General features: G+C 43.7%; 52 protein-coding genes and 1 tRNA gene (1 of these 53 running past the window's edge). 25 read left to right on the top strand and 28 right to left on the bottom strand.

Going from position 1 to position 57,671, the window contains the following annotated elements; all coding sequences use genetic code 11:
• The 4 genes from secD to HWQ41_RS10035 form a co-directional block, all read left to right on the top strand.
• Positions 1–355, top strand: partial view of a protein translocase subunit SecD gene (gene secD, locus HWQ41_RS10050; RefSeq protein WP_292762078.1) — the end only. The gene continues 1,064 nt to the left of window position 1, outside the view; only the last 355 of its 1,419 coding nucleotides appear in the window; its start codon lies off the left edge, out of view; the stop codon is at positions 353–355.
• Positions 352–1,329, top strand: a complete 978-nt coding sequence (gene secF, locus HWQ41_RS10045) for a protein translocase subunit SecF (protein WP_292762057.1) — start codon at positions 352–354, stop codon at positions 1,327–1,329. The genes secD and secF overlap by 4 nt, the downstream gene beginning before the upstream one ends.
• Before the next feature lie 242 nt (positions 1,330–1,571).
• Entirely contained in the window at positions 1,572–1,985 is a 414-nt protein-coding gene (locus HWQ41_RS10040) for a hypothetical protein (RefSeq protein WP_292762055.1), read from the top strand.
• Between the two features lie 221 nt (positions 1,986–2,206).
• Positions 2,207–2,677, top strand: a complete 471-nt coding sequence (locus tag HWQ41_RS10035) for a GNAT family N-acetyltransferase (RefSeq protein WP_292762054.1) — start codon at positions 2,207–2,209, stop codon at positions 2,675–2,677.
• Here HWQ41_RS10035 and HWQ41_RS10030 read toward each other — a convergent pair.
• The 12 genes from HWQ41_RS10030 to HWQ41_RS09975 form a co-directional block, all read right to left on the bottom strand.
• Positions 2,640–3,581 carry a HAMP domain-containing sensor histidine kinase gene (locus HWQ41_RS10030; RefSeq protein ID WP_292762052.1) on the bottom strand — a complete coding sequence of 314 codons (942 nt, stop codon included), beginning with the start codon at positions 3,579–3,581 and terminating at the stop codon, positions 2,640–2,642. The two genes, HWQ41_RS10035 and HWQ41_RS10030, sit on opposite strands and share 38 nt — an antisense overlap.
• Before the next feature lie 96 nt (positions 3,582–3,677).
• Complete coding sequence (locus HWQ41_RS10025; protein WP_292762051.1) at positions 3,678–4,286, bottom strand: L-threonylcarbamoyladenylate synthase; 609 nt, start codon at positions 4,284–4,286, stop codon at positions 3,678–3,680.
• A gap of 324 nt (positions 4,287–4,610) precedes the next feature.
• Positions 4,611–5,846, bottom strand: coding sequence for an acyl-CoA dehydrogenase family protein (locus HWQ41_RS10020; protein ID WP_292762050.1), 1,236 nt, complete (start codon positions 5,844–5,846; stop codon positions 4,611–4,613).
• A gap of 42 nt (positions 5,847–5,888) precedes the next feature.
• The gene (locus HWQ41_RS10015; protein ID WP_292762049.1) at positions 5,889–6,149 is read right to left on the bottom strand and encodes an acyl carrier protein; all 261 of its coding nucleotides are present in this window, start codon (positions 6,147–6,149) and stop codon (positions 5,889–5,891) included.
• A 26-nt stretch (positions 6,150–6,175) separates the two neighbouring features.
• Positions 6,176–7,135, bottom strand: coding sequence for an acyl-CoA desaturase (locus HWQ41_RS10010; protein WP_292762046.1), 960 nt, complete (start codon positions 7,133–7,135; stop codon positions 6,176–6,178).
• 32 nt (positions 7,136–7,167) lie between these two features.
• Complete coding sequence (locus HWQ41_RS10005; RefSeq protein ID WP_292762044.1) at positions 7,168–8,775, bottom strand: acyl-CoA dehydrogenase family protein; 1,608 nt, start codon at positions 8,773–8,775, stop codon at positions 7,168–7,170.
• Positions 8,762–10,705 (bottom strand): fatty acyl-AMP ligase, encoded by a 1,944-nt coding sequence (locus HWQ41_RS10000; RefSeq protein WP_292762042.1) that lies wholly within the window; start codon positions 10,703–10,705, stop codon positions 8,762–8,764. Before HWQ41_RS10000 ends, HWQ41_RS10005 begins: the two co-directional genes overlap by 14 nt.
• A gap of 132 nt (positions 10,706–10,837) precedes the next feature.
• Positions 10,838–12,202: a pyridoxal phosphate-dependent aminotransferase family protein gene (locus HWQ41_RS09995; RefSeq protein WP_292762039.1), complete on the bottom strand. Its 1,365-nt coding sequence runs from the start codon at positions 12,200–12,202 to the stop codon at positions 10,838–10,840.
• Between the two features lie 1,073 nt (positions 12,203–13,275).
• Positions 13,276–14,166: a peptide chain release factor N(5)-glutamine methyltransferase gene (gene prmC / locus HWQ41_RS09990; protein WP_292762036.1), complete on the bottom strand. Its 891-nt coding sequence runs from the start codon at positions 14,164–14,166 to the stop codon at positions 13,276–13,278.
• A 25-nt stretch (positions 14,167–14,191) separates the two neighbouring features.
• On the bottom strand, positions 14,192–14,998 hold the full coding sequence (locus tag HWQ41_RS09985) for a Tic22 family protein (protein WP_292762034.1): 807 nt from the start codon (positions 14,996–14,998) through the stop codon (positions 14,192–14,194).
• Positions 14,999–15,606: 608 nt separating this feature from the next.
• Positions 15,607–15,680 (bottom strand) — tRNA-Pro (locus HWQ41_RS09980).
• Positions 15,681–15,982: 302 nt separating this feature from the next.
• On the bottom strand, positions 15,983–16,534 hold the full coding sequence (locus tag HWQ41_RS09975; RefSeq protein ID WP_292762033.1) for a GNAT family N-acetyltransferase: 552 nt from the start codon (positions 16,532–16,534) through the stop codon (positions 15,983–15,985).
• A 528-nt stretch (positions 16,535–17,062) separates the two neighbouring features.
• Here HWQ41_RS09975 and HWQ41_RS09970 point away from each other — a divergent pair.
• Positions 17,063–17,782, top strand: a complete 720-nt coding sequence (locus HWQ41_RS09970; protein ID WP_012410214.1) for a hypothetical protein — start codon at positions 17,063–17,065, stop codon at positions 17,780–17,782.
• A 177-nt stretch (positions 17,783–17,959) separates the two neighbouring features.
• Positions 17,960–18,871, top strand: a complete 912-nt coding sequence (locus HWQ41_RS09965) for an alpha/beta hydrolase (RefSeq protein ID WP_292762032.1) — start codon at positions 17,960–17,962, stop codon at positions 18,869–18,871.
• 223 nt (positions 18,872–19,094) lie between these two features.
• Here HWQ41_RS09965 and tsaD read toward each other — a convergent pair whose 3' ends face one another.
• Complete coding sequence (gene tsaD, locus HWQ41_RS09960) at positions 19,095–20,144, bottom strand: tRNA (adenosine(37)-N6)-threonylcarbamoyltransferase complex transferase subunit TsaD (RefSeq protein ID WP_292762031.1); 1,050 nt, start codon at positions 20,142–20,144, stop codon at positions 19,095–19,097.
• Positions 20,145–20,405: 261 nt separating this feature from the next.
• On the opposite strand from tsaD, the gene HWQ41_RS09955 reads away from it, so the two are divergent.
• The 3 genes from HWQ41_RS09955 (at position 20,406) to HWQ41_RS09945 (ending at position 21,995) form a co-directional block, all read left to right on the top strand.
• Positions 20,406–20,900: a Photosystem I reaction center subunit III gene (locus HWQ41_RS09955; RefSeq protein WP_292762029.1), complete on the top strand. Its 495-nt coding sequence runs from the start codon at positions 20,406–20,408 to the stop codon at positions 20,898–20,900.
• A 39-nt stretch (positions 20,901–20,939) separates the two neighbouring features.
• Entirely contained in the window at positions 20,940–21,089 is a 150-nt protein-coding gene (psaJ, locus tag HWQ41_RS09950; protein ID WP_094339707.1) for a photosystem I reaction center subunit IX, read from the top strand.
• Positions 21,090–21,473: 384 nt separating this feature from the next.
• Positions 21,474–21,995, top strand: a complete 522-nt coding sequence (locus tag HWQ41_RS09945; protein WP_292762027.1) for a photosystem I reaction center protein subunit XI — start codon at positions 21,474–21,476, stop codon at positions 21,993–21,995.
• A 374-nt stretch (positions 21,996–22,369) separates the two neighbouring features.
• Here the strand turns inward: HWQ41_RS09945 and gmk are convergent, their stop codons facing one another.
• The 6 genes from gmk to tyrS all read right to left on the bottom strand — a co-directional run bounded on the left by gmk (position 22,370) and on the right by tyrS (position 26,946).
• Positions 22,370–22,969, bottom strand: coding sequence for a guanylate kinase (gene gmk, locus HWQ41_RS09940; RefSeq protein ID WP_292762076.1), 600 nt, complete (start codon positions 22,967–22,969; stop codon positions 22,370–22,372).
• 173 nt (positions 22,970–23,142) lie between these two features.
• Complete coding sequence (gene remA / locus HWQ41_RS09935) at positions 23,143–23,409, bottom strand: extracellular matrix/biofilm regulator RemA (protein WP_073639751.1); 267 nt, start codon at positions 23,407–23,409, stop codon at positions 23,143–23,145.
• A 430-nt stretch (positions 23,410–23,839) separates the two neighbouring features.
• Positions 23,840–24,289 carry a DUF29 domain-containing protein gene (locus HWQ41_RS09930; RefSeq protein ID WP_292762025.1) on the bottom strand — a complete coding sequence of 150 codons (450 nt, stop codon included), beginning with the start codon at positions 24,287–24,289 and terminating at the stop codon, positions 23,840–23,842.
• A gap of 42 nt (positions 24,290–24,331) precedes the next feature.
• Entirely contained in the window at positions 24,332–24,982 is a 651-nt protein-coding gene (locus HWQ41_RS09925) for a hypothetical protein (RefSeq protein ID WP_292762074.1), read from the bottom strand.
• A 32-nt stretch (positions 24,983–25,014) separates the two neighbouring features.
• Complete coding sequence (gene pyrF / locus HWQ41_RS09920; protein WP_292762023.1) at positions 25,015–25,734, bottom strand: orotidine-5'-phosphate decarboxylase; 720 nt, start codon at positions 25,732–25,734, stop codon at positions 25,015–25,017.
• Positions 25,735–25,755: 21 nt separating this feature from the next.
• Positions 25,756–26,946, bottom strand: coding sequence for a tyrosine--tRNA ligase (gene tyrS / locus HWQ41_RS09915; RefSeq protein WP_292762071.1), 1,191 nt, complete (start codon positions 26,944–26,946; stop codon positions 25,756–25,758).
• Positions 26,947–27,119: 173 nt separating this feature from the next.
• Between tyrS and HWQ41_RS09910 the strand changes: the two genes are divergently transcribed.
• Positions 27,120–29,045 (top strand): transglycosylase domain-containing protein, encoded by a 1,926-nt coding sequence (locus tag HWQ41_RS09910; protein ID WP_292762022.1) that lies wholly within the window; start codon positions 27,120–27,122, stop codon positions 29,043–29,045.
• Positions 29,046–29,109: 64 nt separating this feature from the next.
• On the opposite strand, the gene HWQ41_RS09905 is transcribed toward HWQ41_RS09910, so the two are convergent.
• Both HWQ41_RS09905 and HWQ41_RS09900 read right to left on the bottom strand, forming a co-directional pair.
• The gene (locus HWQ41_RS09905; RefSeq protein ID WP_292762021.1) at positions 29,110–29,433 is read right to left on the bottom strand and encodes a DUF1825 family protein; all 324 of its coding nucleotides are present in this window, start codon (positions 29,431–29,433) and stop codon (positions 29,110–29,112) included.
• A gap of 137 nt (positions 29,434–29,570) precedes the next feature.
• Positions 29,571–30,491 carry a DnaJ domain-containing protein gene (locus HWQ41_RS09900; RefSeq protein WP_292762019.1) on the bottom strand — a complete coding sequence of 307 codons (921 nt, stop codon included), beginning with the start codon at positions 30,489–30,491 and terminating at the stop codon, positions 29,571–29,573.
• 342 nt (positions 30,492–30,833) lie between these two features.
• On the opposite strand from HWQ41_RS09900, the gene HWQ41_RS09895 reads away from it, so the two are divergent.
• Together HWQ41_RS09895 and HWQ41_RS09890 are read left to right on the top strand one after the other, a co-directional pair.
• Positions 30,834–31,208 carry an NINE protein gene (locus HWQ41_RS09895; protein WP_292762017.1) on the top strand — a complete coding sequence of 125 codons (375 nt, stop codon included), beginning with the start codon at positions 30,834–30,836 and terminating at the stop codon, positions 31,206–31,208.
• A gap of 14 nt (positions 31,209–31,222) precedes the next feature.
• The gene (locus tag HWQ41_RS09890) at positions 31,223–31,756 is read left to right on the top strand and encodes a ComEA family DNA-binding protein (protein ID WP_292762015.1); all 534 of its coding nucleotides are present in this window, start codon (positions 31,223–31,225) and stop codon (positions 31,754–31,756) included.
• A gap of 176 nt (positions 31,757–31,932) precedes the next feature.
• Here HWQ41_RS09890 and lepB read toward each other — a convergent pair whose 3' ends face one another.
• Positions 31,933–32,505, bottom strand: coding sequence for a signal peptidase I (gene lepB, locus HWQ41_RS09885; RefSeq protein ID WP_292762013.1), 573 nt, complete (start codon positions 32,503–32,505; stop codon positions 31,933–31,935).
• A 1,598-nt stretch (positions 32,506–34,103) separates the two neighbouring features.
• On the opposite strand from lepB, the gene HWQ41_RS09880 reads away from it, so the two are divergent.
• Both HWQ41_RS09880 and HWQ41_RS09875 read left to right on the top strand, forming a co-directional pair.
• Positions 34,104–35,015: a polysaccharide deacetylase family protein gene (locus HWQ41_RS09880; RefSeq protein ID WP_292762011.1), complete on the top strand. Its 912-nt coding sequence runs from the start codon at positions 34,104–34,106 to the stop codon at positions 35,013–35,015.
• Between the two features lie 9 nt (positions 35,016–35,024).
• Positions 35,025–35,465 (top strand): hypothetical protein, encoded by a 441-nt coding sequence (locus HWQ41_RS09875; RefSeq protein ID WP_292762009.1) that lies wholly within the window; start codon positions 35,025–35,027, stop codon positions 35,463–35,465.
• Between the two features lie 139 nt (positions 35,466–35,604).
• Here the strand turns inward: HWQ41_RS09875 and HWQ41_RS09870 are convergent, their stop codons facing one another.
• The gene (locus HWQ41_RS09870) at positions 35,605–40,317 is read right to left on the bottom strand and encodes a glutamate synthase-related protein (protein ID WP_292762007.1); all 4,713 of its coding nucleotides are present in this window, start codon (positions 40,315–40,317) and stop codon (positions 35,605–35,607) included.
• Between the two features lie 743 nt (positions 40,318–41,060).
• Here HWQ41_RS09870 and HWQ41_RS09865 point away from each other — a divergent pair.
• Both HWQ41_RS09865 and HWQ41_RS09860 read left to right on the top strand, forming a co-directional pair.
• Positions 41,061–41,321: a hypothetical protein gene (locus tag HWQ41_RS09865; protein ID WP_292762006.1), complete on the top strand. Its 261-nt coding sequence runs from the start codon at positions 41,061–41,063 to the stop codon at positions 41,319–41,321.
• On the top strand, positions 41,305–43,161 hold the full coding sequence (locus tag HWQ41_RS09860; RefSeq protein ID WP_292762004.1) for a phosphodiester glycosidase family protein: 1,857 nt from the start codon (positions 41,305–41,307) through the stop codon (positions 43,159–43,161). The genes HWQ41_RS09865 and HWQ41_RS09860 overlap by 17 nt, the downstream gene beginning before the upstream one ends.
• Positions 43,162–43,231: 70 nt before the next feature.
• On the opposite strand, the gene HWQ41_RS09855 is transcribed toward HWQ41_RS09860, so the two are convergent.
• Complete coding sequence (locus HWQ41_RS09855) at positions 43,232–43,438, bottom strand: hypothetical protein (RefSeq protein ID WP_292762002.1); 207 nt, start codon at positions 43,436–43,438, stop codon at positions 43,232–43,234.
• 157 nt (positions 43,439–43,595) lie between these two features.
• Here HWQ41_RS09855 and HWQ41_RS09850 point away from each other — a divergent pair, with 157 nt between their 5' ends.
• The 8 genes from HWQ41_RS09850 (at position 43,596) to HWQ41_RS09815 (ending at position 50,981) form a co-directional block, all read left to right on the top strand.
• Positions 43,596–44,015, top strand: coding sequence for a cupin domain-containing protein (locus HWQ41_RS09850; protein WP_292762000.1), 420 nt, complete (start codon positions 43,596–43,598; stop codon positions 44,013–44,015).
• Positions 44,016–44,274: 259 nt separating this feature from the next.
• Positions 44,275–44,601 (top strand): iron-sulfur cluster assembly accessory protein, encoded by a 327-nt coding sequence (locus tag HWQ41_RS09845; protein WP_292761998.1) that lies wholly within the window; start codon positions 44,275–44,277, stop codon positions 44,599–44,601.
• A gap of 108 nt (positions 44,602–44,709) precedes the next feature.
• Positions 44,710–45,093, top strand: a complete 384-nt coding sequence (gene rpsL / locus HWQ41_RS09840) for a 30S ribosomal protein S12 (protein ID WP_012410236.1) — start codon at positions 44,710–44,712, stop codon at positions 45,091–45,093.
• Between the two features lie 604 nt (positions 45,094–45,697).
• On the top strand, positions 45,698–46,168 hold the full coding sequence (gene rpsG / locus HWQ41_RS09835; protein WP_229465239.1) for a 30S ribosomal protein S7: 471 nt from the start codon (positions 45,698–45,700) through the stop codon (positions 46,166–46,168).
• 137 nt (positions 46,169–46,305) lie between these two features.
• A complete protein-coding gene (fusA, locus tag HWQ41_RS09830; protein ID WP_292761996.1) occupies positions 46,306–48,384 on the top strand; it encodes an elongation factor G in 2,079 nt (692 codons plus the stop codon).
• Positions 48,385–48,407: 23 nt separating this feature from the next.
• Positions 48,408–49,637 carry an elongation factor Tu gene (gene tuf, locus HWQ41_RS09825; RefSeq protein ID WP_292761993.1) on the top strand — a complete coding sequence of 410 codons (1,230 nt, stop codon included), beginning with the start codon at positions 48,408–48,410 and terminating at the stop codon, positions 49,635–49,637.
• A 183-nt stretch (positions 49,638–49,820) separates the two neighbouring features.
• Positions 49,821–50,138, top strand: coding sequence for a 30S ribosomal protein S10 (gene rpsJ, locus HWQ41_RS09820; protein ID WP_008232935.1), 318 nt, complete (start codon positions 49,821–49,823; stop codon positions 50,136–50,138).
• A 195-nt stretch (positions 50,139–50,333) separates the two neighbouring features.
• Positions 50,334–50,981: an LON peptidase substrate-binding domain-containing protein gene (locus HWQ41_RS09815; protein ID WP_292761991.1), complete on the top strand. Its 648-nt coding sequence runs from the start codon at positions 50,334–50,336 to the stop codon at positions 50,979–50,981.
• Positions 50,982–51,108: 127 nt separating this feature from the next.
• Here HWQ41_RS09815 and pheA read toward each other — a convergent pair whose 3' ends face one another.
• On the bottom strand, positions 51,109–51,984 hold the full coding sequence (pheA, locus tag HWQ41_RS09810; protein WP_292761989.1) for a prephenate dehydratase: 876 nt from the start codon (positions 51,982–51,984) through the stop codon (positions 51,109–51,111).
• Positions 51,985–52,451: 467 nt separating this feature from the next.
• Between pheA and HWQ41_RS09805 the strand changes: the two genes are divergently transcribed.
• Positions 52,452–53,039: a DUF1997 domain-containing protein gene (locus HWQ41_RS09805; RefSeq protein ID WP_292761987.1), complete on the top strand. Its 588-nt coding sequence runs from the start codon at positions 52,452–52,454 to the stop codon at positions 53,037–53,039.
• Positions 53,040–53,047: 8 nt separating this feature from the next.
• On the opposite strand, the gene HWQ41_RS09800 is transcribed toward HWQ41_RS09805, so the two are convergent.
• The 3 genes from HWQ41_RS09800 to HWQ41_RS09790 all read right to left on the bottom strand — a co-directional run.
• A complete protein-coding gene (locus HWQ41_RS09800) occupies positions 53,048–53,749 on the bottom strand; it encodes a ribonuclease HII (RefSeq protein ID WP_292761985.1) in 702 nt (233 codons plus the stop codon).
• Between the two features lie 8 nt (positions 53,750–53,757).
• Positions 53,758–55,911 (bottom strand): Rne/Rng family ribonuclease, encoded by a 2,154-nt coding sequence (locus HWQ41_RS09795; protein ID WP_292761983.1) that lies wholly within the window; start codon positions 55,909–55,911, stop codon positions 53,758–53,760.
• Between the two features lie 826 nt (positions 55,912–56,737).
• Positions 56,738–57,671, bottom strand: a 934-nt coding sequence (locus HWQ41_RS09790) for a TIGR03936 family radical SAM-associated protein (protein WP_292761980.1), incomplete at its 5' end; no start/stop codon positions are given.

Raw genomic sequence — 57,671 nt, 5'->3', positions numbered from 1 at the left:
CATGGCAGTTGATGCTAACGTATTGATTTTTGAGCGCACCCGTGAAGAACTACGCGCTGGTAAAACTTTATATCGTTCTGTAGAGGCAGGATTCTACCGAGCTTGGTCTAGCATTTTAGATAGTCATGTCACATCATTAATTTCTTGTGCAGCACTGTTTTTCTTAGGAGCAGGTTTAGTTAAAGGCTTTGCTTTGACATTGGCGCTAGGCTTGGGGGTAAATTTGTTTACTGCCATTACTTGTAGTCGCACATTGCTGTTCCTATCATTGCAATTTCCCAACTTGCGTAAGCCAGAGTTGTTTTGTCCTAATCTCTCAACGTCAATTAAGTCTGGTGCGGAGGTGCAGTCATGAAATTTAGTGTCATCAAACAGCGAGGATTATGGTGGGCAATTTCTGCCACCCTAATGATTATTAGCATCGTGGGGATGGTGATTTCTTGGCAACAACTAGGCGCACCACTACGTCCCAGCTTAGATTTTGTTGGTGGTACGCGACTACAATTTGAACGCGATTGTACACAACCAAACAACTGCACTCAACCGATTGAAATCTCTAACGTCAGGGAAGTAGTTGATGCTCAGAAGCTAAATAATAGTAGCATCCAAGTCGTTGGTCAAAAGCAACAGGGAATATCCATTCGCACAAAGACATTAGATGTCGAGCAACGCACCCAGTTGCAAACAGCTTTGACTGAAAAAATTGGAGCCTTTGACCCGAAAGCCACCCAAATTGACACCGTTGGCCCGACACTTGGCCGTCAATTATTTTCCCAAGGGTTATTAGCCCTGGTTGTCTCCTTCGCGGCGATCGTTGTTTATTTGAGTGTGCGGTTCCAGGTGGACTATGCCGTAATCGCAATTATTGCCTTGTTCCATGATGTTTTGATTACGCTGGGTGTTTTCTCAATCTTGGGATTAGTCGCAGGTATTGAAGTTGATAGCCTTTTCGTCGTTGCTATTTTGACTATTACCGGTTTCTCGGTGACAGATACCGTGGTCATCTACGATCGCATTCGGGAAATACTGCATCTACATCCTAACGATCCCATTGATAAAGTTGTTGATGATGCAATCAATCAAACTTTAACGCGATCAATTAATACCACCTTTACCGTTTTACTAACATTATTTTCTCTATTCCTATTTGGCGGCGAAACCCTGAGAAACTTTTCTCTAGCTTTGATTATTGGCTTCACGATGGGCGCTTATTCAAGTATTTTCATTGCCGGTTCTCTTTTAGCTTGGTGGCGAGAGCGCAGGGGTCAAACAAGCGTGGTAAACAGCGCTGAACCGATTGATACATCTGCTAGTTCCCAGGATAGTTAAACTTGTGTGTATTTCACAATTGGGTTAAAGCATTTTAAAAATTCATAATTCATAATTGATGATTCATAATTATGTTATACAAAGGGATTTAAGCCGTTCGACTGAGCGCTCACGCCGAAGCCCCAACTAAAACACGACTGCTTATAGAAGCACCGTACAAACCCTTTTTAATTATGAATTATGAATTGATAATTATGAATTAGGTTGAATTCCTCATCTATGCTTTGCAATTTTATTCCCCTATGGATCAACCGGAAGAATCATTAACTAATGTCCCAGATTTTGAGAAATCTGACCCATCGTTTACTCAACAAGTACAAAGGCTACATGATCTGACAGTATATGGCAGATGGCTGTTTGTTGGCTGTTTATGGCTCACCATTGCGCCTCTTAGCTTGTGGGGTCTACGTGCAGAAATTTCTTTGTGGCAACAATATTTTACCTGGGTAGCAGTGAGATTTGGACTCTTCTACCATCCACTGTCTACCTTCGGTTTAGCCTTTTGTATTGGGATGACCGCTGCTGTTTTAGTTTGGCAAAGTCGGAATATTCTACTCGGACTACCACAGCAGGAAAAACAACGTTTAGAAAAACAAGTTTATCGGATACGTCAACAGGGGCCGACTCATCCTCTGTGGAAGTGGGTTTGTCATTAATTTTTCTTTCTCGTTGCATATATAGCAGGGAATAGGGAATAGGGAACAGGGAACAGGGAACAGGGAACTCTTAACAGGCTTGAAAGTCTCTTGGTGTCAGTGTTTTATGATTAGCTTATGTCCTAAGCTACCTGGCAACTGCTATACATATACACGTACAGCAATTTCTAGCAAAATAGGACTTAAGCATACAAAGATACTGCCAAAAGTGGATGCCATAAATGAACGAGTCTCAGATTCAATTTAATGAACGCAAGTCTGAAATTGACCTTTACCAACTCCAAGAACTGTTAAACGTTTCAGCTTTCTGGGCAAAAGGCCGCAGTATTGAAGATTTAGGTATAGCCATTGCCAATAGTGAGCCAGTAATTTCCGTCTACGATCGCGATCGACTCATTGGCTTTGCTAGGGCAACATCTGATGGCATATATCGCGCCACGATTTGGGATGTTGTGATTCATCCAGAGTATCAAAGTAGTGGGCTGGGAAGCAATTTAGTGGAAACCGTTTTGAGTCATCCTCGCATGAGGTGGGTTGAGCGTGTTTACCTGATGACTACTCACCATCAGGGTTTCTACGAAAAGATTGGTTTCCAGGCCAACACTACCACTACGATGGTGCTATATAACCAAGCTAACCTTGCTTTGGTTCCTGCTACAGAAGATCAGCTTCAGGAATCACTAGGGGGATAGAAATTTGTAGTCTGGTAAACTGCTGAAGCGGTTCTTTTACAATGGTCGAGGGCAGAATTTCTAACTTTCCTCCCATAACTTCCACCAAAGTCTGATTGATTAATAGCCTCATTCCTGGGGAAAGGGCAGCGTTCTTTTGGTCAATTTGGGTCGGCTGATCTTCAGATTTGATCAAATCAATCGGTTCGCTCCAGACAATAGCATCACTTGGTACATCCAGCCAAATGTTGACAAAATTATTTGTAGGGACAGTGCTGGTAGAAATACAGATGCTGCCTTCCTCCATTTGAGTAATGGCAGTGTCTATTAAACTTATCAATATTTGGCGGAGCCAGAGGTAATCTGCCAAAACATAAATTTCTGGGTCGGTGGGTAACAATTGCAAGGGAAAATTGCGATTTGCCGCCAGCATATAAGTTGAGTTATGAACCTCCTCCAAAATTTGGGCTAACGGTCTGGGCTGAATATCTAATTTATTGGTACCATGTTCAGTTCTAGCAACGCTGAGAATTTCATCCATCAGCTTGAGCAGTTTCAGCGTTCGCTCGTGAGCTTGGGCAATAAATTCTCGCTCTTCAGCTGGATCTTCACACAAATCCGACAAAATTAACTGATGCAAGCCAATCAGACCATTAAGGGGCGATCGCAATTCATGGGTAGTCCGCGCCAAAAAACCAGCTTTAAACTGGCTCATTTCCCTTGCCATTTGGTATGCCAGCTGCATTTGTTGTAGCTGTTGCAATATTGGTGGCATATCCTCTTGATCTAATAGCGCTACTGGGGATGAGCTAGATGAAATATTTGGCGATGCCTGCTTTGGGCGTAGCCATCGCCCAAATAACCGACGGAAAACCATACCTATTACTATTCCTGCTCCTAGATATATCCAGTTGCTCCAATTCATAATCTAGCAATTATTAACTTGTTAATTGACACAACAGCGCAAACTAAAGTTGCGGATTTCTCTGTTGTCAAATCAGGAAAACAATATTATAGCTACCTATATCTGGTTATTACTCGAAATATCTAACTTGATCGCACCTGTCCGCAAAATTTGCCAATTTATCCCTGTCCATTTAGCAACGGTGGAAGGTACACCCATCCCCGGCATTTCACCCTGGTATTCTGTCGTTGCTAGAGTCAGAACCTTGGGAAACTGAGTCTCAATTTCTGCCATCGTTTGCAAAGGCGGTTGACCAGAAAAATTGGCGCTAGTAGTAGCAAGAGGGCCTGTTTGCGCCAAAATAGTTTGAGCGATCGCACTGTTTGGTACTCGGATACCAATTGTCGTCGGATCGATGGGGTTCATAACTTTTGGCAGGCGTTCACTCGCTGGCAAAACTAACGTCAGCCCTCCTGGCCAATATTTATCTGCTAGTTCTTGCCAAACTTTATACTCGTTCTCACTACCTTTGACATACAGCCACAAATCTTCAGCAGTAGCCGCCATCAAAATCAAAGGTTTATCCTGACTGCGTTGCTTCGCCGCAAAAATTAATGCTGCTTTTTCTGGTAGGGCTGCAAGTGCAGGAACAGTATCGGTGGGAAAGCTCACCAACAGCCCAGCGCGTGCGCCAACTATTAGGTTTGCGAGGGAAACTTGCGTCATCTTACTAAGTAAGTCGGCGAGAACAATTCAATATATATAAAGAAATATAACTTTTAAGTAGGGTGTAATGGCACTTACAGGACTTTAGTAAGTAATCATTTTGGATTATTATCTTTGTTGTTTTAGTTCAAGTCACCAAATCATGACTTTGATTGTCTAACTGCATTAGCTTCTACATCCTCCTTCAATCTTGTCTTCACTAAGCTGAAAAACATCTAATTTGCATAACCGAATTAAACATAACTCTTGTGGGGTGGGCCGGAAAGCCCGCCCTAATTATGCAAGTTAAATGTGGAACAGCTTATTAACTTCGTACCATTCGGCTTAGGTGTAAATGGTGAAGGGTGGGATTTGTTCGTTGAGTACCCAGTCACCAACTTCATGGACTTTGTAGGCAACTGGATCATGCAGAGTATGAGTACGGACGTTGCGCCAGAAGCGATCAAAGCGATATTTTGTCGCAGCAGCACGAGTTCCCATCACTTCAAAAATCTTGCTTGTCACATCTAATGCCACTCGTGTAGTCAAGACTTTGGCAGTGCTAATAGTAACAGCAGTTTCACCGCGTTCGGTGGCTGTCAGGTGTTCTCCCTTTTCCCAGGCAGATTGGAAGACCGAGTTGACATAATCAACATGGCTGATGGTCGAAATCAAACTCACCCAGAGATTACCGTATTGCTCAATAATATAAGGATCTTTAGCTGCCGTGTGGGCAGGTGAAAAAATCCAGGGACGGGTTCCAGAGAGTGTATATTGCTTGCCTTCCTCAAAGGCGCCCAGTGCAATTCCCAGATAGAAATTGACAAAGACGCACTGGAAAGCAGGGGTCACCAATGAGGCAAAGGAGGTAGGTGCATCCTTAGAGTTAGGATTGCCCAGAATCTCATCTCGGTGAATCAAGACATTATTAAAATTGACGCTACCGCTATCGGTTTGTCGCTGTCCAATGTAATCCCAATCGTCATTGAGAACCACTCCTTCCCGATGGGTGGGAACAATGGCAACGGGAAGATTCTCCACCCCTTCCCGATGCTTGGGAACAATGGCAACGGGAAGATTCTCCATATATCCTCGCGCTGCTGTCACTACAATGATGTCGGAGCCAGTACTGCCTGTGGCAAAGTTTTTAGTACCATTGAGCCGGAAATTTTTTCCATCTGGTGTTAGCACCAATTTAGGATCTCGCGGATTAACAGCATCACCCCAAAACCAGTTGTTGCGAGTAGTTTCGCTGTAGAACCGGGCTTTTTGTTCGGGAGTACCATTTAGTTCAGGAAGGACAGAATTGACATAGTGATACCCCAAAAGTTGACCAAGGGAGCCATCCGCTTTGGCAATTTCTCGTACAACTTTGAGGGCTGTAATCCAAGTTTGACCAAATCCACCATATTCTTCTGGGATGAGGAGTTTAAGCAGACCACTTTCCCGCAGACGATTTAGTTCGGCGGTGGGACTACCACCTTTGGCATCCCGTTCGACTGCTGTTTTAGAAAACTCCTTTCCTAATGAGGCAGCTAGAGCAATGTAGTCTTTTGTTTCTTGTAAGGTAGATAAAACCATTTCCAGCATCTCCATAAAATCCGTACTAAAACTATTCGCTAACTATTTGCTTAAATGTTGTGCAAGGTCTGCGATCGTCGGATAATCCCAAACTAGCCTTAGCTCTAGCTCTTTTCCTAACCAATCTGCTAAATCTCCGGTTAAAACCACCGCTACCGATGAATCTAAACCATAACGTGCAAAAGTGGTTTCTACATCTACTTGTTCGGGTTCGATATCTAGCAAATTTGCTAGATAAGAAATCAACCATTCTTTGATTTCTGTAGTAGAGACTTTCAAAGATTCAGTTTGTTGAGAAAGCATAGATCCTCCAAAAGTTAGACTAAAAATTAGTTAGCAGTTTTTTTCGCTTCAATCATTCCTAGCGTGGGAACTTTAATATCCCAAGCTAAACCTAATACTTCAAGAGTGCGGATTAACCAGTACCCGAAATCAACTTGCCACCATTGCAACCCAAACTTTGCCGAGTTAGGAAAAGCATGATGATTGTTATGCCATGCTTCTCCTCCTGTAGGAATCGCTAACCAAAGATTATTAGTACTCTTTTCACTAGTATTGAAAGAGCGATTACCATACAGATGAACAATGGAGTTAAGACTCCAAGTTAAATGATGCACTACAAAAATTCTCACCAGTCCGCCCCACAAAAATCCTTGCCCTACACCTATCCAAGTACCTGACAATATTCCTCCAAGAGTAGCTGGAATCAAAAGACCCAAAAAAACGAAAGCTAGGTATTGTTGGTTGACTTTTTTCATCACAGGGTCTTGCAACAAATCCTTCGCAAAGACTGTAGAATTTGTGAGTTCACCACTAAGCATCCAGCCAATATGGCTATGCCACATTCCCTTTAACTTTCCCCAAGATTCTCCTTGGTAAAGGTTGGGTGAATGAGTATCTCCTATCTGGTCACTGTATTGATGATGCCGTCTATGATTGCTAACCCAATTAATAACAGGGCCTTGAGCCGCCATAGAACCCAAGATAGCCAAAGCAACTCGCACAGATTGGTGGGTTTTAAAAGAACAGTGAGATAAAAGCCGATGATTACCGACAGTAACCCCTCCAACCATAGTTAGAAACCAAAAGACCAAAAGCAATTCTAATTCCATGAGACTAATTCCAAAATCCCAAGCGAATTTGAGCGCTATCAGTGTACCGATCAAAGGAATGATGATCGTGGCTGCGGCAAACCGCTTTTGGATTGTTTGTAAGTAATCATTTTTGATTGTAATTTTTGCTTCTTTTGTTGAAGTAAACAAAGAAGGACTTTGATTATTTAACTGCATTAGCTTTTACATCCTCATTCAATTGTTCAAAATTAGGCTTTTTTACAGAGATATTCATCCAGTTCATCTTTTTCTCCAGCTAAATTTTGCTCGACATCACCAATTTTTTCTGCATACTGATTAATCAGATTTTCCACCTGATTAGTATTTAGTAAAGTCTGCTCATAGAGATTTTCGGCAAGAGCATGAGCTATCTTTGCCTGAAAATATTGTTGACCCCACTTTTCGACACGTTTTAATTCATCTGTCGGCTCACTTTGATATGAATTTTGTATGCAAGCAAGCACAAATGCCCATACAGCTACATCACCCAATTTTTGGGATAATATTTTACTGAATTTCTTATTACTGCTCCGAGATAGGTTTTTATTTTTGAGGTAAGAAGCACAATATTCAGCCGTGTGTTGTAGTTGTTCACTGATTTTTGTCGCTCCCAAAAACTGATTAAGAGATGAACAGAGTTGAGGTGTTTGGTATAAAGCTAATAAACCCAAGTGCATCTGTAAAGTTTCAGTCGGCCCCTCAAAAATCCGAAACAAACGAGCATCGCGTAAGATTTGGGGCGCAATATTAGATTCGATATAACCCCGTCCACCTAGCAGTTGAACAAGATTATCTGCTGCTTGCCACATTAATTCGGGTGCGATAATTTTAGCGACAAGATAAGCTTCTGGAGGTACAGGTTTTCCTTGATCTAAGGATGTAGCAATGTTTTTCACCAAGCACTCAACTGCGCTAATTGCTGCTGTTAAATCACTCAGACGTTGTAAAGTAATTTGTTGATTTATTAGCCGTTCTATACCAATTGAGCGACGGGTTGCATAACGAAGCATGAGTTGGGCACAACGTTTCATTCCTCCAATACACGTTGCAGAAATTCCCAATCGCGCCAGTTGCATTGCGTCCTGAGCTACTTCAAAACCCGAACCAATTTCGCCTAAAACATTTTCATGATTAACTTTTACCTGCTCAAGGTAAATAGTATTCTGAACCATACCTCGCATTCCCATAGTCAGAGCTTCAGTACCTTGCCTCAATCCTTGAGCATTTTCTGGGATGGTAAATGCTGTGATTCCCAAAGATTCGCCTTGTTCATCTACAACATGAGCAAAAGTATTGATCGCGCTTGACCAAGATGCAGAACCGCTCCAAATTTTAGTGCCGCTAAGTAACCAGCCACCACTTTCATCTGTATGAGCTTCAGCTTTGATTCCTCTAGGATTAGATCCCGCAGATGGTTCGGTAATGGCAAAGGCTGCTAAATCTCTTCCTTCGGCTAAATTTTGGAGATAAGTTTCTTTGATCTGAGGTGTACCATACTTCAGAATTGGATAGATTCCGAGAAAGTTGTTTACACCAACAAATGAAGCTAAGTTGAGATCAATAGCTGCAAGTTGTTCCATAACTTGCAACGTATCACTATAACTTAAGCCCAGACCCCCAGATGATTGAGGCACAATCATTCCCAACAAGCCTTTTTTGCCAAAGTCTAGAACGACATGGGGAGTTATACACCGTCGCTCGTCCATAAGTCTAGAATTGATTCGTCTTTGGGCATAATCACGTAACCAATGGATGACTTGCTCTGCACGTTGACGACTTGAACTCTCTAAGGACTGACTTTGACTATTGAACTGCATCAGCTTTTGCGCCCTCCTGAATATTTACTCTATGAGAATCAGGATTAGCTTGCTGGACTTTTACTAAGAGTGAGTTGACATCAACTTCCAACTTTTGCAACTGGGCTTGATGCTGAAGATTTCCGCTACAGTGCGCTACCACATTCAAACTGCCATCTAGAAACCCACGCCGACACGCATGACGCTGAATCTTCCCGCTAGATGTCTTGGGAATACTCCCAGGTTTAATCAAAACTGTGGCATACACTTGTAAACCGTGATTATCTACAACTACTTCAGTGATATTGCCGACGACTTCTTGAATATCCAACCGCCTCAAATAGGTTCGTTCTACCTCTTGAATAACGACTAATCGCTGTTGTCCCTTCTGCTCTACAGTGAAAGCTGCTCCACAATGCGATCGCAGTGCTGGATGACTTTTTTGAACTGTTAGCTCAATATCCTGGGGATAATGATTTTGTCCTCGGATGATAATCACATCCTTTAGTCTGCCGGTGACAAACAGTTCGCCATCTTGCAAAAATCCCAAGTCCCCCGTGCAAAGAAACGGGCCTGACGCTCCTAACGTCGCTAACGCTGACGATCGAGGACTCGCTAACGCTTCGCTATCGCTAACTCCTGTATCTCTCAGATAACCTTGAAAAGTTTCCTCAGTTTGCTCTGGTCGATTCCAATAGCCACCAGCCACAGAAGAACCTGACACCCAAATCTCTCCCACCTTGCCAGGGGGACACTGAGTTAAAGATTCGCGATCGACAATGGCGATTTTCTCATCTAACCAAGTGCGACCACAGCCCACAATTGTTTTAGTCCCTTCCCCAGATTCAGCAGCCACCACCCGATTTTCCTCAAGGGCTGCTCCTTCAACTTGATAGAGAACGGGGGAAGCTGTTTTCAAACCTCCAGAAACAAATAAAGTCGCTTCAGCCATCCCGTAGCAGGGGTAAAACGCTTCCCGACGGAAACCACAAGGCGCGAAATAGCTAGCAAATAGCTCTAGTGTTTCGGCACGAACTGGTTCGGCTCCATTGAAAGCCACTTCCCAACTACTTAAGTCAAGACTAGAAAGCTGTTCGGGAGTAATCTTCCGAACGCACAGATCATAAGCAAAATCTGGCCCGCCGCTAGTCGTGGCTTTGTAACGAGAAATAGCTTGCAACCAGGAAAAAGGCTTCTGGAGGAAAGCTACTGGTGACATCAAAATAGACGGTATACCCAAATATAGAGGCTGCAACACATTCCCAATCAGTCCCATATCGTGGAATAAAGGCAACCAACCGGCAAAAATTGTTTTCTCTGTATGTCCGAAACCCATCTTGATGGATCTCTGGTTGCACAGCAAATTTCCGTGAGTGATCATCACCCCCTTCGGTGTTCCGGTAGAGCCGGAAGTGTATTGAAGAAAAGCCAGGGTGTCGCTCTCTAGTCTTGGTTTTTGCCAATCTGAACTGAGATTGCTGTCAATGTAATCAGTGTTTAACCAGTGCATAGTTGCCAACTCTGGATTTTCGACTAACTGACTTCCCAGGTTGGTTAATAAGGATTTTGTGGTCAAGACTACCTTTGCTTGGGCATCTTTAACGATCGCCTGCAACCTGAGCAAGTTCATATTGGCTCGCGGTGGATAAGCGGGAACTGCTATAACACCTGCATATAAACAACCAAAGAAGGCGCTAATGAACTCTAGACCCGGTGGATACAACAGCAAAGCCCGTTCGCCGGGAGATACTAGAGACTGAAGATGAGATGCGAGCGATCGCGCTTGCAGGTCTAATTCTCCATAAGTCAGTCTATTTTCTTCAGTTTCTCCATCTCGGAGAAATATATAAGCTGTTTTCTCAGGCTGATTTTTAGCTCTGTAGCTCAGTAATTCTATTAAAGTTGAAAATTTGTCAAGAGGGTTTTGGAGATCAGCCAAACAAATAGTCATAAGCCAATTTCACGGTTTACACAGTAAAGTCATGCAAATTTACGGGTTTGTCAGCTACGAGTCTGTCAATAAATAATTGATGGATACCCTGTAGAGACGGCGATTTATCGCGTCTCTCTAACCGTCAACGATTTATCGGACGATGCCTAATTCCCGATCCAACTTTTGGAAAATGTGAATAAATGTATCTAAATCTTCATGTGTATGGGTTGCCATGACACTGATTCGGAGTCTTTGGGCATTGAGGGGAACAGCAGGGTACTCGACCGAATTCACAAAGATGCCTTCTTGGTGAAATCTCCAGGCAAGAGTGCGAATTTCGACTTCCGCCGGGATTCTCACTGGTATGATCGCAGAATCGCTGCTGGCTTGGAATCCTGCCTCTTGGAGTTGCTGCAACAAGTAAGCACTATTGGCTCGAAGCTGACTGATACGTTCTGGCTCCCGCTCGATAATATCCAAACCTGCCAAGACAGCTGCAACAACAGGAGCAGGCAAAGATGCTGAAAACATATAAGACCGAGCGAAAAAGCGCAGATACTCGATTACATCACGACTAGCAGCGATAAAGCCGCCTGTGACACCCAATGCCTTACTGAAAGTCCCCATCGTTACATCAATTCGACCTTTCAGACCAAAGTGTTCATCAGTACCGCCGCCCTTTTTACCCATGACACCAGTGCCATGTGCATCATCCACGACCAGAATAGCCCCGTAATGGTCACAAAGTTCACGAATTGCTACGAGTGGAGCTAAATCGCCATCCATCGAATATACGCCTTCGACAGCCACATAGATTAATCGATTTGATGCTCCTCCAACTTGCTTGCATTTGATCAGACGCTGTTCGAGGTCGTCACAATCGTTGTGCTTGAAGGTAAAAGCGCGAACCCTGGAACCCATAGACACAAGCTTAATGGCATCATACAGACTGGCATGGCCAAACTCGTCGCAGATTAAAACATCATCATCGCGTAACAGACCATTCACCCACCCTAACTGTGCCTGAAATCCACTAGCAAAAAGGAGAGCGTCTTCAGCGCCTTTGAACTGGGCAATACGGGCTTCAAGTTGGCGATGGAGGCTGCTCATCCCATTGAGTAGAGGTGGCCCACCCATACCAACACCAAATTCTTCAATAGCTCGCTTTGCTGCTTCTCGAACATAGGGATGGGTGGTCAATCCCAGGTAATTATTTGATCCGAACATCAGCATTGACCTGATCTCACCAGTGAGCGGATCTTTGATCAGAGTTCGATTTTCAATTGGCCCAACGACCTCACGAGGGAAATAGGTCAGCATACAGGCATTGGGGCCGATGGAGGGATTTGGTGTATGCAGCCAATTAGAGCAAGGTTTCACACGCTCCGCTAAAGATGAACCAATCGTTGGGAAAAAATCTTTGAAGGAAAAATTCTCGGCATGGCTGCTGGTATCCGGTGCAGCCCATATATTCTTAACATCTTCTGGAAATTTATTAGTCTGTTTACTTAACATTGTGAACTCTAACCTACATTTATTTCTCTGTTTTTAGCAAAGCAAATTAACCGCTTAAGTCTTTTAAGCAATAGATTTATGGCGTGAATCAGATATGAACTGCTCAACAGATAAGTTTCTCGCTACTTTCTGATTAGGCGTTTTGTCTAATAGTCAATCACGCAGTTTCATTGCGTTATTTTCACAAAGGCTATATCTACCTTCTTGGTGAAGGTATTGAGAATAGCAAGCAATTTTGATTGCTGCAAAAGCTATCTTGCTAGCACTTTTTATTATTTTTTATAGCGGTTCTCGAATGGATGGAATACACTTTGACCTCTCTCCAAACCTCTCTCCTAAAAGGAGAGAGGCTTTGAATCTTGCTCCCCAACGCTAGTAGGGAAGGGGCTGTTCTTGTTAGGTCTGTATTGCACTCAACAGAGAAGCGCTATATATGCAGTCGTTTACAAGGTACTCGCACACCAAGAAAACTGCTAAAACTAATTTCACTAAAGACTGAAGATTAGCAAACAAACATCGTCAATTACTTTCTATATAGAGCAATCTTATTTGAAGTTTGAGCATCATAAAACCAGAGAAACTCAACCTCTTCTCGGTTTTTATAAAGCATTTAAGATTGCTGTGTAATATTAATTTACCGAGGACTGCCAGTTGGCCAATATTGTACCCAATTTTCAACTTTAAACATTATTCTAACTGGAAGATAGGGCATATAAATATAAATGCCCTTCTCTAATGAAAGATTAACCACAAAAAGTGCTTCCTCTGCTCTAAACGTACCAATATCTAAATCTTTTTAGATGTGTTGGAAATTTGGATTAGGGTGAATTTTTAATCCGAGATTCAAGCTACCATTATTTAGCTTTTGTTGTCAATCAATAAAAGCTAAATAAAATCAGTTAAACAAAACGTTTAGATAAAAATATATAGGGAGATATAGATGCAGAATCTCGCTAGATATATATCACAAGCACATAATTGGTTGCGACGAATTGCCGATGCAATTGATGATATTCCAGTAATATTGGAATGACTCAAACAGATGGAGATAGCCAAATGGAGTAAAAAAAACCCTAACTTCTATAAGCAAGGGCAAAGCGGTCAATTCCAGCTAAATCAGCGTGAATTTGAATATTGGAATAATTACCTTGATTTTGCAGAAGTTCTCGCACTTCATCGGCCTGTCCAGCCATCATCTCAATTAGCCACACGCCACCCGATCGCAAATAACGAGGGGAGATTTCTATCAAATGGCGAATGCAATCTAAGCCATCAGCGCCACCATCCAAAGCTAGATGCGGTTCATGGTTAACTACTTCTGGTTGCAAAGTAGGTAAGGTGCTGGTGGGGATGTAAGGAGGGTTAGACACCATACCACTGAACTGACCTTTTAACAATGCCAGTGGCTCCCACCAGGAACCTTGATAAAATTTAATCCGGTCAGCAAAACCCAAATTCTCGGCGTTGGCTTGGGCGATCGCCAGTGCTGCTAAACTGTAATCAACTGCATGAATTGTTGCTTTTGGCAAGACATCTGCTAGTCCCAAAGCGATCGCTCCACTCCCAGTGCCCAAATCCGCCCAGTGTCCTGAAGTCTTGCTAGCAGATGCTTCAGCTAAATCAATTAAGCTCTCTGTCTCCGGTCTGGGAATCAAAACCGCATTCGACACCGCGATTTTAAACTGACGCCAAGGTGTAACTCCCGCAATGTACTGCACTGGTAAGCGGTCATTTAATCGCCTCTGCCACAGTTGATCTAACTCTTGTAGCGGCAATTGTAGCTGAATTTGCGGCCAGTTTTTGAAAGACTCCAAACGTAGTGCCAAGCGGTCTAACCCAGCTACCTCTAGAAGCAGCCAATCTACCTCCCTTGGTGGGACATCAGTGGCGATCGCTGCTTTAATAGCTGCATTCCGCCACTGCCAAAGTTGTAAACCAGAAACTATCAGATGTTTCTCCCCCATGCCTCAACCTTGGAGTGCATATCCGTTATTTTTTCGGAGCGGGCGCAGCAGCTGGTGATTGATTCGGGGCAAGCGAACGAATAAAATTGATGGACTCCCGCGATGGATACAGAACAATTTTATTTATACCAGGATCGTTGCTGCTATTGAGAGCCTCCATAACACCGTACAAATCCACCACCTGAATCTCAGTGTTGTCTGCTTCCTTGGGCACGGCTTTTTTGAATTCGTCTAATAGAGCCACTGCTTGCTCTTTCTCAAAAAAGAAAGGGATGTACCGCTCCTTGCCTTTGGGGACGGGAATGGTCAAATAGCTATTATCTTTCTTAAATTTGGGTACAAATAAGGGAATACCATTGAATTGCTGTCCTTTTTGACCATTCTGATTCAGCATACTAGTTGCCGATGCTACCTGTTCTTGCGTCGGCACTAAAGTATAAATTACAGAGTCTGATTTCTTTTTGCTTTCTTGGACTATTTTATAGTAGTCTGCCAAGGACAAAGGTCTTACCTGTAGCGTGCTTGCCAACTGGGGGTTTTCTTTTTTGAGCCGATTGTCAAGGAATTTTTGAGCATCTTGCTTGCTAATAAAAAATCCTACTTGCGAGATCGGCTTGGATGCGTTGTTCCTGGAAAGAACTACGAATTCGCCTTTAGGATTGGTGAGTGTGAATACAGGTACTTCTTGGAGTTTTTTCACTACCTGATCTTGTGGCAACGCGATCGCCTCTAGATTGCCCATTCCTGGTAGATTGCCTATTCCTGAAAGTCCCGCTAAAAATACACTGCCAGCTATACCTAATGTTGCGCCTAAGCGAATAAATGATTTCATGACTGCTCCTCGCATCAATAATCCAATTAAATTAAACAAATGGTTGGATTTGCACAGCACCAACTAGCTTTAGTTATATAGCAATCTATTTCAGTTGTGAAAAATTCATTGTGCGCGTTGAGGTTGAGTGTTAAGCGTCAACGGCCAAAATCTAATATTCCCCAACTATTTAGGGTTGCTATAGTATCGTTTTCACAAATTGACTGTGCTAACGTTGTGTTTTTCTCGGTTTCGCTTCGCTATTCACCGCGAAATGCCGTAGATGCCTATTATATGTCTTCTTAAGCAGTGAAAAGTCTCTCCATCTCTGAGACTTGGAGATGATAAATGCCATTTTATCGGCTTTTTCTAATATCGGGTGACGCTATTACTTAATCAATCGTTCCATCTGCGATTGGTTTAATTTCTTCTCAAATCTATACAAAGCTCAGTGTCAGCAATATCTTACTGCTTAAGGACGAAATTTGCCTGTTAGGCTTCAACAGTCAACCCAACATGATAACAGGCTAATTCATTTTCTGCATAAAAATGTACATTACAATTTAATTGCACATTTTAGCAAAAAAACTCTAGTCAATCCGCTCTAACTGTTAACTATATTAATTAAATCGGGATGACAGGATTTGAACCTGCGGCATCCTGCTCCCAAAGCAGGCGCGCTACCAAGCTGCGCTACATCCCGGTTAGACTTATCTACTTTTTGCGGTTTGGTTTTAACTTCCCATCAAAGCGATCGCGCTTTACCAAAAGTATTAATGCCATCATATCATATTACACGGCTTATGCCTAATCTTTTTCATCTTTTGCAAAGACAAGATAATAGATTACATTGTTACACTTATCAAGGTTTTTTGCCGACTTAGTTTTACAAGATATATACTTGTGCCTTCGTCGGCTAAACCTTGCCAAACCAAATCAAAATAATAGATTTATACTACTATACCTGATTTTATTGTGCGAATCGGGTTTTATTTGGACTGAGCGCTAGTGAGGATACCAGAACATGCCTTTGATGCCTTCCGGATCAGCCATAAACCCCATAGTTCGGTAGAAATCTACAACATGGGGGTCGGCGAAGAGAGTGACATTACTAATTTCTTCACTCCTAAGTTTTTTGAGAACGTATTTCATCAGAGCCTTGCCCAGTCCTTGACTTTGAAAGTCTGGGTGAACCACCACATCCCAAATAGTGGCATTAAACGCGTGATCTGAGGTAGCGCGGGCAAAACCAATGAGCCGCTTTTGGTTTCCTCTCACCTGCCACATTGAGGCGACAAGAAAACTATGCTCAATAGCTTTTTTCACTTTTCTTAGAGGACGACGCGACCAACCAACTGCATCACAGAGTTCTTCTAGCTCATACAGGTCAATGTCTCGCTCCGTGCTGAAGACGATGCGAGCCTCCTTTGAAGAAGCTTCGCTAATGCTGCTGGGGTTGGAGTTGCCCGCAGTTTGCGCTGTATGCTCTTCAAAGGGGTTTGTCCTAGTTGTCGCTACAGATTCAGGAGTACTAAACCAAGTTTTCCAAAAACCCATGCCAACGTGGTTCGGGTAGTATAACTGAATTGGTTTCCACTCTCAGGAGTGTTGATTCACGTTTAATATAGCTATCCCCATTTACTACCCCTTACACTCAAATTTTTTCGGTTGCTTTCGGGATTTGCAATGGCAACAGCCAGTTAGAGCGTGTTTCACACCAATCATTTTCAACTTTAGCATTTTGTTGTAAAGGCTAGGAGAAATTCACCAAAAGGGTAAGGATATAAACAATTCAAAATTCAAAATCACAGAAGTTCAGAGACGTTCGCGGACTCGCTACCGCTCCGACTTCTCTCAAAATTCAAAATTCAAAATGGAAAAACCTAATCCTGGCAATTGCTCGTATAGAGCTTAAATGCACGTTAGCTTAGGAGTGAATTGTATACAAGGGATTGGGCATGGTGTATTTATTGGGTATTGAAAATACTCTTCTCTAGTCCCCAGTCCCCAGTCCTCAGTCCCCAACACCCAGTCCCCAACACTCAGCCCCCAGGTGACGAAAGCAAGCGAGTCTTACCCTTAACAATGGCTTCTGGTTTAAAATCTTCAACACTGGAACTTTTAAAGCGCTTTAACCGAGCGTTTCCCCAGTTTTATGAGCAATTCGTCAGCAGTGAGATTCAACTGCAAAATTTACGGCTAGCCTACCGTCTTTATAAAACTAGACGCGCTGTTATTGAGCTAAAACCGGAAGGTAGTAAAAGTGCCTTGCATTTTGCTTACCGCAACCAGTCTTTTCTCCTCAGCGATATTTTTGGTGTACTAGCAGCTTATGGGTTGACTATCCACGGTCTGAGTCTATACGGTCAGATCCGTCCACCGATGTTAGTTTTTATCAAACTGTTGGTGTCTCGTGGTAGTAAAGCCTTGACCGAGAAAACCGCAGAAAATGTCTGTCGCGCCATTCGCGAGGCTTTAGGAGGTCGGTTTGAGGTAGAAGAGATGCTGGCAGTAGAATTCAATCTTGACACTGGCTTAGAGCAGGTACAAACTGAGTTCTATGTCGATCCGGTCTTTCATCTCCCTGCACTAGTGATTGAAGCCGATAATCAACCAGGATTATTCTACAAAGTGATGTACGCCATCTGGCAGGAAGACCTTCTGGTAGTCAATGCCAATTTACTAGTTTGGCGCGGACGTACACGGCTAATTCTCTACTTGTTGGGGCCGAATGAAAGCCTCATTCCTGAATATCTGGGTCACAAAATTGCTGAAGGAGTGCGACAGAGGTTGCTGGGTAAATGATAAAAGTGAGGAGTTATCAGTTATGAGTTATGAGTTATGAGTTAAAAATTAACAATTCCTCACTCCTAACTTCTAACTCCTAACTTCTAACTCCTAACTTCTAACTTCTAACTCCTAACTTCTAACTCTTCGCACTCCGTATTTAGTCGCACCCGCCCTTAGGGGTACGATATAAATATGGCAACTATCGAAATCTTGGGCGTTCCACACGCGTACGAGCTAACGGCTCCCACTTCCTGCCCCCATGCTTTAGTATTTATCCACGGTTGGCTCAATAGCCGTGGATATTGGCAACCTGTGATTTCCCGCCTATCAGATGATTTGCAGTGCCTTTCCTATGATTTGCGGGGTTTTGGTGAATCCCAGTCCCAGGTAAAAACCGATTTTAGTCGGGCACAAACGTCTCTGAGTCTTACGCCCATCTCCAGTAGTGCGGTTGGCTCACCTTTCGATTCTCTTTATACTCCTGCTGCCTATGCTCAGGATTTAGCAATTCTCCTGAAACAGCTAAATATTACCAGTGCTTGGCTAATTGGTCACTCCTTGGGAGGCACGATCGCTCTTTGGGGAGCAGATCAAATACCTGAATGTGTTAAGGGAGTTATTTGTATCAACGCTGGTGGTGGTATTTACCTCAAAGAAGCCTTTGAGCAGTTTCGCTCGGCGGGTCAGAAATTTTTGCAAGTCCGCCCGCGCTGGCTGTCCCAAGTGCCTTTGATTGATTTGCTGTTTACTAGAGCCAGTGTGGCACATCCTTTGGAGCGCTATTGGGCACGTCAGCGGCTGATTGATTTCGTCGTGGCTGACCCGGAGGCGGCTCTGGGAACTCTGTTAGACTCCACAACTGAGGAAGAAATCAATCGTTTACCTGAGCTAGTATCCCAATTGAAGCAGCCAGTTTATTTTTTGGCTGGTGCTGAAGATAAGGTTATGGAACCCAAGTATGTGCGCCATTTAGCTAGCTTTCACAGACTGTTCCAATATTGTGGTGACAATGTTTTAGAAATTCCTGATTGCGGACACCTGGCGATGTTGGAACAGCCGGATGCAGTGGCTGATCACATCCGGTCGATAGTCAAAAGTCTATAGTTATTGGGCATTGGGCATTGGGCATTGGGCATTGGGCATTGGTGCTTACAACTCAATACAGTTCAGTTAAGCATTTTTTCCTTCTCTTCCTTTGCGTCCTTTGCGTCCTTCTCCCAAGGGGAGACGCTAACGCGAACGCGGTTCGTTAAAAAAAATTGACTTTCACAAAGAGTTAAGCCCAAGCGTATTGGGTTACAAATGACAAATGACAAAGAACAAATGACTACTCAACAGGGTGATACAACTTCATCACCTGGGTAAGCGCTAACCTAGACTCAACGCCCAGTGTGATGGGGGATGTATGACCACAGGATAGATGGTCAGATGCGGCACAGCCGATCATGGCGGCGTTATCAGTACAGAATTTCAGAGGGGGGAATAGGACGCGTAGGTTATGTTCAACGGCGGCGACTTGGAGGTTTTTCCTCAACCCGCTATTAGCTGCTACACCGCCACCAACAGCAATTGTGTCTAAACCATAGTCTAGGGCACAGGCGATCGCTCTTTTAGTTAGCGATCGCGCTACGGTTTCCTGAAAGCTAGCTGCTACATCTGCCACTGGCACTTGTCCACCATCTTTCTCTAACTGCTGTACTAAACGTAATACAGCTGTTTTTAACCCGCTAAAACTCGTATCATAACGATGAAACCCCCCACCAGGTAAAGAAACTTTTCCTTCTGGTAGGGCAAAGGCTTGGGGATTGCCCTCTTGTGCCAACTTGTCAATCATTGGCCCACCCGGATAACCCAGCTTTAACAATCGCGCCACCTTATCAAAAGCTTCACCCGCAGCATCATCACGGGTTTGTCCCAGTGTTTCGTAATTACCACAATCTTTGACATAAATCAAGCTTGTATGTCCGCCAGAAACTAATAAACTCAAGAAAGGGGGATTTAAAGTTGATTCGCTCAAGTAAGTGGCGTAAATGTGACCTTCGAGGTGATGAACTCCCAAAAATGGCTTGTTGTGTACCATCGCCAGAGTTTTGGCAGCAGTTAAACCCACCAACAGCGCTCCTACGAGTCCAGGGGCACAAGTGGCGGCAATTGCGTCAATTTTTCCCCAGTCTAGTTGGGCTTGCTCTAGGGCTTGAGCGATCGCTTCATTGATTGTTTCCAAGTGCTGGCGAGACGCTACTTCTGGCACTACCCCGCCATACTGCTGATGGACTGGAATTTGTGAGGCTACGATACTGCTGTAAACTTTACGATTCTTAACAATTGCGACGGCAGTTTCATCACAGCTTGTTTCTATTGCTAAAACGGTTGCCATTTCTTGAGTGCTGAGTCCTGAATCCTGAACAGTAGAGAGAAAATCTTGCTTCTTTACTACCCTACAACAACAATTCTTATACTCAGCACTCGTTACTCAGCACTAATTTTGGTTGAGAAGCTTTAACTTTTATTTACTTAAACTTTACTCGGTTCCCACCCAAGAGTATGATGACTTCCTAGTTATGCAAATAAACAACTGTACAAGCCGCTTCGTTTTGTACAAAGAACTTTTTGTTTTGTAATAAAAGGAAACAACTCTATGCGACGATTGTTTGCTTTGATGTTAGCGATTTGTCTTTGGTTCAATTTTGCCCCCCCAGCACAAGCTTTAGGGGCTAATTTGACACCGTGCAAGGACAATCCCGCTTTCCAAGAGCTAGCAGCTAATGCCCGTAATACCACTGCTGACCCCGAATCAGGGAAAAAGCGGTTTGAGCGTTATTCTCAGGCGCTGTGCGGCCCTGAGGGATACCCTCACTTGATTGTTGATAGTCGTCTAGATCATGCTGGTGACTTCCTGATCCCTAGCATTCTGTTTTTATATATTGCTGGTTGGATTGGTTGGGTAGGTCGTACCTATCTGCAAGCGATCAAAAAGGAATCTGACACTGAACTAAAAGAAGTCCAAATCGATCTTGGTTTGGCACTACCCATCATCGCCACAGGCTTTGCTTGGCCAGCAGCAGCAGTCCAAGAACTTCTCTCTGGCAAATTAGCAGCCAAGGATTCAGAAATCCCCATTTCCCCACGCTAAATCAGCTTAACTAATTCATTTGTTTTGGAGGCTAAATTCATGGCAGACAAAGGCGATCAATCAGCTTATTTGATTAAATTCATTTCCACAGCACCCGTGGCAGCTACCATCTGGCTGACCATCACAGCAGGTATCTTGATTGAATTCAACCGCTTTTTCCCCGACCTGCTTTTCCACCCACTGCCATAAGTGTCAAACGATTTTGGATTTTAAATTTGAGATTTTAGATTGGTTCCGCCCACAAGGGACGGGGTATGAACCAAAAAATTCTTTTAATCCAAAATCCAAAATCTAAAATTGCTGGTCAAATGGGATTTAGGACAGTTGAATGTCTTGCTTTTTGCCTAATATTGTGTAGTTGATGTATTGAGCTTAGTTAGGCAGAATTATCACTAAAATAGGCAGCAAAAATAGTTTTTTGAAACTCGTGATTCTGTTTACAGATCGCGAGTTTCACAGTTTTAAAACTAGCTAAATTAATTTTTCTAAACTTCCTAGCCAAAAGACATCTTTAGCTACAATTATTATTAATATAAAAATGCCACCATTTTAATTTAGAGGCGAACATAAAATATGGCACAAGCAGTAGATGCATCAAAGAATCTTCCCAGCGATCCCAGAAATCGGGAAGTTGTTTTTCCCGCATTCGGCGATCCGCAGATTGGCAACCTAGAAACCCCGGTTAATGCTTCTCCCTTGAGCAAGTGGTTCATTAATAACTTACCTGCCTATCGTCCAGGTCTTAGCGCTGGTAGACGTGCGGTAGAAGTGGGAGCAGCTCATGGTTACTGGCTATTTGGCCCCTTTGCCAAATTGGGGCCACTGCGGGACACAGCTAGCGCTAACTTAGCTGGGTTACTGGGAGCCATTGGCTTGGTTGTTGTTCTTACCGGCGCCCTATCGCTGTATGCCAATAGCAATCCGCCCAAAGCACTTCCTAGTGTTACCGTACCCAGACCTCCGGCAGATGCTTTTAACTCTAAAGAAAGCTGGAACGACTTCGCCCTTTATTTCTTGATTGGTGGTATTGGTGGTGCAGTAGTTGCTTACTTTTTGACTAGTAATCTGGCACTAATTCAAGGTCTATTTGGTTAATTACTAGGAGTTAGGAGTTAGGAGTTTAAATTCATAACTTCTAACTCTTAACCGGAGGCGGAGCTTTCCTTGCTCCGCTCCTAACTTATTTAAACAGAATTCAGGAGTCAGGGATCAGAATTCAGCATGAATTCTGTACGACTCGCTCTAAGCGAAGGCGAGTGCATCTCTAAGAGTTGCTATGCCTTTATACGTTGCCTCAAGGGACGCGAGTGCGTCTCCCCTTCTCACATTGGGAGAGGCTAGCGCCAAGGGAGAAGAGAAGGCTTTAGGCTACGTTATCAGTGGTGGATCTGAATCCTTCACTAATTGATTATGACCGGAGGCGGAGTTTTCCTTGCTCCGCTCTTGAATTCTGATTTCTGAATACTTCTTCAATTAAACAAAACCGCTTCAATATCATTTAAAGCAGTTTCAAAATCGTCATTAACGATTTGAACATCAAATTCATCTGCGGCTTGAATTTCTTCTTGGGCGCGGAGTAGACGACGGGCGATCGCTTCTTCAGAGTCTTGGGCGCGATCGCGTATCCGTTTCTCCAATTCATCAAAAGAAGGCGGTAAAATAAAAATGCTGAGGGCACTGGGGAAGGAAGCACGAATTTGTCTTGCCCCTTCTAGTTCAATTTCCAGCACTACCAACTTACCGAAATTAATTTGGTTAAGCACAGCTTCACGGGGCGTGCCGTAATAATTACCAGCAAATTCTGCCCATTCCAAAAATTCACCTTCGGCAACTAATTGTTCAAACTTATTACGGCTGATAAAGTAATAATTTTTACCATCGATTTCCCCTGGACGGGGAGAACGAGTCGTCACGGATACGGAATAATATAGTTCCAGATGACGTTGTAGGAGCGATCGCATTAAAGTGCCTTTACCGACCCCACTGGGGCCAGTTAAAACAATTAATCTGCCTAAATGTAAGCATTCTTCGGTAGTAGCACTACTCTGGATGGGTAAAACTGGCATCATCCCTTCAATTTGTGAATCAATCAATAGATATTATTCATTAGTCTTGTGTTCCTGGCCTAGTCCACTAGTGACTAAAGAATTTATTTGTAGCAAGGGTGACAGAAAACTTGTCTAGTTCATATAGTACTGCCGATAGGGTGCAAATAGAAGTGGGATTGTTAATCCACTGCTAGTCAATTATCTACAGTTTGATGATCGCGGGAAATCACAAAGCGATTCGCTACTGTTTCTGGCTGAATTGCTGACAGAATTACGTGGCTGGAATCGGTGATAATTACAGCCCTAGTCCGACGACCGTAAGTTGCATCAATCAGTTGACCTCTGTCCCGTGCATCGGTAATAATCCGCTTAATCGGGGCAGACTCTGGACTGACAATGGCAACTACTCGGTTGGCAGACACGATGTTACCAAAGCCGATGTTGATTAACTGAATGTCCATAAAAAAACTGACGCTAAACGCGGTTTGAGAAGCTTAAAATAAACTTATTCCCATGTTATCGCCAAAAAACGGCAGTTACAACGCTTAAATTCAAGCCAGGATTCGTTTTTAAATAATGTCTGCTTTTTTTAGCTGTTTATCAGCTATATTTCCTGAAAATATTCCCAAAGACATACGCCAAATCATACTGATACAGCAATACGCTTGGGTTAAGAAAAATAGTAGGTTGGGTTGAGCAATAGCGAAACCCAGCAAATGGTTGATAATGTTGGGTTTCGTTTCTCAACCCAACCTACACCTACACCAGTTTTTGTTTTTAGCCTTAACCCAAGCGTATTGACTGATACAGGCTTGTTGGGTGATGTATCTTTATAAAAGGCACTAGTACCGCGAGACGAAATTCACAATTTAAAATGAATACTCTACCTGATCAATAAGTAAATGGTGGTAAATAATCCACATCTAAAATTTGCTCAATGCTATAAGGAGAAGTTTGCAGAAAACAATTCAATCCACTTTTCTTTTTTGCTTGTCGTAGCGCATCAATGTAGACTTCTTCAAGCACTGTGAGCAGATAGTTGTAGAGGTTTTTAGATTTGGCTAATTTCCTGAGTTCCACCCGAAAATGATCAATTTCCACTTCCCAATGATTTTTACGTTCAGGAAGACTCCAATGTTGATACAGAAGCAGATGTTTGAGAAGTTGCAGTAGATAACTTTCGAGGTTGTGTTTCTGTTCATTACCCAATCTTTCAATCTCCTCAATCAAATAATCCCAATCAAGATGCTCTAAATCTCGTTCTTGCAATTGTTTCAACGTAGTTTCTAACCACAAGTGATAATCCTGTTCATAGAGAATTTGAGTGAGTATTTTAGACATTATTTAATATTCTCCTAATTTATGAAGATTTGGAATTAGGTTTTATTGACGCACACTTCCCGCTTGACAATCGCGTAACCAAGCTTTAACTCCTTGGGCAATGGTACCGTTACTACTATCGCGTGGTGGGGATAGTGGCTGCGGTGCGGAATGGGAACCCGTTTGAGAAAACATCATCACTAGTCGCCAACCACTTTTAGTTTTAGTCAACAACAGCCAGTGGAATTCCTGCAATTCTACCGCTTTCTTTCCTATGTACTGCCGATCCAAGGTAGTAAAGAAAACTTGCTCAACTCCTGATGCAGCACTTTTAGGCGCATCGGCACTATATTCTTCAAGGTTAAGGGGCAGAGGAGTAAACTCAGGTCTTCCTGCCACTAGCATATAACTGTAAACATCACTGCTTCTACTGAGGCGGCGGGCGCGTTGACTAGCACGATTGGTATAACTAGGTAAATCTTGCAGTAGTTGTGTAGTTAATGTTTCTAAATTTTGCTCAGAACACAAAGACCTCACCTCACCGTTGATATTTTCCCTTTCTGCGATCGCAGAGGGTTTAGGGGTGAGCTTTGTCGAGAACGCTGGGTAAACAAAGCTATTTGATCCTAAAACCCAGAAGCCACAAGCTAAAAGCCAACTATAATTTTTTTTTCTGAGCAAAGAGACAGGATTGCTCTCGCCTACACCCTGCATCCTGCTCTCCTGCTTATCGCTGACTTTTGCGTTCATGCGATCGCAGTTAACTCCTCAGAAATCCGCTTCCAGGCTAACTCCGGCTCAGTAGCAGTAGTGATCGGACGCCCAATCACTAGATAATCTGCACCGGCTTTAATGGCTTGTGCTGGGGTCAGCGATCGCTTTTGATCACCTTTATCTGCCCAAGTTGGTCTAACTCCCGGACAAACAAGCAAAAAGTCATCTCCACAAGTTTGCCGTAGTTGTGCCACTTCTTGGGGCGAACAAACTGCCCCATCTAATCCCGCCTCTTGAGCCAGCAATGCCATTTCTACGGCGTATTCTGGTAATTCTAGGGGAATCTTTAAATCAAACGCCAACTGTCTAGTAGAAATGCTCGTTAACAAAGTAATAGCAATTAATTTAGGCGGTTTTACCCCCGCTTGGGTAGCCCCTTCTTGCGCCGCTTCTGTTGCAGCTTTGAGAGCGTCATTACCAGATGCAGCATGAATTGTCAACAAATCCACCCCGTATTTAGCTGCACTACGACAAGCACCAGCGACTGTGTTAGGGATATCGTGAAACTTTAAATCTAGGAAAATGCGCTTTTGCCGGGACTTTAACACTTCCAGAATTTTCGGGCCGGTGCTGGTAAACAACTCTAAGCCTACTTTCCACCAAACCACTTGCGGAAGTTGCTCTACAAGAGCGATCGCACTTTGCTCATCCGACACATCCAAAGGCACTATAATTCGTTGTTCTGCGTTCATTTGCAGTTCCCCATTCCCCATTTAAGGCACTAAACGCACAAACTTATTTTTCCCAACTTGTAAAACCTTACCTTGTAACTCACAGAGATCAGTAAAAGTCGTATCAACATCAGTAATGCGATCGCCATCTAAGCGCACTCCACCCTCTTGAATTTTCCGCTTTCCTTCCCCCGTACTTTTGCACAAGCCAGTGGCATTGAGAATATAGGCTAACTTAGTCGGAAACTGCTGCACACCAGCTAGAGAAAATTCTGGAACAGCCCCCTCCTTGCCGCCGCTTTGCGCTGCTTCTTTGGCCTCTTGGGCTGCGGTTTCGCCGTCGTACTGTTTGACAACTTCCGATGCTAGAAGTGTTTGGCGATCGCGGGGATTTTCTGGCAGTTTATCCAAAGGTAAATCCGTCAACAGTTCAAAATACTGTGACAGCAGATGATCGGGAACTCCTTGTAACTTTTGGTACTTTTGTCCTGGGTGTTCCGACAACCCAATATAATTATCTAAAGACTTGGACATTTTTTGCACCCCATCCGTGCCAATCAAAATCGGCAGCAGCATCCCAAACTGTGGCTCTTGACCAAAATGGCGCTGCAAATCTCTGCCCACAGCAATGTTAAATTTCTGATCAGTCCCTCCCAATTCCACATCTGCCTCAACGGCAACCGAATCAAAACCTTGCATTAACGGGTAGAGGAACTCATGGATAAAAATCGGATTCTCTTTTCTATAGCGATCGGCAAATCCTTCCTTCGCCAACATCTGCCCCACCGTCATCGTCGAGAGTAACTCCAAAATTTTCTCTAAGTTTAGCCCAGAGAGCCATTCGGAGTTATAGCGCACCTCTAACCTTCCTGGTGTGTCAAAATCCAAGATAGGACGTACTTGGTCAAGATAAGTCTGAGCATTTTGAGCTACATCTGCTTCTGTAAGCTGACGACGCACCTCAGATTTACCAGTTGGATCGCCAATGCGTGCGGTAAAATCGCCAATAATTAGAACTGCTATATGACCTGCATCTTGAAACGCTCGCAGTTTCCGTACTGGTATGCTATGACCGAGATGAATATCAGTACCCGTCGGGTCAATCCCCAATTTGATCCTCAAAGGTTGGTTTGTAGTTACCAAGCGCTTTTCTAGACTTTCACTGTTAACATCAACTGGTTGTGGGAAAACTTCTACTACACCACGACGCAGCCAAGCAAAATCTGGCGTCATACTAGAAAATCCACTGTTAGCTATGTTTTGCACACTAGAAGTTAAGTTGGTTATAAACACTTGCAATTTATCCACTTTCTCATCTGCCAAACTACTATAATTGCAAAAAACTAACCGCCTTGCTTCACCCAATCAATTACAGTTAAATTTACAAGTGAGGAAGTGTAATAGCCGTGTCGTCGTCTAGGACTTTTGAAGATAAGCAGCCACAACGTCGGGCTTCATCAGGTTTTGAGTTTATGAAAGGAGTCGGTCAGGTAACTGGCGGTACTCTGCTTTCAATCACCATGCTGGCAAGTTCCATTGTAGCCGGAGGACTGGTTGGTTTAGCTATCAGCTTCCGTAATTTGCCAGATGTGAGACAGCTACGTAACTTCTTTCCCTCAGAAACGACTTACATTTATGACGTTAAGGGTAAACTTTTAACGAGTATTCACGGGGAAGCCAACCGGGAAGTTGTACCCCTAGATAGAATTTCGCCGAATCTGAAACGGGCGGTATTGGCAAGTGAAGATAGCCACTTCTACGATCACCACGGTATTAACCCCGTCGGCGTTGGGCGGGCTATAGTAGTTAACGCGGCAGCAGGTGGAGTCAAAGAGGGTGGCTCTACTGTCACCATGCAATTGGTAAAAAACCTGTTTTTATCTCACAAGCGTGCCTTTACCCGCAAGTTAGCAGAGGCGGTGCTGGCAATCCGGTTAGAGCAAATTCTCAATAAAGACCAAATTTTTGAAATGTACCTCAATCAAGTTTATTGGGGTCATAACAATTATGGTGTACAAACGGCGGCACGCAGTTACTTTAATAAGTCAGCAGAATATTTAACCTTGGGTGAGTCAGCAATGATGGCGGGTTTGATCCAAGCACCAGAGGAATTCAGCCCGTTTGTGAGCATGAAGCTGGCAAAACAGAAAGAAAAAGAAGTGCTAGGACGGATGCTGGAATTGAATTGGATCAGCCAGTCAGAGTACGACGATGCCCTCAAGCAAGAAATCAAACTTGGTAGAATCAAATCCTTCCAAGGTAGTGCCCTACCCTATGTAACCAATACTGTGGCGCAGGAGTTAGCTAAGAAGTTTGGGCGTGAGACACTACTCAAAGGCGGGATGCGAGTTCAAACTACAGTTGATGCCGACTTCCAAATGATGGCAGAAGAAACTGTTAGTAAGTGGCATAAATCACTACTAGATCAGGGATTATCTAAGAATCAAATGGCGCTGGTGGCAATTGATCCGCGCACACATTTTATTAAAGCATTGGTGGGTGGTATAGATCCTAAGACCAGTGAATTCAATCGTGCAACTCAATCTCAACGCCAGCCCGGATCTTCTTTTAAACCATTTGTATATTATACTGCTTTTGCTACTGGTAAATATACGGCAGACTCAACGGTAGTAGATGCCCCAGTTAGCTATCGAGATGGTAACGGTTGGTACTCTCCCAGAAATTATGATGCGACTTTTAGGGGAGAGATGTCAATCCGCACAGCTATATCCCAATCGCGCAACATTCCCGTGATCAAAATTGGTAAGGCTGTGGGGATGAATAGAGTCATAGAAACCTGCCGTACCTTGGGGATTATGAGTCCGATGGAACCTGTGTCTTCTTTGCCACTTGGTGCAATTGGTGTGACCCCTCTGGAAATGGCTAGTGCCTATGCTACCTTTGCTAATTATGGCTGGCAATCTCCACCAACTGTAATTGCCCGTGTCACCGATAGTAGTGGTAACGTGTTGCTAGATAATACCCCGAAACCCCAGCTAGTTCTCGATCCTTGGGCTTCAGCAGCCATTATCGATGTGATGCGATCGGTAATCTCTGAAGGTACAGGTAAAGGTGCTGCGATCGGTCGCCCAGCCGCAGGGAAGACGGGAACAACATCATCAGAAAAAGATATTTGGTTTGTTGGTACTGTGCCACAGTTAACAACTGCTGTCTGGGTAGGGAGAGACGACAACAGACAATTAGCTGATCATGCCACAGGTGGTGTTATGGTCGCTCCCATCTGGAAAGATTTTATGGAGAAGGCACTTAAGAACGTACCAGTAGAAAACTTCAAGCCACCTTCCCAGTTTTCTCGTCCAAAGTCACAATAATTTTAGATTTTAGATTTTGGATTAATTGCCAATCCAAAATCCAAAATTCAAAATCTAAAATTGACTAGGGCTGTTTTTCTAGCTCGGCTTTCATCCGTTCTAAAGTTAGGTGCATTTGATCAAACATTTGTTGCGGGGTGACACCGAACTGACCTAATTGCGTTTTCAGTTGTTCTACTGTCATTTGCGCCATGAAATCTTCTGATAGCTCGAAGCGCTTCATAAAGATGCGATACCGATCCATCATGGTTTCCATTTGCTCAATAAATAGCTTTTTGCCATCGCGGTCAAATTTGCCGTAGCCGTTGCCAAGCTTGATCAGCGCTTGATAATCCTCAAACAGCTGTTTTGCTTCTTGCTGAACTATTTCAGAATCGAAGAATCCCATATTGCTTATATTAAACTGAGTGCCCAGACTCAGTAGCTTAATAGTTTTACTTCTATTTTTATTTTAGTCTAGGGGAGTAATCTAGTCACGAAGCTTCGGTTTTAGTACGGTTTGTTACCGAAATTTCAACACTTGACTTAAGAAGGTTTCCCCTTTGTAAACCGACTTAATAAAGCCGCAATACTCACAGCTTTAGCCATTGATTTAGGATCAGTGTTTTCACCCGGTTGAATTTTCAGTCCAGGAGCGTATTTCAAAGCTAGTGAATCTTGCGGGTTAAGTTTTAATGCTTGACGGATGTAAACCCTGGCCATCCCGATAAATTTCTGTTGGAGATGTACCAAACCTAACAAAGCATAATAGTCGCTGTTATTTGGCTCTAACTTGATGGCATCGCGCAGTTCTTGCACAGCTAGCGTCCAGTTGGCTAGCCTGACGTACTCAATAGCTCGCTGGTAGTGACGTTGAGCGTAGTTTGTCAAAACTGGCTTAACATTAGTTTTTTCATCTAATGTCAATTCAACTGGCTTGACTTCTAGCTCAGGGATGATGCGAACAGCTTTTTGCGGTAGAAACAGGTCAGGTTTATGCAACTGTAAGTAAACTAAATTCAGTATACTAATTTGTTGTGTAACTTGATAAAACTGATCTAGTGATTTGTACTGAGCTTCTGCATAGCAGGCGATCGCTTCTTCGTAAAACAATTCTGCTTGGGGTGCAGACATTTCCATAATTTCCTGAGCTATGGCACTTTTAACACACAAAGCTTGCTGCTGTAACACTCTTGCGTTTGATCGCAGCATAGCTATGGCAATAAAGCGCTTGTGTCGATGTTTCAGTTGTTCATAAGCTGGATTGATTAAATGGCTAAATATTGCCGTTGCTAATCCTTGGTCTGGATTGCAGCTTTTGGTATAGCGATCGGGATGTAGCAGCTTCGCTAAAGTGTGATAGCGTTTAAAAACCTGGCGATCGTCAGCACTCACAGAAATTCCTAGCACAGCGTAAGGATCACAAAGCTGTTTAAACCATTCTGGCGGTAGAAAGGTCTGTGACATCGTAGTAATCTAGATCCGTTAAAAACTTAAAATTAGCATCAAAGCTCAATGTACAGTCATGTGAAACTTACTCAAGTTTTTTCAAATACTAAATCGTGGGACTTACCACCTAAAAATCCGAGGGGCAAAACAGGGTAGTTGACTAAAATGAATTTATATGGCCACTAGTCATTATAAATTTGGCAATATAGCCAGGATGTTTACTACAATTACTTTTCTTGTCTACTGAACTTCTACTGTCAAAGACGCTGCGCGAACGATGATGAGTGAGTTTTGAATTATTTCTATGCCTTTTGGCTGTCTGATTGTAGAAACTATGGTATTGGTATATTTATTAAAAATATGTTGACTAAGCGCAAAAGCCGAAGTGTTGCCGCTGTTTTAGCTTTTTCTGGCACACTGACAATTTCAGGATTACATAAATTTTATCTGGGACAGCCTCTGTGGGGTGTTTTGTATGTGTTGCTTTCCTGGACGCCTATCCCCAAGGTAGCTAGTGCGATTGAGGGAGTTTGGTATTTAGCGCAAGACGAAGAAGCTTTCGATCGCAATTTTAATCTAGGGAAGTCAGGGGCAAGGAACTCACAAAGGGTGAGTAATCAGGTAGGAGCGATCGCTGACGCCTTGCGTGAATTAGATGCCCTGCGCCAAGATGGACTAATCTCAGAGTATGAATTTGAGCAAAAGCGCCGCCAATTGCTAGACCAGATTTCTTGAGGGAAGCGACAATCATGAATAACTGGCTACCTTTGAACCCCAGGTTGCAAAAACTCCGTGCCAAGCTCCTCAACGATCCCTACTATCGCCTACAATCTGGGGAAGAAATTCAGATAGCGGCCAAATTAGGTATTCGGATTGATGCTAATCAAGCGACTGTAGATGATTGGTTACGCTTACCAGGTTTGTCAATTCACCAAGCGCGATCGCTTGTGGAACTTTCGCGATCGGGTGTTAAATTTTACTGTATTGAAGATATTGCTGCGGCTTTGGGTATGCCAGCCCCGCGCCTAGAGCCATTAAAGCCTCTGCTGAATTTTATTTACTATGACCACGAATCTTTAGAAAATCCGACCCATTTAGTCAACCCGAATACAGCAACCGTTGAAAAATTAGCACAAATTCCCTTTATAGATTTGTCTCTGGCGCAAACAGTGGTGCAAAATCGGCAATCAGCTGGGCCTTACCGTAACTTGACTGATTTCCAACGGCGGTTAGAGTTATCTGGTGATGCGATCGCTCAGATGATGTATTATTTAACGTTTTAAATTAAAAGTTAGAAGTTTTAAAATATAGGGCTTCTCGTTTGTATGCAATACATTTTGACCTCTCTCCAAACCTCTCTCCTTTTAGGAGAGAGGCTTTGAATCTTACTCCCCAACGCTACAAGGGTTGGGGTTGGGGGTTAGGTCTCTATAACTCCTAACTCCTAACTCCTAACTATTTAAATAAATCCAATGCGGTTCAGAGGCCAAAAGCGAAATGTTGCGCGACCGATGATATTTTTTCTGGGTAAAAAGCCCCAGTAGCGAGAGTCATTACTATCGTTGCGGTTATCGCCCATGACAAAAAATTCGTCTTCTGGAACTTTCACTGGTGGATATGGCTGATTTGGGGGTTCAGCGATGTAGTCTTCTACCAAGGGTTGACCGTTGAGGTAGACTTTGCCAGAAGCAACACTAATTACCTCACCCGACTTGCCAATAACTCGCTTGATGAAGGCTTGGTCTTTGGGATATCCTCGACGTTGTAGTTCTGGGGATGGCTGAAAAACAATAATATCCCCAGTTATGGGAGGGTGAAAATGGTAAGAGATTTTTTCAACTACCAAGCGATCGCCAGTATGTAAAGTGGGTAACATCGAATCAGAAGGTATATAGCGGGGTTCGGCGATAAAAGTCCTGATTAGGAATGCCAAACACAGTGCGATCGCAATTAAAATTAGATTTTCTTGCCAACTACGCCATACTTTTAACGACGCACGCTCTTCTTTTGCATCACTTTCGTGAGGAATCATAAAAGTTTCTAGCCAGTTTCAGAAGTGGGACAAATACCTTGATTATTTTGACTCAAAAGGTATACTGATAGGCAAGCTGGGTTCTGCACGAATCCATACAGATATTAAATAATCCAGTTATTGCATCGACCAAAGATAAGCAAAAATACTGTAAATAAACTATGACCTGTCTAAGGCAATATAAGCTGATGATTAGGATTCCTAGATAGATAATTAAAAATCTTAATTCTAATTGCTGCAATTATAAGGCAAGTTATGAGATAACTTCCAATTTTGCTTCTTCCTGCTAAAAAAGCAGTTACTGACTGGTAGAGCGATACAGCCAGTCAGTTTTTTCTTTGAGCAGAAAATTGGTCGTTGAGTGGCAAAACAGTTTACCATCTGACAATATCTGCTTCATTTCACTTTACCGAAAAAAGGCAGAGGCCAGTCTTGCTGGAGGCTCAGTTGGAAGAAAATATATTTTGGTATATATTATTAAGTGATATTACAGAAAATTAATCTCCATTTCAAGGTACTTTTAAATACATAAATCTAGCTTCTTCCAGTATCATTATTAAAAAATATTACATTTAAATGGAGAATTTAATGGTTCAATAGATAGATGTCATGCTATTGCAATTTTAACAACTTGCCTACATTATATATGCGATTGAATTCCGTAATTACACGGTGACAGTACATATTAAATTGTACTATTAATAATATATAAATCTCTTTAATTATCGAGAAAAACATTAACAGACAGAAAGCTACTAGCAATTTAGGCTAAAGTATCAGCATCAAAAATAAAACTAAACTGCCGATAAGATTATTTTTGCTAAATGAGTCAAAAGTATCTAGATTAACGAATAAGTGCCCCTTGGCAATGAGAAACTATATTGAATCAATTTTCGTCTATCTATTTCATAGAAAGTACAAGGCAACATTCTGCCAGTTGAAAATTTAACTTTTTCTTAAAAAGGAAGCAATGGCAGTAGGCAGTAAAATATATCTTATCAAAAATAGAACTAATAGTTTATTAGACTCTTTTTTTAAAGATATCTCTGCCCCTTGTAAGTAGTTTTGTATGTTAATCAAATAATTCACTAAGCTGTAAATTATACAACTTTCTTGTCAGAAAGTCCTGCTATAAAAACTTCTGCCTACGAAAAGTGCAAATTGTAGGCGCGACAGTTTAGCTAATCTTATTTGCAAAGCGATAAAACTTTAAAGGATAATGCTGCCTTAGCGGTGAAGTGAAAAACAGTAACTAATTCAAAACTCCTATTAAGAGGATTTTGGGGTGTGGTTAATTATCTGATTGTGTTCCTTCTTAGAGCTAGCGGTAAGAGTGTAGAGGTGCAGACCTTGCCTTTTATGAGTGGGTTGAGATTAAACAGTAGCAAGTATTGTCTATTCAGCCTTCGTCCAAATCTAGATGCTCTAGATTTCAGTTAAAACCGTATAGTCTGTCTTCTCGATTGTGAATTTCCGTTAGTCTCAATTCCAATTTTCGGGATTACGAGAAAGCAACTGTATCTAAATATCTAAAAAAATGTGCTATAACGTACCGTCATCACCGTGGTTGATGGTTCGATCTTTGAAGGAGCTATCAGGTGGAAAACAATAAGTCGTTTCTGTGGCCAGAAGGAATATTAATTGCGCTGCTTGCTTTAGGTGGTGTTTTTAGCCTTGCTTTTATGATGCTTCTAAGGCCAAATGCTTCGGAGGCTCAGAATAGACAAAGCATAAATGTCAAGGATGTAGCTGCAAATGTAGGAACTCAGCAGCGCATTGAGAAATTAAAGGCGGCGATGCTTACAAGTTGGCAGCAAGAAGCACAAACAAAAGGACTATCCTACGCTGTACCATCACGTTTTCAAGGGGCAATAATTGAGAGTGCAAAACTCACTCAAGGTGAGAAAGTGATTGCTCTCACCTTTGATGATGGGCCTTGGCCTCAAACCACAGAGCAAGTGCTAGATATCCTGAAATCAAATAATATCAAAGGGACGTTTTTTGTCGTCGGGCAGAACCTGAAAAATTATCCAGAGATAGGAAAGCAGATTGTCGTTCAAGGTCACGTCATTGGCAACCATACTTGGCATCACTGGTACCACTTCTTTAATCCACAAGCAGCTGCTTTTGAAATTGATCGCACAGAAGACCTAATTTATCAAGTTACAGGTGCTAAAACAAATCTCTTTCGACCGCCTGGTGGCTTCTTGCACAATGGATTAGCTGCTTATGCTAAAGGCCAAAAATATGCTGTGGTGATGTGGTCAGCTGACTCCACAGACTACAAGCAGCCACCTGTACCAAAGTTGATCGATAACGTGATTAAAGATTCAAAAACTGGTGGGATTGTGCTAATGCATGATGGTGGTGGGAACCGTTCTAAAACTATACAAGCTTTACCAGAAATTATTAGCAATTTTAGAAAGCAAGGCTATCGCTTTGTTACTATTCCTGAACTTTTAGAAATAGAAGATGCAGATAAAAAGTTGCTTGCCAATAAAAAGCAATAATTATTTATTATGTGGCAACCAGACAGTCTAACATTATCAATGCTTCTCACAATATTTTTTGGATTGCGTTCTCCTAAACTACCAAGCGATCTAGAGTTTTTAATATTTGTGACAACACTCTTTGGACTAATTTTTTTTGGAGGAGCATTTGCTGGGATAGCTACTCTAATTATCACAAAGAAAAGTAATTTTTTTATTGAAATATTTAGACTATTAATTGGGGCTATGGGAGGGTATGAATGTGTATTAATCTATATTTTGCTTAATTCTTCATTTAAAAATCCAAATGAAATATTTGAACTAATTATTGGTTTTCATCATGGAATACTTCAAACACTTATTAATTTTTATCAAGTTAATTGGACATTTTTCATTCCGGGTGTAGTAGGGGCAATAGGTGCAAGTATAGCTATATTTATGATGAGAAAGGTATTTGGTTGGCGTTTATAAATCAATCCAGTTCAGTTAGCAAGAAAAGACTTAAGTAAGTCGGCGCTAATATTTCAATCTATACATTGAATTTTTCTTGCCGAAAATTATTGGTAGACACAATTTGTGAATTGTGCCTACGTGATTTTGATTCCGATGTCTAATGACTAGTCACTAAACTGAACTCAGTTGTTTTTTCGGGATTAGCTTCTGGACTATCAGCTTCAGAAGGCGGAACTAACTGCCAGAATTTCGGCAAAAATTCTTGCCAGTTTTGTAGAATTTTCTTCGCCTTTGGTGAACCAGTGCGTTCCGCATGAGTTTGAATTAACTCTTGCAGTTGCTTTGCACCTACTTCTGTAATCACCCTCTGGATTTTGACAATTTCCGGGTTGACTAACTCACGAAATGAGTCGTCTTCATCCAAGAAGTATGCCAGGCCACCAGTCATTCCAGCTGCTACGTTACGTCCTACCTTGCCGAGGACGACAATTACACCACCAGTCATATATTCGCAGCAGTGATCCCCAGCGCCTTCAATCACTGCTATGCCTTTGGAATTTCTCACAGCAAAGCGTTCTCCTGCTAGGCCATTGGCAAATAACACGCCACCAGTAGCACCATACAAGCACGTATTGCCAACTATCACGTTTTGTGATGCGTTATAGGTAGCATCAGTTGGAGGTTTGATGATGATTTCACCACCATGCATCCCTTTACCTACGTAGTCGTTTGCCTCTCCTTCCAAGGTCAGAATTATACCAGGGAGGTTGAACGCACCAAAGCTTTGCCCAACACTGCCTGTAAAGTTGAGATTAATTTGTCCTTCAAAGCCACTGTCACCGTATTGGGAAGCGATCGCACCTGCTAATCTTGTACCCACTGTTCTGTCAGTATTGACAATCGGGTAAGTCTTGGTGACAGTAGATTGGTTGCGAATGGCAGCTTGAATATCGGGATCAGCAAGGAATTTGTCATCCAAAACCACGCCGTTGCTGTGGACTTCTTCATGCAGCAACCAACTGCGATTGTCTCTGCTATCTGGTAGTTGAAGTAAACAGTCGAGATTCAGCGATCGCGTTTTGGTGAGTTTTACCTCTGGGCGCAGTTTCAACAAATCTGCACGTCCAATGATTTCTGACAAAGAACGGTAGCCAAGTCGGGCTAGCAGACTACGCACTTCTTCGGCGATGAAGTAGAAGAAGTTGACAACCTGTTCCGGTATTCCCGTAAACCGCTTGCGGAGTTCTTCTTTCTGAGTAGCAACACCTACAGGGCAGGTGTTCATGTGGCAAACTCGCGCCATGATACAGCCTTCAGCAATCATGGCGATGGAGCCGAAACCGAATTCTTCACCGCCCATCAATGCACCTATTACCACATCCCAGCCACTCTTCAGACCGCCATCTACACGTAAAATCACGCGATCGCGCAGGCTATTTTCCATCAAGACGCGATGCACTTCACTTAAACCCAGTTCCCACGGTGAACCAGCGTGTTTAATCGAACTTAGTGGCGATGCACCTGTACCACCATCATGGCCAGAAATCTGGATGATATCAGCGTTTGCCTTAGCTACACCAGCCGCGATCGTGCCAATGCCAACTTCGGCAACTAGCTTCACCGATACCTTTGCTTTGGGATTAATTTGGTGCAGATCAAAAATCAGTTGGGCTAAGTCTTCAATGGAATAGATATCGTGGTGCGGTGGCGGCGAAATCAGCGTCACACCTGGCTTCGAGCGCCTTAACATCGCAATGTATTGGCTCACCTTGGGCCCTGGCAGTTGTCCACCTTCCCCAGGCTTGGCACCTTGGGCAATTTTGATTTCAATTTGTTTGGCGTTGACTAGGTACTCTGGCGTGACACCAAAGCGCCCCGACGCAACTTGCTTAATCGCACTATAAGCTTTATCACCATTCCGCAATCCTTTTAAATGAGGTAGGGTTGGCGAGTGACCAAACTCGTCTACATCATCTAGGACTACATAGCGCACTGGGTCTTCGCCGCCTTCTCCAGAATTTGACTTACCGCCAATGCGGTTCATAGCGATCGCTAAAGTTTCATGGGCTTCTCTTGACAAAGCGCCTAAAGACATGCCGCCGGTGCAAAAGCGCTTAACAATTTCAGTTACCGACTCTACTTCTTCTAGAGCAATTGGGGAGCGATCGCCTTGGAAGTCCAGCAAGTCACGCAAGGCTGTTACTGGTCTACCTTGGAGGTGCTTTTTATAAACTTCGTAGTGGTCGTAGTTTTTGCCATCTAGAGCCTTATGGAGCGCCTTGACCAGTTCGGGGCTATTCATGTGGTACTCGCCGCCAGGACGGTATTGGACAAAGCCCAGGTTTTGTAACTTATTGGTCGTCAGTTCTGGGAAAGCCTTGCTATGGAAGGAAAGCACTTCATCAGCGAGTTCGCTAACACTCAAACCACCGATACGGGAAGTCGTACCACGAAATCCCAGTTCTATTAAATCCCCACCGATGCCAATAGCTTCAAAGATTTGGGCTGCTTGATAGCTGGAGAGCAGAGAGATTCCCATCTTGGAGAGAATTTTTAGCAAACCTGACTCTACTGCTTTGCGATAGTTTTCTAAAGCTTGTTCTACAGTCAGGGCTGGAATTTTCTCCACAGCCATTAACTTTTGGGTTTTGGGATCAATGCACCAATCACGCACCGTATCTAAAGCCATATACGGGCAAACTGCGCCAGCACCGTAGCCAATGAGACAAGCAAAGTGATGGGTACTCCAGCATTGAGCAGTATTGACAATCAGGGATGTTTTCATTCGCAACCCTTCACGAATGAGGTGATGATGTACGGCACCCACTGCTAACAGGGGAGGAATGTAGGTGTATTCTGTGCTGATTCCCCCATTATTAAGAGAGCTTGGGGGGATCTGGTCACTTAATATTAAAATCTTTGCACCTGCTCGGACTGACTCAGCTGCTTGTGCTTGTAAAGATTGCACTGCGGCTTTTAATCCTTCTGGGCCAGTGGCGATCGCAAATAGGGTTGACAACTCGGCTGTGGCAAATCCTGACAGCTTAATTGCCTCCAACTCTACCTCTGTTAACAGTGGCGACTCAAGTTTTAATCTCCGCGCATATTCTGGCTTGGGTTCTAATAAGTTACCTCGCTCACCCAGTTCAACTTTCAGAGACATCACTAGCTTTTCCCGCAGGGGATCGATCGCTGGGTTTGTCACTTGAGCAAAGCGCTGTTTGAAATAGTCATAAAGCAGGTGGGGCTTTTGTGACAGCACTGCTAAAGGAATATCATCCCCCATGCAGAAAGTCGGCTCTGAACCGGTGATCGCCATTGGATGAATCACCATTTCTACATCTTCTGTGGTGTAGCCAAAGGCGGTTTGACGCTGAAGCAAGGTTTGCTTGTCAACTTTGTCAGTTGTACTATGCCCGTTACCATTTTCAGCAGCCAGATGTCCATTTCCATTAACATTTGACGACTGACTACTGACAATTTGTTTGAGTTCTTGACGGTACTGTTGCAGCCATTCTCCATAAGGGTGCTGTTTGGCAATGCGCTGCTTAATCTCCCAATTCTTCAGCACTTCATGGTTGACTAAATCCACGGCAATCATTTGCCCTGGGCCGAGTCTACCTTTCTCGACAATATTGGCTTCTGGGAAGTCCACTACACCAGCTTCCGAAGCTACAACAATGTAGTCATCCTTGGTGATCACATAGCGAGCTGGTCTTAAACCATTACGATCTAGAGTTGCACCAACTTTTTTACCATCGCTGAATACTAAAAGTGCTGGCCCGTCCCATGCTTCTTGCACACCACTGTAATATTCGTAGAAATCAACAATTTCTGGAGAGTCACGTAAAGAAGGCTGATTTTGGTAAGCCTCTGGAACCATAATCATTAAAGCTTCCAAGGGGCTGCGTCCAGAAGACACCAACAATTCTAGTACGTTGTCTAGGGTAGCTGAGTCGCTGTTATCAATATGAACTAATGGCTTGAGTTCTTGGATGCGATCGCCCCATACAGGATGATTCAGGCTAGCTTCTCGTGCCATCATCCAGTTTATGTTACCCAATAAAGTATTGATTTCGCCGTTGTGACCTAAAAGCCGCATCGGTTGGGCTAGGGGCCACTTGGGCATCGTGTTGGTACTAAAGCGGCGGTGATACACAGCAAAGGCGCTTTTGTAAGCTGGATTTTTTAAATCGTGATAAAAGTTGCCCAAGACGGCGGAACGCACCATGCCTTTGTAGACAATTGTGCGATTTGACAAGGAGCAGATATAAAATTCTTCTGAGATGTTGGTTGCAACTTTACTAATTCGGCGGCGGGTAATATACAACTGTCGTTCCAATTCATCGCCACTTTTGTCAACAGAAGCTAACAAAACTTGTTCAATCTGGGGTTGATTTTCTCTTGCTTGTACCCCCAGTAAATCAGGTTGCACTGGTACTACTCGCCAACCCAGTACAATCAATTTTTCTTCGGCAGCTATTTGCTCAACTATCGTCCTAGCTTTTTGTGCTGCTTCCTGGTCTTGTGGTAGAAAGATCATCCCCACAGCTATCTTATTGGTGGATGGAAATTCTTTCCCCCTTTCGGCAAAGTTTTGTTGGAACAATTCCCAAGGGATAGCTGTCAATACTCCAGCACCATCACCAGAGTCTTGATCAGCGCTACAACCTCCCCGGTGTTCTAAGCAGGTTAAAGCAGCTAAGGCTTTTTCGACAATTTCGTGGCTGGTATGATTCTGGCGATGAGCAATAAAACCGACACCACAGGCATCTCGTTCCTCTACTAACCACTTTTGCCCCTGATAGGTATCTCTTGAGTTGATCTTGGCTGTGATATTCTGGTCTTGATTCATCGGTTTATTATTCATACCCTGTTCCTGAAGTATTGAGTTACCAATTTTGCCACTACTTATCGGAAAAATTTTCTACATTTAGCGATGGAGAAATATATAAGCACCGAAAATTTAGGGAAAAAAATTTTAACTTCGGTTCTACTTTATTACTTCACCCGTATTAAAATAGTTGCGTAATTTTTATGTATTTATGCGGTGTTAGACAAGTTACCTCCGCCAAGACATCATTTTTGCCCTGACAGTTTCTTTTTTATATTGTGAAGCTAAGTATTTTCTCAATCCCCTTTTTCCAGATGCACGCTAGCTACTCCTAGAGCCTATTTCGGCTCACCGGAAACAAAATTAAACCTGAAGTCTTTACTATGTTTTAAAGCCAAAGTCATCCTGATCCAGCAATAAAATCAGCGTATTACAATATATACCCATTTGACAATTCCCAAATATTTTTGTTGTTGTCTAAAATTTTGCTGCTTACCAGTTGCCACACATTTGACTATATAACTACACCTGACTGAAGTAGCAACAATAGCAACCTTCAGTCAGGATTGAATATCTTAATCCAATTTTGATAACCAAGACTACCGTGTATAGTGTGGTTGGAATTAGTGCCAGTTCAAACACTTGGTTGGAGTGGACTTAGCGCCTAAATGGTTATTTATGTTTAAAAGAGATAACAAGCCAATATATATATTACCATATTTTTTCAAAGAGAAAGTCATGTTTTTTTTATATTTCCAAATAATTAGTTAGTTTATACCTTGGGTGATACTTTTCAAAAGTACCTAGTAAATTATGGTAAAAATGCCGAATTGTTGCCAATTCCTGATTGGCGATCGCTCCGCCAAGGGCGATCGCAGGTTTTTTCGGGCTACTGTGTCACCAATACTTTTAACAGCACTGTGCTTAACTACTATCTGTGCTACCAACGCCCAGGAGTCCCCGAAAACCATCAAATTAATATCCAGGTTAACCTCACAGTCAGCTACATCTCCTTTAACAAGTGTGGCATCTTCTGGTAATCAAATTTCCCTGAATGGACGTACCTTACCAGGAACTTGGTTGCAGCGACCTGGAAAAGCTGGTCAGGTAACAACTCATCTCAGTGACGGGGTATTCAGGCAATTAATTGGAGTAAATTTCTTAAACAGTAGCAACTGGGCGAGGCAACCAATACAGTGGTTTTCATCGGTGACAACGCCACTGGTTTTAGCTACCAGGCTACTAGGAGCATATCGCTATTTGGACATTACTAATTTTGCTCAAACAGCTGGATGGCAAATCCAAACCAATGGTAACACCTTGGTGATTGCTACCCCAAAAGCGCAAGTCACAAATATTATTCAGAGCCAGCAATCTTCAGATGCGAGTGTTACTCCTTTACAACAGGCGCGGATTCTTGTCAATTTAGATCGTCCAACTCCCTGGCAAGTTATAGAAGGGTTAGCGATCGCAAAACCCCAAACTCCATCCTTTGATCCAGACACGCTAACTCCCAAATCCACTGTACCGCCAAATCGAGAGTGGACAATTACCCTGGATGGAATAGCCGATCCTGTTTTGATAGAACGCTATACCCCCCAACCACCAGCAGCACCACCAACACCACCAACATTGCTGCAAAACCTGCTCAAACAATTATCACCAGCTACACCAACACAACCAATATCAGCACCCCCAGCCCCGGAACCACTGATTCAACAAGTGGAGGTGGTGAAAAACCAAACGATTATTAGTCTGAGCGTTCCCTTTGGTCTATCGCCTCAAGTTAGTACTGTCGCTAACCCCAATCGCCTGATTATCGATATTCGACCTGATCCTTTAGAAGAACGGGATATTACTTGGGCCCCAGGATTGCGCTGGCGACAGCATTATGTCAACTTAGGCACAGACCGCTTTCCGGTGGTTTGGTTAGAAGTTAATCCCCGCAAATTTGGGCTAACGTTGAAACCCATGTGGGCTAGTCTTGATGGGCTTGCGGGTACTGCTCCCTTAATTCAAACAGCACAACGTTACTTAGCAGTAGCTGGAATTAACGGTGGTTATTTTAACCGCAATAACAGATTGCCATTGGGTGCGATTCGTCGGGATAGTCAGTGGTTATCAGGCCCCATTCTCAACCGGGGTGCGATCGCTTGGAATGATTCTGGCCAATTTTACTTCGGTCGTCTCACCTTAGAAGAAACTTTAACCACAGCAAATAACCAGCGCCTACCAATTCTGTTCCTCAACAGTGGTTACGTCCAAAGCGGCATTGCTCGTTACACCCCAGCTTGGGGATCAACTTACACGCCCCTGTCAGACAACGAAATCATCCTCGTGGTACAGAAAGACCAAATTACTGAACAGTTACCAGGGGGCAAAGTTGGTGGAGGGGCGGTTCCCATTCCCCAGGATGGCTACCTGCTAACCTTACGCGCCAACGCTGCTAGTGCTGCCTCACAGCTACCTATTGGAAGCGCAGTAAGCATTTCTAGCGCCACTGCTCCGGCTGATTTTAGTCGTTATCCCTACATTATCGGCGCCGGGCCGCTATTAGTCCAAAACCGTCAAATTGTCCTTGATGCCAAAGGCGAAAAATTCAGCAATGCCTTTATTGCAGAAAAGGCTATTCGTAGCGGTATTTGCACAACGGCAACAGGCACACTGATGATTACTGCCATACATAATCGTGCTGGCGGTTATGGCCCTACTTTGGCAGAACATGCCCAATTGATGCAACTGATGGGCTGCGTGGATGCCCTAAATTTGGACGGTGGTAGTTCTACCAGCCTTTATTTAGGAGGGCAATTACTCAATCGATCGCCCAGTACTGCGGCTCGTGTTCATAACGGAATTGGTATTTTCCTGCAACCACGATAACAATTCAAAATTCAAAATGACGCTCGCAGACTCGCTCTAAGCGAAGCTATGCCGAAGGCTTTACGCTGCGCTAACAAAATTCAAAAATAATTAGCGAATAGGGAAGTCTCTTAATTGCCAATGCCAATACTTCTCTACGAGAGGCTGCGCCAACGACAAGGCTCAGTACAAGTGCCCAATGCCCCATGCCCAATGCCCAATGCCCAATGCCCCATCTTTTCTTAAAGTTTAGAACAAGCTGCCATTTTGCTGGATGAAGACTTGATGTAGACATCATAGTTTTAGTAGTGATGATTTACACCGTAACGTCTGATTTTGCTATGTTTATCAAGGTGCGACAAAATTGCTGATTTTTAACGTTGCAAGATAGCGCCAGATTTTTGATCAATAGTTAAGAGTACCAACGGTTTGTTATGTCTCCAAATGAGGTAACTATGGCTCGATATCAAGAAACTACACAGACTGAGACTCTACACCTACCTCCAGCCATCACTTCCAGAGGCGTTGCTGCAACTGAGTTACGTCCTTGGGGTGCTTTTACAGTTTTGGAAGAAGGGCGCGGATACAAAATCAAGCGCATCGAAGTTAAGCCTGGACACCGCCTCAGTCTACAAATGCACCATCACCGCAGTGAACATTGGATCGTCGTCTCTGGTACAGCTAGGGTAACTTGTGGTGAGCAAGAAGTACTACTGAGCAATAATGAATCAACCTATGTACCCCAATGTACATCTCATCGTTTAGAGAATCCTGGCGTGATCCCCTTGGTGTTGATTGAAGTGCAAAATGGCGAATACTTGGGAGAAGATGATATTATTCGCTACCAAGATGACTATGCGCGTACCAAGGATTAAAACTAAAAGAACGCTATTAAAGCTCTAAAGGCTTTAATCCCAAAACTGAATACATTTTTGTTTTGTGCAAACCGTCTTTGCTAAACACTGCACCCCAGAAGTCCCTACCTAGTTAAGGTGGGGACTGAAGCATATTAGTGCTATAAATGTAGTAATAGCGATCGCGCTCATGGATTCGGTGATTTGGTACAGGGAGATAGCAAGGGTCAAGCCATCTGTAAAATGAAGATGGGGTATTCAATTGCAAAAAACGAGTTCCATGATTCATCTGAGTCAAGCAGCCGCGAGTGAGATTAGGCGAATAAAGTCCAAGCAGCAACGAAATGTCTTGTTTAGATTGGCAGTAAAACCAGGTGGTTGTTCCGGGTTTTTTTATGATATGTCCTTCGATAAAGCAATAAAAGTTGGCGACCAGGTTTTCGACTTGGATGAGATTCAAGTAGTCATAGATGCCGCAAGCTTAAATTACCTCAACGGTTTGAGGGTTGATTATTCAGAAGACTTAATGGGTGGTGGTTTTCGCTTCCACAACCCCCAGGCGATCACTACCTGTGGCTGTGGCAATTCCTTCTCCTTGAGTCATTAGTCATTGGTCAAACAAATGATAAATAACAATTGACATAAAACAGTAAAAAACGATATAATCAGGATTTGTTAAAACTTAGACCATAAGCAGCTTTACGCGCTGTAACTCATGCCAACAATACAGCAGCTAATACGTAATGAGCGCGAACAAGCGCGTCAGAAAACCAAGTCCCCGGCTCTGAAGCAATGTCCCCAACGTCGGGGAGTTTGTACCAGAGTATACACGACCACACCAAAAAAGCCTAACTCAGCTCTACGCAAAGTAGCAAGAGTAAGACTTACCTCTGGATTTGAAGTCACAGCTTACATTCCAGGCATTGGTCACAACTTACAAGAACACTCAGTTGTGATGATTCGTGGCGGTCGGGTTAAGGATCTACCAGGCGTGAGATACCACATTATCCGTGGCACCTTAGATACAGCCGGAGTCAAAGACCGCAAGCAAGGCCGCTCCAAGTATGGAACCAAGCGGCCCAAAGAAGCGAAAAAATAGGATTAGGCGATTAATCGCATCCAACACGATTAATCGTCTACCTTAGAAGCGCCCAAAGACAAAAAACGATCACCGCCTGTGTTCTAACAGAAGTTATGAAGGCTGCTAAAGTCTGTTTCAAAAAATCAAGCAAGCTATACCTACACTAAGCGAGCAAGTGTAGAAGTTCTGAGGAGAACGCTGTAACCCACAGCATAGTTTTCATCTGGACATTAAGGTTTATAATCTTGTCGCCTTGAGTATTTAGTTGCAGGTAGCAAGTCAAACAATTTTAGATTTGCGATTTACGATAGCGTAGCGTTAGCGAGTTTTCTCCCAAGGGGAGACGCCAAGCGCGAACGAGCGTCTTTTGGATTGGTCGAACCCACAAGGGGATAAGGCTTACAGATTTTTGATTTTTTCCGCCCCTTGTGGCGGGAACATATACAGAAAACTTTTAATCCAAAATCCAAAATCTAAAATCTAAAATTGGCAGTCAATAAGTCAGCCTCGCTGCAACGGTCGAAAAAAATTGAGGAAGTCTGAGGGTTAGGTTACACCGCTTTTAGTTTCCGGTGTCTGATAGCATATAATTTCGTTGCCAATTCCGAATTAAAGGTGAAGTATGTCTCGTCGTGGTGTTATTCAAAGGCGCCCAGTTCCGTCTGACTCCGTATATAACAGTCGCCTTGTGAGCATGATTATCAGGCGGATCATGCGTCATGGCAAGAAATCGCTTGCCGCCCGGATTGTTTATGATGCATTGAAAACTATTGAGGAACGCACTGGTAGCGCTGCCTTAGAAACCTTTGAAAGAGCAGTGCGAAATGCCACGCCTTTAGTAGAAGTAAAAGCTCGGCGAGTTGGTGGAGCAACCTACCAAGTACCAATGGAAGTGCGTTCAGAACGGGGCACTACCCTAGCACTGCGTTGGTTAGTGCAATATTCTCGGTCTAGACCAGGCCGGACAATGGCAAGCAAACTGGCAAATGAGTTAATGGATGCTGCTAACGAAACTGGAAATGCCATTCGCAAACGGGAAGAAACGCACCGGATGGCGGAAGCTAACAAAGCATTTGCACACTATCGTTACTAAGTAAAAAAACGATATATCGCCCTCCCAAAGCGGTATATCGTAGATTTACAAAAAAAGACGGTTTTCCGTAAAAGTATAGAATCTTAACAAAGAGTAATATACAAGATATCATGGGGCAAAAACTATAGGAGGTAGCTGTGGCACGCACGATCCCGCTAGCGAAAGTACGCAACATTGGTATTGCGGCGCATATAGATGCGGGCAAAACAACAACAACAGAGAGAATATTATTTTACTCTGGGATAATTCATAAAATTGGCGAAGTTCATGAAGGAACTGCCGTCACAGACTGGATGGAGCAGGAGCGGGAGCGGGGAATTACCATTACTGCTGCTGCTATCAGTACCAGTTGGAAAGATCATCAAATTAACATTATCGATACTCCGGGTCACGTAGACTTCACAATTGAAGTTGAGCGTTCCATGCGCGTGTTGGATGGTGTAATCGCAGTATTTTGTTCTGTAGGCGGCGTGCAACCGCAGTCCGAGACAGTGTGGCGACAAGCAGACCGCTACAAAGTTCCTCGGATCGCCTTCATCAACAAGATGGATCGCACTGGAGCGAACTTCTATAAAGTTCACGAGCAAATGCGCGATCGCCTGCGGGCGAATGCGATCGCTATTCAACTACCAATTGGTAGTGAAACCGAATTCCAAGGGATCATCGACCTGGTACGACTGCGTGCGTATATTTACGCAAACGACCAAGGAACCGATATCCAGGAAACTGATATCCCCGCCGAATTGCAAGCGCAGGTAGATGAATACCGCGTCAAGCTAGTCGAAGCAGTAGCAGAAACTGATGACACTCTGATGGCTAAGTACTTCGAGGGCGAAGAACTAACAGCAGACGAAATCGCTCTTGCCCTGCGTAAAGGCACAGTTGCTGGCACAATCGTACCAGTACTTTGTGGCTCGGCATTCAAAAACAAAGGCGTGCAATTGATGCTGGATGCCGTTGTCGATTACCTACCATCGCCAAGTGAAGTACCGCCAATTCAAGGCTTACTGCCAAATGGCGATACTGTTGAGCGGCGGGCTGATGACAACGAACCCCTAGCGGCTTTGGCATTCAAGATTATGGCTGACCCTTATGGTCGCCTGACATTTGTTCGCGTTTATTCTGGTGTGTTGAAAAAGGGTAGCTATGTCCTCAACGCTAGTAAGAATAAAAAAGAACGGATTTCCCGCTTAGTTCTGATGAAGGCAGATGACCGACAAGATGTCGATGAACTGCGAGCGGGTGATTTGGGAGCAGCGCTGGGACTGAAAGACACCTTGACAGGTGACACCATCTGTGATGAAGGATCGCCAGTAATTCTAGAATCCCTATTCATTCCTGAGCCAGTAATCTCGGTGGCGGTTGAACCCAAAACCAAGAACGACATGGATAAATTATCCAAGGCTCTGCAATCTCTCTCAGAAGAAGACCCCACCTTCCGTGTCCACGTCGATCCGGAAACCAACCAAACCGTGATCGCAGGGATGGGAGAGCTACACCTAGAAATTCTAGTAGACCGGATGTTACGAGAATTCAAGGTGGAAGCGAATGTAGGTGCGCCGCAAGTAGCTTACCGGGAAACAATTCGGAAAGCTGTGAACAAAGTTGAGGGCAAATTCATCCGCCAAAGTGGTGGTAAAGGTCAATACGGTCACGTTGTGATCAATTTGGAGCCTGGAGAACCCGGTACTGGTTTTGAATTCGTCTCCAAAATTGTCGGGGGTACAGTACCGAAAGAGTACATCAGTCCAGCAGAACAAGGAATGAAAGAAAGCTGCGAATCCGGTGTTCTGGCTGGATATCCCTTGATTGACGTCAAAGCGACGCTAATTGATGGGTCATATCACGATGTAGACTCTTCGGAAATGGCTTTCAAAATCGCTGGCTCAATGGCGATGAAAGAGGCTGTGCTGAAAGCTTCACCCGTCCTCTTAGAGCCTATGATGAAAGTTGAGGTTGAAGTTCCTGAAGACTATATCGGGAATGTCATTGGCGACCTAATTGCCCGACGGGGGCAGATTGAAAGCCAAAGCACTGAACAAGGACTCGCTAAGGTGACATCCAAAGTCCCACTGGCGACCATGTTTGGCTACGCTACTGATATCCGGTCGAAGACCCAAGGTCGGGGCATCTTCTCGATGGAGTTTAGCCGCTACGAAGAAGTACCTCGCAACGTGGCTGAGGCAATCATTGCTAAAGGCAAAGGGAACGCTTAGTTAAAATAAGGAAATGAGCATTCATGGCACGCGCAAAGTTTGAAAGGAATAAACCCCACATCAATATCGGTACCATTGGCCACGTTGACCACGGTAAAACCACGTTAACAGCAGCCATCACCATGACCTTGGCAGCTATGGGTCAAGCTATAGCTAAGGGCTACGATCAAATCGATAACGCCCCAGAAGAAAAGGCACGGGGTATTACCATCAATACCGCTCACGTTGAGTATGAAACCGAAAATCGGCACTATGCTCACGTAGACTGTCCAGGACACGCTGACTATGTGAAGAACATGATCACCGGCGCTGCCCAGATGGATGGTGGCATCCTCGTAGTAGCTGCTACTGATGGCCCAATGCCCCAAACCCGCGAACACATCCTGTTGGCAAAACAGGTCGGTGTTCCCAGTCTGGTTGTCTTCTTGAACAAGGAAGACTTGATGGATGACCCAGAACTCTTGGAACTAGTGGAACTGGAACTGAGAGAATTGCTTTCCAGCTACGATTTTCCTGGCGATGATATCCCCATTGTCAAAGGATCTGGTCTGCAAGCTCTCGAAGCAATGATCAAGAATCCTAAGACAAAAAAAGGTGAAAACCCTTGGGTAGACAAAATCTACGAATTGATGGACGCTGTGGATTCTTTCATCCCCACCCCGGAGCGGGATGTTGATAAGCCCTTCTTGATGGCTGTAGAAGACGTATTCTCAATCACAGGTCGTGGTACTGTCGCCACAGGTCGGATTGAGCGGGGTATAGTCAAAGTTGGCGATAACGTTGAACTAGTGGGTATCAGAGATACTCGCGCCACTACCGTAACTGGTATTGAAATGTTCAAGAAGAGTCTTGACCAAGGTATGGCTGGGGATAATGCTGGCGTACTGCTCCGGGGTATCCAGAAGGCTGATATTGAACGGGGTATGGTAATCGCCAAACCAGGTTCAATTAAACCTCACATTCAATTTGAAGGTGAAGTGTACGTCCTAACGGAAAAAGAAGGTGGTCGTAAGACTCCATTTTTCTCCGGCTACCGCCCCCAGTTCTACGTGCGGACAACCGATGTAACCGGTACCATCAAAGCCTTCACTTCTGATGATGGTAGTGAAGCCGAAATGGTGATGCCAGGCGATCGCATCAAAATGACAGTAGAATTGATCAACGCGATCGCTATTGAACAAGGAATGCGCTTCGCTATCCGCGAAGGTGGCCGCACTATCGGTGCTGGTGTCGTCTCCAAAATTCTGAAGTAGCACCTTTTTGCTCATAACGAAGGAGCAGAGATGGTATTTATTGTGCCTCTCTGCTCCTTTCTCTTCCCTCTATAAATAAGGTAATAGGTTACAGGGGACAGGTGATAGTTTTCTGTAACCTATAACTTGTAACCTTTAACCTGTAACTACTCTCCTAATTACGCAGAACCTGGAAAATTAAAGATGGCAACTCTACAGCAGCAGAAGATTAGAATTCGTTTACAAGCTTTTGACAGGCGCTTATTAGATACATCTTGCGAGAAGATTGTAGACACAGCTAACCGCACCAACGCTACAGCTATAGGCCCAATTCCTTTACCAACAAAACGCCGGATCTATTGTGTGCTGCGATCGCCTCACGTAGATAAAGATTCACGGGAACACTTTGAAACCCGTACTCATCGCCGGATTATTGACATTTATCAGCCCTCTTCTAAGACTATTGATGCCCTGATGAAATTGGATCTACCATCGGGTGTAGATATCGAAGTCAAACTTTAATTAGTCATTAGCTATTCGTCATTAGTACTCAGACAAAGGACAAATGACATTAGTATGAATGAATTTTTACATAGCCCTGAAGAAATATATCTCAGGGCTTTTATTTAGCTAGGAAACAAATGATAGAATGTAGACAAAGTACGGGAAAAGCAGAGAAAAATAAATTTTAAAGATTAAGTTTATACCAAGGTAACAATGACATCATCTTCTAAAATTGCAGTTCGCGAACTACCTCTGTTCCCGTTACCCGAAGTAGTTCTGTTTCCTACCAGGCCATTACCCCTGCACATATTTGAATTTCGCTACCGAATCATGATGAACACGATTTTGGAGAGCGATCGCAGGTTCGGTGTTTTGATGGTCGATCCTGTTAAAGGTACAATTGCAAACACTGGTTGCTGTGCGGAAATCGTTCATCACCAGCGGCTGCCAGATGATCGGATCAAGATGATGACTTTAGGGCAGCAAAGATTTCGTGTATTAGAGTATGTTCGTGAAAAGCCATACCGCGTTGGCTTAGTGGAGTGGATTGAAGACCAACCACCGACTAAAGATTTGCGACCTTTATCTTCTCAGGTAGAACAACTACTGCGAGATGTTGTGCGTCTGTCAGCCAAATTAACCGAACAAAATATCGAACTGCCAGAAGATTTGCCTGATCTACCAACAGAGTTATCTTATTGGGTAGCCAGTAATCTTTACGGTGTCGCCGCAGAGCAGCAATTATTGCTAGAAATGCAAGATACTGTAACTCGTCTAGAGCGGGAAGCAGAAATTTTAACTTCTACTCGGAATCACTTGGCAGCTCGCGCTGTTCTCAAAGATACATTTAATCAAAAGTGAGGAGTGAGGAGTTAGGAGTTAGGAGTTAGGAAAAAATAACAAAAAATAACAAATTGACAACTTATAATTTATAGTCCCTAACTAATAACTGATAACTCTTAATTCCTAACTGATAACTCCTAATTTATCAAGTAACAGCCCTGATCGGCAAAACATTGTAAACGCCAAGAATTTTTAAAATTTCTGTGTGGTTAGTTAATTCTGCTAAAGCAGATTGCATTTGTGCTTCCTTAGCATCCGCTTCTAAATCCATGAAAAACAAGTATTCGCCTAGCGATCGCTTCGTCGGACGAGATTCAATCCGGCTAAGGTTAATCCCTAACTGAGCAAATATTTGCAAAGGTTTGACCAATGCTCCGGGTGTGTTGGCAGGCATACTAAAAGCTAGCGATGTATGGCTGGCACATGTTATTGATGCCTGGTATCCAGCCTCCGCTTCACCCTGACTTACTACCCAAAAACGAGTGAAGTTTTCTGGATAGTCGTTGATGTTACTGGCAAGTATGGGCAGGTTGTAGAGTTGAGCTGCTCTACTAGAGGCGATCGCTGCTGTTGTTGTGTCTTCCTCTAATCGCTGTAGTGCTTCGGTTGTGGAATTGCTGGGAATAATCTCTACAGTCGGGAGAAACCGCTCTAACCATCCCTGACATTGTGCCAAAGCTTGCGGGTGAGAGTAAACAGTTTTAATCCTATCTAAATTAGACGCACAGGAAATTAACATATGGGCAATAGGTAATACTAAAGCCAACTGAATTCGCAAACTGTCCAACTGCCAGAGTGTATCCAGTGTTGTAGTCACACTCCCTTCAATAGAATTTTCCACTGGCACAACAGCCAAGTGGGCTTGACCATCAGCAACGGCGTGCAGTGATTGAGAAATGGTGAGATAAGGGCTTAATATAGCTTCAACTCCCGTACTTTTGCTCAACCAGTTGACATAAAAAACAGCTGCTTGTTCTGTGTAAGTGCCAGGAGGCCCTAAATGTGCGATCGATAAAGTCATGCCTTTAGCCTTAAGTTGTGAGTTTAATCGGTAAACAGAGGTATGATATTTTGGTCTTGGCAAATATATTCAATATCTACTCTTAATAGACACTGTTATCTCTAAAATTTACGCACTAAACCAATAGACCGAAATATGTATCCAGGAAAACAAGTTATGGAAATCAGTCTTCTACCAGATAGATTTTCTGGTAGTTTTTTTGCTAAATTCCTCTGAAGATTTAAGAGCAATTATATTGGTTGCTGACCCAAGAACGATGCATATTCATGATTTTCTGTCAAGACTTAAATACTAATCTCTAATTTCTTGAACTAAAGATAGTAATGAGCGTACCAACTTTTTACTAATGATGTATAGCTGATAAGCAACAATCATTTTTATTGTCAATAAATTTTGTACTTTTCTAATAATCAGAACTAAGTTGTTAAAAAATATTAAAATTAAGAAACAGATATTTTTATCCGCTCATGGCTACCCGGTTTACTGCCTCCCAATCGGTTGAAATCGCTGTTCCAGAGCAGCCTATTCCCATTCAGCATTATTTGCGTCAGCCTCAACGTCTGGTTAGGGCTTTAGTTGACAATAGCCGGATTCAGCAGCTTTCTGAGGAGGTATTTCGCTTGAAAATGCGTCCGCTTACTTTTATGTCACTAAGTATTCAACCTACTGTAGACATGAGAGTGTGGGCAGAATCAAATGGAGTTATTTATTTGCGATCGCTAGGCTGTGAAATTCTGGGTTTCGAGTATATTAACCAGCGCTTTGCTCTCAATTTAAAAGGGTATTTGTCTCCCAAAGAGTTTAGCACTGGCACTCACCTGCAAGGAATAGCTGATTTAGAAGTGCTGGTGGATTTTCCACCGCCATTTTCCTTCACTCCTAAGCCAATTTTAGAAGCTACTGGCAATGGTTTGCTCAAAAGCGTGCTGTTGTCAGTCAAGCAACGATTATTAAATCAACTTTTGGCGGATTATCGCTACTGGGTGATATCACAAACTAAAGATAGAGGACTTGACGGTGACAGTACTGAATTACCAATCCTGAATGTCGAGTAATTATTTAATCACTCAACAACGCCAGTTGCTTCAAGTCGGCAGAGCCGCCCAACGCACTGGCTCCTCAGTAATTTGATTTGGCAAGGACGAAAAGACTGACGATGTAGGGGCGAGGGCCCGTATTGTTGCAAAGCCAGCAAATGCCGCTGGCTACCATAACCCTTATTACACTCCAGGTTGTACATAGGGTATTTTAATGCTAGACGCATTACCAGTTCGTCACGCCAAACCTTAGCAACAATACTAGCAGAGGCAATAGCGAGCGATCGCTCGTCCCCCTTAACTATTGTTTGTTGCGGCACTAGCAAGTCTTTGATTGACTGATTGCCATCAACCAAGCAGATTGTAGGCTGTACCTTTAACTTCAGTACAGCCCGCTTCATTGCTAACAGCGTTGCTTGCAAAATATTTATTTTGTCAATTTCGGCAGTAGAAGCAAACCCAATTTTCCAGTCTATAGCCAGCCCACTAATTTGTTGCGCTAGCTGAGTTCTACGAGAACTAGACAACTTTTTACTGTCTTTAATTTTAGCTGCCATCAGTATTGGCAAAGCATGATCTGGTAGGATCACTGCTGCCGCCACCACAGGGCCAAATAGGGCACCTCGCCCTACTTCATCCACACCTGCAACCAATCCTGGAATCCCTGACAAGGTAGAAAATTCCAGCCAACTGGATTTTTCCAAGGGTGCTGGCGATGTTTCTACCATAAAGCAAATTAATTATCCTCGATCGCGGAGGAACGACGGCGGCGACGACGGCTGGCAGTGGCGCTACTATTGCCTTCAGCTTCAGTTTCATCTGCGATCGCGTTCGCGGCGGAGGCAATCGCCGACAAGCGTCCCGAAGGATTCGCAGTCAACTCCGATGGTTGGGTTGTCTCTTCTATCAAAGATTTTTGTTCTGGTTCAATAACTTTTGGTGTCGGTATTTTGCTTGCAGTTATTTCAGATGTTGCTTTTTGGGCAATCGCGGTTATTTCAGATGTTGCTTTTTGGGCAATAGTTGATTCTGAGGTTGATTCAGTTGGGGTCGTTGGCAGTTGACCGGGCTGAATCACATTAATAATCACAGACTTGGTATTTTTAACCTCTTGCTCTAACTTCACCAAGGGAGATATTCCCATCAAGGCAAACATATCCTGTTCTTGGAGGCTCATTTCTACAGTTCTAATCTCCGGCGGTTCTACCACTGGTTTGATTGGCTCTGCCTTGGTAACTTTAATGCGCTCTACTCTTTCACTCCAACCTGGTTTACCAAGGGTGGGTGAGGGGATCTCTGGTGCAACTCCTAGTTCTGGTTCCACATCAAGGTCTAAGTCTGGCTCGTTGACAAAAGCCAGGGGATTGGGAACAACACGAGCTTCATCTTTCCCGTTTAACCCATTGATGCCAATTCGACTGCGGCGAGTGCGGGTACGACGCTTATTATCATTAAGTTCTTGATAACTAGGATGATTGATCAGATTAAGGTTACTCAATTCCGAGTCGCCGTCAAAGGCTTCTCCAAATCCATCATAGGTTTCTCGTGGTTCTGGGATGCGGGCAGATGGCTGACGTGGTTCTCCTCGGTGAGGCAGGGATACAAAACGCTCACGCTCTGGTGTCTCTGCCGGTATTGGCAATCGGTTTTCGATTTCTCCAGGCAGACGCACGATATGTCCTAAACCGCCACAGGTGGGACAAGTTTCACCAAACAATTCGTAAATGTTTTGACCCTGACGCTTGCGGGTGAGTTCTACTAAACCCAGTTCGGTAAGTTGGGCAATCTGGGGACGAGCTTTGTCTGCTTTGAGTGCTTTATTAAAGTGTTCGAGAACTTGCAGTTGGTCACGTCGCGATTCCATATCAATAAAATCAACGACGATCACCCCGGCGATATTCCGCAGACGCAACTGGCGAGCAATTTCTGTTGCAGCTTCGCAGTTTGTCCACAAAACTGTTTCTCTAGCTGTTGCCGATCGCGTAAAGGAACCTGAGTTAACATCGATTACGGTTAATGCCTCAGTCGGCTCAATGATGACATAGCCTCCAGAAGGTAGGTCTACTCTCGGTTTGAGGGCTTCTCGAATCGCGGCAGTAATGCGGAAGTACTCTAAAATTGGGGAGCGATCGCGGTGATGGTCAATCAACAATCCCTGCGGTGTTTGACCTCCACTCCAATTCTGCAAGTACTGCTTTACGCGCTTCAAACCAGTACTGGAATCCACGACAATCCGATTTACATCCGCGCCGTACATATCCCGCAATACGCGCTGAATGAAGTCATCGTCCCGGTTGAGCAGTGCTGGAGCACGGGTGGACTGCGCTTCCAGCTGGATCGCCTCCCATTGCTTTTGCAGCACCTCCAAATCTTCCATGATCGCTTCTTCTGGTTTGCCTTCGGCTTCTGTACGCACAAGCAAACCCATTCCCGCCGGTTTGACCAAAATCGCCAGCGCCCGCAAGCGGTTGCGCTCACTTTCACTTTTAATCCGTCGGGATAAATTTACGCCCCTGCCATAGGGCATCAGTACTACGTAGCGTCCGGGTAAGGTAATATTACCCGTGAGCCTGGGCCCTTTTGTCCCCGTTGGCTCTTTCATTACTTGCACCAAAACTTTCTGCTGTGGTGCTAGTAGTTCTGTAATTGCCGCAGCGGTACGCTTTAGCTTCAATGGCCCTAAGTCGGTGACGTGAATAAAACCGTTGCGCTCTGGGTCGCCAATATTCACAAAAGCCGCATCTATCCCAGGCAATACGTTTTCTACTACTCCTAAGTAGATATCACCTATTTGATGATGACCTGTAGCAACAACGAGTTCCTGTATTTGATCTTCAGAAAAAACCGCAGCAATTTGGTGCTGCTCCGCGATGATAATTTGTTTTGGCATTCAATTTCCTCAAAAACTGGCAGCACCAATAGGTTTGAAGGTTTGTTATACCTTTGTTGTCCTACAACCCTTAAAAGGTGCTACTGGTAATAAAAATCGCAAATCTGAGCTTCTAAGTTAAATAGCTATTGGCGCTCTTAAGAGCGTTTACACGGCTGCGTATTGTTTCAGCAATTAAATCAACCATCCGTGGTTGATTCGTGATGCAATACCCTCAATCAAGAGAGTTCTGAGTTGAAAGTTCTAAATCCTGAGTGAGCTTTTAACTCAGGACGCTTGATTTGAGAGTAACCTACTGAAGTCGTTAAGAAAAAGAAACTATTTCTATTTTCCATTCCCCGGATTTATCCTTAGGGTTATACTCAGCAACGCCAGCTGCTACCCTGCCTTCAGCTGCCCTAGCCTATGGCAAGCAGCCCTTTGCGCGTCTGTGAACGTCTACAAGTCGGCATAACCGACGGCAGTTGCTTCAACTCTAGAAAAGTAATGCACTAGCTCTTGGGTACTACTGTAGATTAGACATTCAGCAGTTGTTTAAAAAGCATGAACTTAGAGAAGCTAACCGAGCCTGCTGTTAGTTACTGATTCACAAGGTAGCTATAGAGAGAGTGTTCTTTAATCTGCCTTTTGTTTTTCTGGGATAAAATCCTAGAAGTTGCACTCTAATATGTATGCTTTCGCCCCCTGAATACCAGGGTAGTGAACCAGCTAATTCAATGCAGCGCCAGAAAATTTCTCTTCACACCATTCTAACGCAACCTTGCTAAAAATCAATTCTTACGATGTGCCATGTTAGGACAACTACTAGCAAGCTGCCCTACAGGGATTATACCCCTAAAATTAGCCGATTGCGGTGGATGTGCAGGAGTTGAAATTCTACACTAGCCACTGCCTCTAGCATAAACAGGATTTGTTCGGGACGCAACAGCAAACCGTCCTGGCGATAGCTACCTCGATAACGGATCACAGATGATATAGATTCTGCTTTGCTATTGTGGGTTTCTACTAATTCCAGTTCAAATAAGCGATCGCGCAGATTTATTAACTGGCTCTTGCCTGACTTTGTTATTTGCTCGTACCAAAGTTCCTCTTTTGCTTTGATTGTATCAATCCAGTTTTGCCATTGTATAGGTGTTGCTTCTGCAAGTGTTGCTACAGTAATCAAATACTCTGCGGCCTCCAGCAGTTGGGTCGCGGCACTAGCTTTTAAATCTATCTGCTCCACATTATATATAGGTATGTCTGTGGGCATTTCACGAGCCAACTGTTCTCGAAAAGTATCAACTTCTACTGGCACAGTTAACTCAAAATCTACTATTTCACCACTACTAGTAGCCCCTAGAGCCAAAGCAGTTGCTACAGAAATTCGCGGCATGGGATGAAACCCACCGGTGAAAGCGATTGGCAAGCTTGCTCGTCGCACAACTCGGTCAAACAGACGGATTAAATCTAGGTGGCTGATCAAAGCCATATTACCCTGTTTCCCAAACCAAACTCGCAGTCGTTGTGCCTTAGTTTTGTTGGGGACAAACTCCCCAGCGAATTTTGGGATAGCGGGTGATTCAATCACAACGTTATGACCAAAGTCTGTGCCACAGACGCCACAGTGAGAACAACCTTCAAAAGAGCAGTCGGGTACAATTGCAGCTTCTAAGGCGCGTTGTAAGTCTTCTTGGAGCCACTTTTTGTCAATTCCGGTATCAATATGATCCCAAGGGAGGGGAATATTGAGGGAGTGGGGAGTGGGGAGTGGGGAGTGG

The organism is Nostoc sp. NOS(2021) (assembly GCF_017115025.1).
Taxonomy (GTDB): Bacteria; Cyanobacteriota; Cyanobacteriia; order Cyanobacteriales; family Nostocaceae; genus Nostoc.
This window is presented reverse-complemented; position numbering and strand designations above follow the sequence as displayed.

Bases quoted from the DNA above. Each gene is read 5' to 3' on its own strand.
- secF (WP_292762057.1), top strand. From the start codon at position 352: ATGAAATTTAGTGTCATCAAACAGCGAGGATTATGGTGGGCAATTTCT.
- HWQ41_RS10040 (WP_292762055.1), top strand. From the start codon at position 1,572: ATGGATCAACCGGAAGAATCATTAACTAATGTCCCAGATTTTGAGAAA.
- HWQ41_RS10035 (WP_292762054.1), top strand. From the start codon at position 2,207: ATGAACGAGTCTCAGATTCAATTTAATGAACGCAAGTCTGAAATTGAC.
- HWQ41_RS10030 (WP_292762052.1), bottom strand. From the start codon at position 3,581: ATGAATTGGAGCAACTGGATATATCTAGGAGCAGGAATAGTAATAGGT.
- HWQ41_RS10025 (WP_292762051.1), bottom strand. From the start codon at position 4,286: ATGACGCAAGTTTCCCTCGCAAACCTAATAGTTGGCGCACGCGCTGGG.
- HWQ41_RS10020 (WP_292762050.1), bottom strand. From the start codon at position 5,846: ATGGTTTTATCTACCTTACAAGAAACAAAAGACTACATTGCTCTAGCT.
- HWQ41_RS10015 (WP_292762049.1), bottom strand. From the start codon at position 6,149: ATGCTTTCTCAACAAACTGAATCTTTGAAAGTCTCTACTACAGAAATC.
- HWQ41_RS10010 (WP_292762046.1), bottom strand. From the start codon at position 7,135: ATGCAGTTAAATAATCAAAGTCCTTCTTTGTTTACTTCAACAAAAGAA.
- HWQ41_RS10005 (WP_292762044.1), bottom strand. From the start codon at position 8,775: ATGCAGTTCAATAGTCAAAGTCAGTCCTTAGAGAGTTCAAGTCGTCAA.
- HWQ41_RS10000 (WP_292762042.1), bottom strand. From the start codon at position 10,705: ATGACTATTTGTTTGGCTGATCTCCAAAACCCTCTTGACAAATTTTCA.
- HWQ41_RS09995 (WP_292762039.1), bottom strand. From the start codon at position 12,202: ATGTTAAGTAAACAGACTAATAAATTTCCAGAAGATGTTAAGAATATA.
- prmC (WP_292762036.1), bottom strand. From the start codon at position 14,166: ATGGGGGAGAAACATCTGATAGTTTCTGGTTTACAACTTTGGCAGTGG.
- HWQ41_RS09985 (WP_292762034.1), bottom strand. From the start codon at position 14,998: ATGAAATCATTTATTCGCTTAGGCGCAACATTAGGTATAGCTGGCAGT.
- HWQ41_RS09975 (WP_292762033.1), bottom strand. From the start codon at position 16,534: ATGGGTTTTTGGAAAACTTGGTTTAGTACTCCTGAATCTGTAGCGACA.
- HWQ41_RS09970 (WP_012410214.1), top strand. From the start codon at position 17,063: ATGGCTTCTGGTTTAAAATCTTCAACACTGGAACTTTTAAAGCGCTTT.
- HWQ41_RS09965 (WP_292762032.1), top strand. From the start codon at position 17,960: ATGGCAACTATCGAAATCTTGGGCGTTCCACACGCGTACGAGCTAACG.
- tsaD (WP_292762031.1), bottom strand. From the start codon at position 20,144: ATGGCAACCGTTTTAGCAATAGAAACAAGCTGTGATGAAACTGCCGTC.
- HWQ41_RS09955 (WP_292762029.1), top strand. From the start codon at position 20,406: ATGCGACGATTGTTTGCTTTGATGTTAGCGATTTGTCTTTGGTTCAAT.
- psaJ (WP_094339707.1), top strand. From the start codon at position 20,940: ATGGCAGACAAAGGCGATCAATCAGCTTATTTGATTAAATTCATTTCC.
- HWQ41_RS09945 (WP_292762027.1), top strand. From the start codon at position 21,474: ATGGCACAAGCAGTAGATGCATCAAAGAATCTTCCCAGCGATCCCAGA.
- gmk (WP_292762076.1), bottom strand. From the start codon at position 22,969: ATGATGCCAGTTTTACCCATCCAGAGTAGTGCTACTACCGAAGAATGC.
- remA (WP_073639751.1), bottom strand. From the start codon at position 23,409: ATGGACATTCAGTTAATCAACATCGGCTTTGGTAACATCGTGTCTGCC.
- HWQ41_RS09930 (WP_292762025.1), bottom strand. From the start codon at position 24,289: ATGTCTAAAATACTCACTCAAATTCTCTATGAACAGGATTATCACTTG.
- HWQ41_RS09925 (WP_292762074.1), bottom strand. From the start codon at position 24,982: ATGCAGGGTGTAGGCGAGAGCAATCCTGTCTCTTTGCTCAGAAAAAAA.
- pyrF (WP_292762023.1), bottom strand. From the start codon at position 25,734: ATGAACGCAGAACAACGAATTATAGTGCCTTTGGATGTGTCGGATGAG.
- tyrS (WP_292762071.1), bottom strand. From the start codon at position 26,946: ATGACGCCAGATTTTGCTTGGCTGCGTCGTGGTGTAGTAGAAGTTTTC.
- HWQ41_RS09905 (WP_292762021.1), bottom strand. From the start codon at position 29,433: ATGGGATTCTTCGATTCTGAAATAGTTCAGCAAGAAGCAAAACAGCTG.
- HWQ41_RS09900 (WP_292762019.1), bottom strand. From the start codon at position 30,491: ATGTCACAGACCTTTCTACCGCCAGAATGGTTTAAACAGCTTTGTGAT.
- HWQ41_RS09895 (WP_292762017.1), top strand. From the start codon at position 30,834: ATGTTGACTAAGCGCAAAAGCCGAAGTGTTGCCGCTGTTTTAGCTTTT.
- HWQ41_RS09890 (WP_292762015.1), top strand. From the start codon at position 31,223: ATGAATAACTGGCTACCTTTGAACCCCAGGTTGCAAAAACTCCGTGCC.
- lepB (WP_292762013.1), bottom strand. From the start codon at position 32,505: ATGATTCCTCACGAAAGTGATGCAAAAGAAGAGCGTGCGTCGTTAAAA.
- HWQ41_RS09875 (WP_292762009.1), top strand. From the start codon at position 35,025: ATGTGGCAACCAGACAGTCTAACATTATCAATGCTTCTCACAATATTT.
- HWQ41_RS09870 (WP_292762007.1), bottom strand. From the start codon at position 40,317: ATGAATAATAAACCGATGAATCAAGACCAGAATATCACAGCCAAGATC.
- HWQ41_RS09855 (WP_292762002.1), bottom strand. From the start codon at position 43,438: ATGATGTCTACATCAAGTCTTCATCCAGCAAAATGGCAGCTTGTTCTA.
- HWQ41_RS09850 (WP_292762000.1), top strand. From the start codon at position 43,596: ATGGCTCGATATCAAGAAACTACACAGACTGAGACTCTACACCTACCT.
- HWQ41_RS09845 (WP_292761998.1), top strand. From the start codon at position 44,275: ATGATTCATCTGAGTCAAGCAGCCGCGAGTGAGATTAGGCGAATAAAG.
- rpsL (WP_012410236.1), top strand. From the start codon at position 44,710: ATGCCAACAATACAGCAGCTAATACGTAATGAGCGCGAACAAGCGCGT.
- rpsG (WP_229465239.1), top strand. From the start codon at position 45,698: ATGTCTCGTCGTGGTGTTATTCAAAGGCGCCCAGTTCCGTCTGACTCC.
- tuf (WP_292761993.1), top strand. From the start codon at position 48,408: ATGGCACGCGCAAAGTTTGAAAGGAATAAACCCCACATCAATATCGGT.
- rpsJ (WP_008232935.1), top strand. From the start codon at position 49,821: ATGGCAACTCTACAGCAGCAGAAGATTAGAATTCGTTTACAAGCTTTT.
- HWQ41_RS09815 (WP_292761991.1), top strand. From the start codon at position 50,334: ATGACATCATCTTCTAAAATTGCAGTTCGCGAACTACCTCTGTTCCCG.
- pheA (WP_292761989.1), bottom strand. From the start codon at position 51,984: ATGACTTTATCGATCGCACATTTAGGGCCTCCTGGCACTTACACAGAA.
- HWQ41_RS09805 (WP_292761987.1), top strand. From the start codon at position 52,452: ATGGCTACCCGGTTTACTGCCTCCCAATCGGTTGAAATCGCTGTTCCA.
- HWQ41_RS09800 (WP_292761985.1), bottom strand. From the start codon at position 53,749: ATGGTAGAAACATCGCCAGCACCCTTGGAAAAATCCAGTTGGCTGGAA.
- HWQ41_RS09795 (WP_292761983.1), bottom strand. From the start codon at position 55,911: ATGCCAAAACAAATTATCATCGCGGAGCAGCACCAAATTGCTGCGGTT.